40 protein-coding genes are annotated in these 44,915 nt (G+C 66.1%); 13 read left to right on the top strand and 27 right to left on the bottom strand.

Going from position 1 to position 44,915, the window contains the following annotated elements; genetic code table 11:
• The first annotated feature begins 345 nt into the window (after nucleotides 1-345).
• The 4 genes from gcvH to ACIQ3B_RS03030 all read left to right on the top strand — a co-directional run bounded on the left by gcvH (nucleotide 346) and on the right by ACIQ3B_RS03030 (nucleotide 4,301).
• Entirely contained in the window at nucleotides 346-711 is a 366-nt protein-coding gene (gcvH, locus tag ACIQ3B_RS03045; RefSeq protein WP_397399844.1) for a glycine cleavage system protein GcvH, read from the top strand.
• A gap of 144 nt (nucleotides 712-855) precedes the next feature.
• On the top strand, nucleotides 856-2,199 hold the full coding sequence (gcvPA, locus tag ACIQ3B_RS03040) for an aminomethyl-transferring glycine dehydrogenase subunit GcvPA (RefSeq protein ID WP_397399843.1): 1,344 nt from the start codon (nucleotides 856-858) through the stop codon (nucleotides 2,197-2,199).
• Nucleotides 2,196-3,776, top strand: coding sequence for an aminomethyl-transferring glycine dehydrogenase subunit GcvPB (gene gcvPB / locus ACIQ3B_RS03035; RefSeq protein WP_397399842.1), 1,581 nt, complete (start codon nucleotides 2,196-2,198; stop codon nucleotides 3,774-3,776). Before gcvPA ends, gcvPB begins: the two co-directional genes overlap by 4 nt.
• A 117-nt stretch (nucleotides 3,777-3,893) precedes the next feature.
• Nucleotides 3,894-4,301 (top strand): hypothetical protein, encoded by a 408-nt coding sequence (locus tag ACIQ3B_RS03030; protein WP_397399841.1) that lies wholly within the window; start codon nucleotides 3,894-3,896, stop codon nucleotides 4,299-4,301.
• A gap of 196 nt (nucleotides 4,302-4,497) precedes the next feature.
• Here the strand turns inward: ACIQ3B_RS03030 and ACIQ3B_RS03025 are convergent, their stop codons facing one another.
• From ACIQ3B_RS03025 to ACIQ3B_RS02985, 9 genes are all read right to left on the bottom strand, one after another.
• Entirely contained in the window at nucleotides 4,498-4,992 is a 495-nt protein-coding gene (locus ACIQ3B_RS03025) for an ATP F0F1 synthase subunit B (protein ID WP_397399840.1), read from the bottom strand.
• Nucleotides 4,993-4,996: 4 nt separating this feature from the next.
• The gene (locus ACIQ3B_RS03020) at nucleotides 4,997-5,527 is read right to left on the bottom strand and encodes a hypothetical protein (RefSeq protein WP_397399839.1); all 531 of its coding nucleotides are present in this window, start codon (nucleotides 5,525-5,527) and stop codon (nucleotides 4,997-4,999) included.
• A gap of 20 nt (nucleotides 5,528-5,547) precedes the next feature.
• Nucleotides 5,548-5,772: a F0F1 ATP synthase subunit C gene (locus ACIQ3B_RS03015; protein WP_397399838.1), complete on the bottom strand. Its 225-nt coding sequence runs from the start codon at nucleotides 5,770-5,772 to the stop codon at nucleotides 5,548-5,550.
• Between the two features lie 32 nt (nucleotides 5,773-5,804).
• A complete protein-coding gene (locus tag ACIQ3B_RS03010) occupies nucleotides 5,805-6,632 on the bottom strand; it encodes a F0F1 ATP synthase subunit A (RefSeq protein ID WP_397399837.1) in 828 nt (275 codons plus the stop codon).
• An 11-nt stretch (nucleotides 6,633-6,643) separates the two neighbouring features.
• Nucleotides 6,644-6,994, bottom strand: a complete 351-nt coding sequence (locus ACIQ3B_RS03005; protein ID WP_397399836.1) for an AtpZ/AtpI family protein — start codon at nucleotides 6,992-6,994, stop codon at nucleotides 6,644-6,646.
• 164 nt (nucleotides 6,995-7,158) lie between these two features.
• Nucleotides 7,159-10,602, bottom strand: a complete 3,444-nt coding sequence (locus ACIQ3B_RS03000; RefSeq protein WP_397399835.1) for an AAA family ATPase — start codon at nucleotides 10,600-10,602, stop codon at nucleotides 7,159-7,161.
• A 5-nt stretch (nucleotides 10,603-10,607) separates the two neighbouring features.
• On the bottom strand, nucleotides 10,608-11,255 hold the full coding sequence (locus ACIQ3B_RS02995; protein WP_397399834.1) for a DsbA family protein: 648 nt from the start codon (nucleotides 11,253-11,255) through the stop codon (nucleotides 10,608-10,610).
• Between the two features lies 1 nt (nucleotide 11,256).
• Complete coding sequence (locus ACIQ3B_RS02990) at nucleotides 11,257-11,877, bottom strand: DsbA family protein (protein ID WP_397399833.1); 621 nt, start codon at nucleotides 11,875-11,877, stop codon at nucleotides 11,257-11,259.
• 114 nt (nucleotides 11,878-11,991) lie between these two features.
• Entirely contained in the window at nucleotides 11,992-12,528 is a 537-nt protein-coding gene (locus ACIQ3B_RS02985; protein ID WP_397399832.1) for a DUF721 domain-containing protein, read from the bottom strand.
• Between the two features lie 44 nt (nucleotides 12,529-12,572).
• Between ACIQ3B_RS02985 and mutY the strand changes: the two genes are divergently transcribed.
• Nucleotides 12,573-13,619, top strand: coding sequence for an A/G-specific adenine glycosylase (gene mutY / locus ACIQ3B_RS02980; protein WP_397399831.1), 1,047 nt, complete (start codon nucleotides 12,573-12,575; stop codon nucleotides 13,617-13,619).
• On the opposite strand, the gene ACIQ3B_RS02975 is transcribed toward mutY, so the two are convergent.
• The 6 genes from ACIQ3B_RS02975 to ACIQ3B_RS02950 form a co-directional block, all read right to left on the bottom strand.
• Nucleotides 13,605-14,774 (bottom strand): MFS transporter, encoded by a 1,170-nt coding sequence (locus ACIQ3B_RS02975; RefSeq protein ID WP_397399830.1) that lies wholly within the window; start codon nucleotides 14,772-14,774, stop codon nucleotides 13,605-13,607. The genes mutY and ACIQ3B_RS02975 overlap by 15 nt on opposite strands.
• Nucleotides 14,775-14,974: 200 nt before the next feature.
• On the bottom strand, nucleotides 14,975-16,054 hold the full coding sequence (locus ACIQ3B_RS02970; RefSeq protein ID WP_397399829.1) for a site-specific DNA-methyltransferase: 1,080 nt from the start codon (nucleotides 16,052-16,054) through the stop codon (nucleotides 14,975-14,977).
• A gap of 99 nt (nucleotides 16,055-16,153) precedes the next feature.
• Complete coding sequence (sthA, locus tag ACIQ3B_RS02965) at nucleotides 16,154-17,626, bottom strand: Si-specific NAD(P)(+) transhydrogenase (RefSeq protein WP_397399828.1); 1,473 nt, start codon at nucleotides 17,624-17,626, stop codon at nucleotides 16,154-16,156.
• Between the two features lie 80 nt (nucleotides 17,627-17,706).
• Nucleotides 17,707-18,321 carry a ribonuclease HII gene (locus ACIQ3B_RS02960; RefSeq protein ID WP_397399827.1) on the bottom strand — a complete coding sequence of 205 codons (615 nt, stop codon included), beginning with the start codon at nucleotides 18,319-18,321 and terminating at the stop codon, nucleotides 17,707-17,709.
• Nucleotides 18,318-18,908 (bottom strand): DNA-3-methyladenine glycosylase I, encoded by a 591-nt coding sequence (locus ACIQ3B_RS02955; RefSeq protein WP_397399826.1) that lies wholly within the window; start codon nucleotides 18,906-18,908, stop codon nucleotides 18,318-18,320. The genes ACIQ3B_RS02960 and ACIQ3B_RS02955 overlap by 4 nt, the downstream gene beginning before the upstream one ends.
• A gap of 50 nt (nucleotides 18,909-18,958) precedes the next feature.
• Nucleotides 18,959-19,762, bottom strand: a complete 804-nt coding sequence (locus ACIQ3B_RS02950; protein ID WP_397399825.1) for a YgfZ/GcvT domain-containing protein — start codon at nucleotides 19,760-19,762, stop codon at nucleotides 18,959-18,961.
• Nucleotides 19,763-19,824: 62 nt separating this feature from the next.
• Here ACIQ3B_RS02950 and ACIQ3B_RS02945 point away from each other — a divergent pair, with 62 nt between their 5' ends.
• The 3 genes from ACIQ3B_RS02945 to ACIQ3B_RS02935 all read left to right on the top strand — a co-directional run bounded on the left by ACIQ3B_RS02945 (nucleotide 19,825) and on the right by ACIQ3B_RS02935 (nucleotide 24,383).
• Nucleotides 19,825-20,793, top strand: a complete 969-nt coding sequence (locus tag ACIQ3B_RS02945; protein ID WP_397399824.1) for a glycosyltransferase family 9 protein — start codon at nucleotides 19,825-19,827, stop codon at nucleotides 20,791-20,793.
• Between the two features lie 273 nt (nucleotides 20,794-21,066).
• Nucleotides 21,067-22,845, top strand: a complete 1,779-nt coding sequence (locus ACIQ3B_RS02940; RefSeq protein ID WP_397399823.1) for a feruloyl-CoA synthase — start codon at nucleotides 21,067-21,069, stop codon at nucleotides 22,843-22,845.
• Nucleotides 22,842-24,383, top strand: a complete 1,542-nt coding sequence (locus tag ACIQ3B_RS02935) for an acetolactate synthase large subunit (RefSeq protein ID WP_397399822.1) — start codon at nucleotides 22,842-22,844, stop codon at nucleotides 24,381-24,383. Before ACIQ3B_RS02940 ends, ACIQ3B_RS02935 begins: the two co-directional genes overlap by 4 nt.
• A gap of 58 nt (nucleotides 24,384-24,441) precedes the next feature.
• On the opposite strand, the gene ACIQ3B_RS02930 is transcribed toward ACIQ3B_RS02935, so the two are convergent.
• The 3 genes from ACIQ3B_RS02930 to ACIQ3B_RS02920 form a co-directional block, all read right to left on the bottom strand.
• Entirely contained in the window at nucleotides 24,442-25,758 is a 1,317-nt protein-coding gene (locus ACIQ3B_RS02930) for a hypothetical protein (RefSeq protein WP_397399821.1), read from the bottom strand.
• 180 nt (nucleotides 25,759-25,938) lie between these two features.
• Nucleotides 25,939-26,397: an NfeD family protein gene (locus ACIQ3B_RS02925; RefSeq protein WP_397399820.1), complete on the bottom strand. Its 459-nt coding sequence runs from the start codon at nucleotides 26,395-26,397 to the stop codon at nucleotides 25,939-25,941.
• Between the two features lie 4 nt (nucleotides 26,398-26,401).
• A complete protein-coding gene (locus ACIQ3B_RS02920) occupies nucleotides 26,402-27,376 on the bottom strand; it encodes an SPFH domain-containing protein (protein WP_397399819.1) in 975 nt (324 codons plus the stop codon).
• Between the two features lie 123 nt (nucleotides 27,377-27,499).
• Between ACIQ3B_RS02920 and ACIQ3B_RS02915 the strand changes: the two genes are divergently transcribed.
• A complete protein-coding gene (locus ACIQ3B_RS02915; protein WP_397399818.1) occupies nucleotides 27,500-28,078 on the top strand; it encodes a hypothetical protein in 579 nt (192 codons plus the stop codon).
• Between the two features lie 3 nt (nucleotides 28,079-28,081).
• On the opposite strand, the gene yaaA is transcribed toward ACIQ3B_RS02915, so the two are convergent.
• Genes yaaA through ACIQ3B_RS02890 form a run of 5 tightly spaced genes read right to left on the bottom strand, consistent with a single transcriptional unit; the run spans nucleotide 28,082 to nucleotide 33,132 of the window.
• Nucleotides 28,082-28,879, bottom strand: coding sequence for a peroxide stress protein YaaA (yaaA, locus tag ACIQ3B_RS02910; protein ID WP_397399817.1), 798 nt, complete (start codon nucleotides 28,877-28,879; stop codon nucleotides 28,082-28,084).
• Nucleotides 28,880-28,918: 39 nt separating this feature from the next.
• Nucleotides 28,919-30,328 carry an FAD-binding oxidoreductase gene (locus tag ACIQ3B_RS02905; RefSeq protein WP_397399816.1) on the bottom strand — a complete coding sequence of 470 codons (1,410 nt, stop codon included), beginning with the start codon at nucleotides 30,326-30,328 and terminating at the stop codon, nucleotides 28,919-28,921.
• A gap of 23 nt (nucleotides 30,329-30,351) precedes the next feature.
• Entirely contained in the window at nucleotides 30,352-31,320 is a 969-nt protein-coding gene (locus tag ACIQ3B_RS02900) for an L-threonylcarbamoyladenylate synthase (protein WP_397399815.1), read from the bottom strand.
• Complete coding sequence (locus tag ACIQ3B_RS02895; protein WP_397399814.1) at nucleotides 31,239-32,519, bottom strand: YceI family protein; 1,281 nt, start codon at nucleotides 32,517-32,519, stop codon at nucleotides 31,239-31,241. Before ACIQ3B_RS02895 ends, ACIQ3B_RS02900 begins: the two co-directional genes overlap by 82 nt.
• 4 nt (nucleotides 32,520-32,523) lie before the next feature.
• Entirely contained in the window at nucleotides 32,524-33,132 is a 609-nt protein-coding gene (locus tag ACIQ3B_RS02890; protein WP_397399813.1) for a YceI family protein, read from the bottom strand.
• A 132-nt stretch (nucleotides 33,133-33,264) separates the two neighbouring features.
• Between ACIQ3B_RS02890 and ACIQ3B_RS02885 the strand changes: the two genes are divergently transcribed.
• Nucleotides 33,265-35,007: an acyl-CoA dehydrogenase gene (locus ACIQ3B_RS02885; protein WP_397399812.1), complete on the top strand. Its 1,743-nt coding sequence runs from the start codon at nucleotides 33,265-33,267 to the stop codon at nucleotides 35,005-35,007.
• A gap of 78 nt (nucleotides 35,008-35,085) precedes the next feature.
• Nucleotides 35,086-36,963, top strand: a complete 1,878-nt coding sequence (locus tag ACIQ3B_RS02880; RefSeq protein ID WP_397399811.1) for an ATP-binding protein — start codon at nucleotides 35,086-35,088, stop codon at nucleotides 36,961-36,963.
• On the opposite strand, the gene ACIQ3B_RS02875 is transcribed toward ACIQ3B_RS02880, so the two are convergent.
• Both ACIQ3B_RS02875 and ACIQ3B_RS02870 read right to left on the bottom strand, forming a co-directional pair.
• Nucleotides 36,940-40,206 carry an amidohydrolase family protein gene (locus ACIQ3B_RS02875; RefSeq protein ID WP_397399810.1) on the bottom strand — a complete coding sequence of 1,089 codons (3,267 nt, stop codon included), beginning with the start codon at nucleotides 40,204-40,206 and terminating at the stop codon, nucleotides 36,940-36,942. The genes ACIQ3B_RS02880 and ACIQ3B_RS02875 overlap by 24 nt on opposite strands.
• Nucleotides 40,207-40,278: 72 nt before the next feature.
• On the bottom strand, nucleotides 40,279-41,460 hold the full coding sequence (locus tag ACIQ3B_RS02870; RefSeq protein WP_397399809.1) for an amidohydrolase family protein: 1,182 nt from the start codon (nucleotides 41,458-41,460) through the stop codon (nucleotides 40,279-40,281).
• Between ACIQ3B_RS02870 and ACIQ3B_RS02865 the strand changes: the two genes are divergently transcribed.
• Nucleotides 41,459-42,067 (top strand): DNA-3-methyladenine glycosylase, encoded by a 609-nt coding sequence (locus ACIQ3B_RS02865; protein ID WP_397399808.1) that lies wholly within the window; start codon nucleotides 41,459-41,461, stop codon nucleotides 42,065-42,067. The genes ACIQ3B_RS02870 and ACIQ3B_RS02865 overlap by 2 nt on opposite strands.
• On the opposite strand, the gene ACIQ3B_RS02860 is transcribed toward ACIQ3B_RS02865, so the two are convergent.
• Nucleotides 42,064-42,546 (bottom strand): peroxiredoxin, encoded by a 483-nt coding sequence (locus ACIQ3B_RS02860; RefSeq protein ID WP_397399807.1) that lies wholly within the window; start codon nucleotides 42,544-42,546, stop codon nucleotides 42,064-42,066. The genes ACIQ3B_RS02865 and ACIQ3B_RS02860 overlap by 4 nt on opposite strands.
• A gap of 107 nt (nucleotides 42,547-42,653) precedes the next feature.
• Between ACIQ3B_RS02860 and ACIQ3B_RS02855 the strand changes: the two genes are divergently transcribed.
• Nucleotides 42,654-43,214, top strand: coding sequence for a YqgE/AlgH family protein (locus ACIQ3B_RS02855; protein ID WP_397399845.1), 561 nt, complete (start codon nucleotides 42,654-42,656; stop codon nucleotides 43,212-43,214).
• A gap of 7 nt (nucleotides 43,215-43,221) precedes the next feature.
• On the opposite strand, the gene ACIQ3B_RS02850 is transcribed toward ACIQ3B_RS02855, so the two are convergent.
• A complete protein-coding gene (locus ACIQ3B_RS02850) occupies nucleotides 43,222-44,880 on the bottom strand; it encodes a putative bifunctional diguanylate cyclase/phosphodiesterase (protein ID WP_397399806.1) in 1,659 nt (552 codons plus the stop codon).
• Nucleotides 44,881-44,915 lie beyond the last annotated feature (35 nt).

Raw genomic sequence — 44,915 nt, 5'->3', positions numbered from 1 at the left:
ACGCAGTCTGGTGGAGGGGGCTTCGCCACAAGCGCGGTGGATCAGGCATGCCCCCTCCACCGAGTTCCGCGGTCCCCCTCCCCCGATGGGGGAGGAAACATAGCGCCCGCCGCCGGCTGTTCCCCCTGCCTCAAGGGCGCCATCGCGCTCGCCTTCGTCCCCCACCGCTATGTGCGCAAGGCATGACCATGCCGTCTTCCACCGCGCCGCAGGCGCAATCAAACAGACCGCAGAAAACGCAGAAGGTCGCAGAAACAGGCCGCCGCCCCTTCTGCGCCTTTCTGCGTTTTCTGCGGTTCCAGTATTCGGGCGGCTCCGCCGCCATCCGCCTCCAGGAGACCTGAAATGCGCTTCACCAAGGACCACGAGTGGGTCACCCTCGACGGCGACATCGCCACCATCGGCATCAGCGCCCACGCCGCCGAGCAGCTGGGCGATGTGGTGTTTGTCGAGACGCCTGAACTCGGCAAGGCCGTGAAGGCCGGCGACGCCTTCGCCGTGGTCGAGAGCGTCAAGGCCGCCTCTGACGTCTACGCCCCGATCTCCGGCGAGGTGGTGGACGCCAACACTGTGCTGGGCGACGCCCCCGAGACCGTCAACGCCGACCCCGAGAACGGCGGCTGGTTTGCGAAGGTCAAGGTCGCCGACGCATCAGAGTACGACGCCCTGATGGACCGCGCAGCGTACGAAGCCTTCCTCCAGACCCAATGATCCGCGCGAAGCGCAGATGAAAAAGACCGCAGAAAACGCAGACATTCGCAGAAGCAGGCCACCGCGCCTTCTGCGTCCTTCTGCGTTTTCTGCGTTTTCTGCGGTTCCAAACGACAGCGCCTGCGGCGCGAGAAGAGTGACCCCATGAGATACCTCCCCCTCACCACCGACGACCGGACAGAGATGCTGGGCGTGATCGGCGCGGCCGATATTGACGCCCTGTTCGTCGACGTGCCCGCCGCCGCCCGCAAGAGCGAGCTGTTCGACCTGCCCCGCCACGCCGGCGAGCTGGAGGTGGAGCGCGAACTGGCGGCGCTGTCGGCCATGAGCCGGCCGGCCGGCGCGGGGCCGTTCTTTTGCGGCGCCGGGGCCTATAAGCACCATGTGCCCGCCACGGTCGACCATGTGATCCAGCGGTCGGAGTTCCTGACCAGCTACACACCCTACCAGCCCGAGATCGCGCAAGGCACACTACAGGTGCTGTTCGAGTTCCAGACCCAGGTCGCCGCGCTCACCGGCCTCGATGTGGCCAATGCGTCGATGTACGATGGCTCCACCGCCTGCGCGGAAGCCGTGATGATGGCCAAGCGCGTGACGCGGCGCGAGAAGGCGATCCTCTCCGGCGGCCTGCATCCCCATTACGCCGCCACCACCCAGACCATCGCCCATGCCGAGGGCATGGACATCGTCCGCCAGGCCGCCGCCGTCGACGCCGAGGCCGCCGTGATCGCCGCCATCGACGCGACCACCGCCTGTGTCGTGGTCCAGACGCCGAATGTGTTCGGGGTGGTCACCGATGTGACGAAGATCGCCGAGGCCGCGCACGCCGCCGGCGCCCTGCTGATCGTGGTGACGACCGAGGCCGTATCCTTCGGCCTGCTGAGATCGCCCGGCGAGATGGGCGCCGACATCGCCGTCGCCGAGGGTCAGTCGATCGGCAATGCGCTGAACTATGGCGGCCCCTACATCGGCCTGTTTGCGGTGCGCGAGAAACTGGTCCGCCAGATGCCCGGCCGCGTGTGCGGCGAGACCGTCGACGCCGACGGTCGGCGCGGCTTTGTGCTGACCCTTTCCACCCGGGAGCAGCATATCCGCCGCGACAAGGCGACGTCCAACATCTGCACCAACTCCGGCCTCTGCGCGCTCGCCTTCACCATTCACATGAGCCTGCTGGGCGGGACGGGCCTGCGCCAGCTGGCGACCATCAACCACAGCCGGGCCCGCGAGCTGAAGGCGGCTGTCGAAGCTGTGGGCCTCGAGGTCCTGACGCCCCGGTTCTTCAACGAGATCGCCGTGCGCACGCCCGGCCCCGCCGCCGCCCTGGTCGAAGACCTGCTGGCCGATGGCGTCATAGCCGGCGTCCCCTACTCGCGGCTCGATCCCCACGCCGGCCTGGACGACGTCCTGCTGCTGGCCGCCACAGAAACCACCACGTCGGAAGACATCGCCGCCCTGAGAGGCGCCCTTGCCCGGAGGCTCGGCCAATGACCATGAATACCGTAGGTCGTCCCACCCGTCCCGAGGGATCGGCGGCAAATGCCGGTTTCACCTCTCTGACCGGCGCGCGAGGGCTGCTGCAGGATGAGCCGCTGATCTTTGAACTGGGCGGATGGGACAAGACCGGCGTCGATCTGGACCACGCCGAGCACGATGCCTCCGATCTGGCCGGCCTGACCCGCGCCGGGGTGCCCCTGCCGGGCCTCTCCGAGCCCGAAACGGTGCGGCACTTCGTGCGGCTCAGCCAGAAGAACCACGCCATCGACCTGGCGCTCTATCCGCTGGGCTCGTGCACCATGAAGCACAACCCGCGCCTCAACGAGAAGGCCGCCCGCATGGCCGGCTTCGCCGACCTGCACCCGCTGGCGCCGGTCTCGACGACCCAGGGGGCGCTGGAGCTGATGGACCGTCTGGCCCACTGGCTGAAGACCCTCACCGGCATGCCCGCCGTCGCCATGACCCCCAAGGCCGGCGCTCACGGCGAGCTCTGCGGCCTGCTCTGCATCAAGGCCGCCCACGAGGCCGCCGGCCAGGGCTTGCGCCGCACCGTGCTGGTCCCCACCTCCGCCCACGGCACCAACCCCGCCACCGCCGCCTTCGTAGGTTATAACGTAACAGAAATCGCCCAGACCCCCGACGGCCGCGTGGACCTCGCCGACCTCGAGGCCAAGCTCGGCCCCCACGTCGCCGCGATCATGGTCACCAACCCGAACACTTGCGGCCTGTTCGAGCGCGACATCCTCGAGATCAGCCGCCTGACCCACGCTGCCGGAGCCTACTTCTATTGCGACGGCGCCAACTTCAACGCCATCGTTGGCCGGGTTCGGCCCGGCGACCTGGGCGTCGACGCCATGCACATCAACCTGCACAAGACCTTCTCGACGCCGCATGGCGGTGGCGGGCCAGGCGCTGGACCGGTGGTGCTGTCGGCGGAGCTGGCGCCCTTTGCACCCGCGCCCTGGGTGGTGCGCGGTGCTGAGGGTCTGCACCTCGTGGAAGAGGCCACCGCCGAGGCGGCCCAGGCATTCGGGCGCATGTCGGCCTTCCATGGCCAGATGGGCATGTTCGTTCGTGCCTATGCCTATATGCGCAGCCACGGCTCCGACGGGCTGCGCCAGGTCGCCGAGGACGCCGTCCTGAACGCAAACTACATCAAGGCCCGTCTCTCCCGCGCCATGAGTCCGGCCTTCCCGGATGGTCCGTGCATGCATGAGGCGTTGTTCGACGACGCCTGGTTGGAGGGAACCGGGATCACCACGCTGGACTTCGCCAAGGCGATGATCGACGAGGGCTTCCATCCAATGACCATGTACTTCCCGCTGGTGGTCCATGGTTCGATGCTGATCGAGCCAACGGAAACCGAGTCCAGGCGCGAACTGGACCGGTTCTGCGACGCCTTGCTGGCCCTAGCCCAGGCCGCGAGAGCTGGGGATGCGGACCGCTTCAAGGGCGCGCCCTACCTCGCACCGTTGCGCCGGCTGGACGAGACCCTGGCCGCGCGCAAACCAAAACTGGCGTGGCGGGCGGAGCTCACCACTGTGGCGCCGACGCCATTGGCAGCCGAATAGACGCCGGGCGGCGCAATTTCATGGAACCGTGTCTTTACGAGTCGACGGTACGAACGCATATGAAAAGGGTGCCGGCGGAACCCCCCCGCTCTGCCGTGCACTCCCCAGGACTAAAAAGTGTCTTTCGCCATGCCATCGCTGCGCGTGCATCGCGCCACGGACGAGGTTGCCCGCGAGATCGCCGCGCGCTTGAAGCGCGTGGGCATGGTGGTGTTTGGCCTGTTGATCATTCTGGCTGGCGTGCTGATCTCCCCGCTCCCCGGCCCTGGCGGCATTCCGGTAATCGTCGTCGGGCTGATGATCGTTCTGAAGAACTCGTTCAAGGCGCGTCGCCAGTTTGTCCGCCTGCATCGTGCGCATCCAAGGATGATCTCGCCCATCCGGAGACTGCTGCGGCGGGATCCGGAGTTTGTGGCGCTGTTCTATCAGCAGTATTTGCGTGTGGAGCGGCTACTGCTGCCCCGGCGCATGCGGTTTTCCGTGAGGCTTCGCCACCGGATGCGGCGCGGTCGGCGCGCCACCTGACCGTTCAGGCGTGATCGTCCACGAACCCCACAGAAACGACTGACAGGCCACGGGCAGCGAGCCACCCCAGGTTGAAGCGCTGAGAAGGGCTGTGGGGGTCGTGGACAGGTCATTGGCGCGCCCACGTTCCCCAACGCGGACCTGCCTGACCGTCAGGCGTCGACGCTCCGAAGCCGCCGCGCCCGATCTCTATCGCCTATTGCAGCTTGCCGGCCAGCTGGCTGATGGCCTTGTCGATCAAAGGATCGGCCTTTGCACCAACCAATCGGCGCGTCAGAACTTGCTCGGCCATCTGCGCCGCAAGATCCGCAGCTGCGGCGCGAACATCCGCCTCTGCCTGAGCTTCGGCTTGGGCGATCCGCCGCTCTGCCATCTGGCCGCGCCGGGTGATCTGTTCTGCGAGCTTAACCTGAGCCTCAGCCTGCAGGCGCTTGGCCTCTTCTGCGGCATTGGCGATCATGGCAGCGGCTTCGCGTTCCGCCGTCGCACGCTCCACCTTGATGCTTTCGAGCAGGGCCTGGGCCGCACCGCGAAGGGTAGCCGCCTCGTCAAGGTGAGATTGTACCTTTCGGCCGCTCTCGCCCAGTGCGTTCCAGACGATCTTGTGGACGCCGACCGCGACCATTAGAACCAGGAACAGTACGAAGGCAACGCCGACCCAGAAGTGGGCGTCCATCAGAAGTTCGGTCATCGTCCTATCCTTTGACCGCGGAAAGCTCAGTTGCCGTAGCAGCCTTGCCGGTCAGCTTGCTGACGATGGCCTGAGCCGTCTCCTGCGCGATGCCGGTGACATTTCCCATGGCCTTGTCGCGGGCCTTGCCGATAGCCGCATCAGACACAGCCGCCACTTCAGCGAGGCGCGCCTCTTCCGCCGCAAGCGCAATGTCGATCTCGGCACGCGCCAGGGAGCGCGCGTCGTTGGCCAACTTCTGCGCCGAAGCGCGGGCCTGGGCCCGCTCCTGAGCCGCAGCGTCCGCCTGAGCGTCTGCCTCGACTTTCAGCTGCCGGGCCTCCGCCACGTCGTCTGCGATCTTCGCATCACGCGCCGCAATGGTGCCGCCGAGCTTGGGCACGGCAAAAAGCCGCATATAGGCCAGCAGGACCACAAACACGATGAGCACCCAGGCAATCTGGCCTGGCCACCACTGAAAGTCGAACTGTGGCAAGCCACCGGAAGCGCCGGCATGGCCGGCCGCCTCGGTGGTCGCGTGGGTCTCGGTCGCCATCGGCGTGGGATCCTAGGGTCTTAGCCGAAGCGCAGGAGCAGCGAGACGACGAAGGCGAACAAGCCCATGGTTTCGGTCAGCGCCATGCCCAGGAACAGCATGGTTTGCTGGCTGGCGGCCGCTGCCGGGTTGCGGATAGCGGCCTGCAGATAGTTGCCGAACAGAACGCCCAGACCAATACCCGCGCCGGCCATACCGATGGCGGCGAGACCCGAGCCGATCAACTTTGCGGCTTCAACTTCCATATCGATAGTCCTCTCTTGAGAGCTTGTAAGCGTTAGTGGCCGTGACCGAAGTTCACGACCTCGTTGAGGTAAACGGTGGTGAGCGCGGCGAACACAAACGCCTGCAGGACCGCGACAACCAGCTCAAGGCCGGTCAGGGCGACAATCATGGCCAGTGACAGGCCCGATCCGATCCAGCCCAGGGTCGCGATGCCGCCGGCCAGAGCGAAGATGCCCAAACCCACGACGAAGGAGCCAAACAGGCTCATCACCACGTGGCCGCCCAGCATGTTGCCGAACAGTCGCATGGCCAGCGTCACCGGGCGCACGAAGTAGGAGATCATCTCGATGAACACCATCGCGATGCCGCCGGGGATGCCCATACCGGGCACCCAGAACAGGCTCAGGAACTTCGGTCCGTGCTTGATGAAGCCCAGAATGAAGACACTGAAGAAGGTGATGACGGCGAGCGTCGCGGTCACGGCCAGCTGAGCGGTCACCGTAAAGGTCAAGGTCAAGCCGCCGATATTGCCGATAGCCAGCACCACGCTCATGAGGTTGAGCGTCAGGATCAGCATGAACAGGGTGAAAATGAACGGGATGTAGGGCCGTCCGCCCGCGCCGATAATCGGCGTGACCAGCACACTGTCGATGATGCCGTAGAGCGCTTCGGCTGCAGCCTGAGCGCGGTTCGGTACGATTTCGCCGCGCGCGGTCAGAGCCAGAAACACCATCAGCAGCGCCACGCCAGCCAGTAGCGTAGCCACGGAATTGGTGATCGACATGTCCAGCATGAAGCCGCCGATGTTGATCGGCGGGATATCCACGATCTTGTGGATCAGGAACTGGTGCATCGGGTCGATGGCAGGCTGTTCCGCCATGGTGTTCGGCCTCAATCGTTCTCTTCGTCGTCCGGGACCGACGGGAGTGGTCCCGCCTGTTCCATCGCGCGTTTGGTCGCCAGCGCAGCGCTGCGCATGGCGATGAATATCGAAAACCCTGTGCCGATCAGCAAACCGCCAATCAAGCCCAGGGGCTCCGCATGGGTGAAGCGATCAACGAGCCAGCCCAAGCCAGCGCCGCCCAGCACCCCACTAACCACTTCACCAAGGAAGCGGAACCCGTCGCCGGAAAAGCTCTGGGCCACGGCGCTGATCTTTTGCGCACGATCGGCCTCGAATGCATCCAACCGCGCGGTAAGCCGCTTACGCGCCTCGTCGTGCGATTCTACCAACTTCGGCATGCGTCAGGGGGCCTAACGGGCCGCGACGTCGCCGCCGTGGCGGGGGCTTCAGGTCGCGCGGAACCTATAGACGCTGCCGCAGTGCGTCAAGGCTGGCCAAAACTTACCCAAGCGTCTGATTTATTTCACGTCTTTACACAAACCAGGGTTGCGTGCCTCCAACTCTACTGCGCGGCCATCGCCTCGGCCTGCCTGAGGTCCACCGACACTAGTTGGGAAACGCCGCGCTCGGCCATGGTCACGCCGAACAGGCGATCTGTCCGCGCCATGGTCACCGGATTGTGGGTAATGACGATGAAACGGGTCTCAGTGCGCCGGCACATCTCGTCCAGCATGTTGCAGAACCGGTCGACATTGGCGTCGTCGAGTGGAGCGTCCACCTCGTCCAGCACGCAGATCGGCGCCGGCTGGGCCAGGAACACAGCGAAGATCAGCGCCGCCGCCGTCAGCGCCTGCTCGCCGCCACTCATCAGGCTCATGGTGGCCATGCGCTTGCCGGGCGGGCAGGCGTAGATCTCGAGGCCAGCTTCCAGCGGATCATCCGATTCGACCAGCCGCAGCTCGGCCTGCCCGCCCTGGAACAGGGTGGAGAACAGTGTCTTGAAGTGTTCATTGATCACCAGGAAGGCGGCGTTCAGCCGCTCACGGCCTTCAACGTTCAGTTCGTCGATACCCTGGCGCAGGCGGGTGATGGCGCCGGTGAGGTCGGCGCGCTCTACATTCATGGTCCCAAGGCGGACGGAAAGCTCGGCGGCTTCCTCCTCTGCGCGCAGGTTCACCGGGCCGATGCCCTCGCGCTGGCGCTCCAAATTGAAGAGATGCGACTCCATGCCGTCCGCGTCGGCCGGGATCGCCACGGCCTCGTCGGAGAGCTTGCGGGCAAGCTCTTCAGGCTCCATGCGCGAGGCTTCGCGGATGTTGGCCGCCACCTCGCCGAGGCGCTGAACGGCGGCTTCGGCGTGAGCCGCGAGGCTGGCGCGAAGCTCGCGGGCCTCCGATGCGGCGGCCTCACAGGCGCGCAGGGCCCGATCCGCCTCCGCGCGTTCCTGGTCTCCGGCGGCGAGGGCATCCGAGGTCGCCCCACGGCGCGCCTCCGCCACGACCAGCTCGTCCAGCAACGCGCTCCGGCGCGCCTCCAGGGTGCTCGGAGCCTGGCGAGCCGCGTCCAGCGCGGCCACGGCCCTCACGCGAGCCGCAGAGAGTTGCTCCACCCGGCGGCCGGCAGCGGCGGCGCGGCGCGTCCAGTCCTCGTGCTCGCGGGCCAGAGTCTCCAGCCGCCGCGTGCGACTGTTGTTGTCGCGAAGCTCATGCTCATAGGTCGCCCGGGCCTCGGCGGCGGCTTCCCGGGCCGGCGCGGCGGCCGCTCGGGCGATCGCCAGGCGGTTTGCCAGATCATCCGCGCCCTCGCTGGTCACCATCGCGACTTCGGCGGCCTTGAGCTGTGCTTCATGCTCGGCAAATTCGGCGTCGAAGCGAGCGATCAGGTCATCCAGCGACGCCGCGCGGGCTTCCCTCAGCGCCGCCTCGCGATCGAAGCGCTCCAGCGCGGACCTCGCCTGGGACGCCTGTTGCTCGAGAGGCGCTGGCGCGCGCCGCGCAGTGCGTAGCATCTCCTCGGCCCGAGCGAGACGCGCGGCGGCGGCTCCGGCGGCGGCGCGCGCTGTCCCGGCTCGCGGCGACAGGACCTCGATCTCCTGCTCCACCTCGTCCAGGCGGGTCTTCTGTTCCATCCGCACGGCAGCGGGACGGGGGGCGTCCGCGCGGGCCGTGAAGCCATCCCAGCGCCAGAGATCGCCCTCGCGCGACACCAGCCTGCCGCCGGGCGCCAGGGTCTTCTGCAGGCGCTGTCCGTCTTCCCGATTCACCAGGGCGACGTGGGCCAGCCGGGCGGCCAATGCAGCAGGCGCCTTGACCAGAGGACCCAACGGCGAGGCGCCTTCTGGCCAGACAGGCGGCGAAGGCTCGCGCCCGCCCCAGTAGGCCGGCGCTGCGGGATCGAGTGAGGCGTCCAGATCGTCGCCCAGGGCTGCAGCCAGCGCGCGCTCGTAGCCCCGGTCGGGGGACACGGAGTCCAGCGCCGGTGCAAACCCGCTCCGCCGCGCCTGGGCCACCAGCGCAGCAAGCGCCCGGGCCTCCGCCGTCAGCCGGCCCAGTTGCTCATCCAGTTTCCGGGCTGTGTCGCGCAACGCAACTTCCGCAGACGTGGCTGCGGCGCGGTCCGTCTCGGCGCCGTCAAGCGCTTGACGCGCCGCCGCCAGAGCAGCTTCTGCGGCAGCCAACTGCGTCCTCGCCTCGACAGCGCGCGGGTCCTGGGATGTCGCCAGCGCCTCGCGCTCCTGCCGGGCCTGATCAAGGGCACGCCGGGTGCGTGACAGCCGCGTCTGGGCCTCATCCAATCGCGTGCGGGCGCCGCGCTGCTCGGCCTCCAGCGTCGCCGCCTCGGAGGCCAGGCGTTCTACCGCCGCGTCTGCTTCAGCGCGCGCGGCCTCGGCGGATCGGGCCAGCGCTTCCAGTTCCGGTCCGCGCGCCGGCGCGGCAGCGATCAGCGCCTGGAGGGAGGCAAGATCCTCGGACAGGCGGGCCAGAGCGGCCTCGGCATCCTCGGTGATGTGGGCCTCGCGCGCGGCGTCGGCGTCCGTGCGCTCCAGGTCGCCTGTCAGCCGGGCCAGCTCGGTGGCGTAGGCTTCGGCCTCACGGTCAATGCGGTCCTTGTCGATGGCGAGTTTGTGCTGGATCGCCGCGGCGATGGTCTCGGCCTCGCGAAGCGGCTTCAGCGCCTCGTCAGCCGCCGAAGCGCGGGTCGTCGCCGCTGCCGCTGCGCGCGCAGTGGACTCAACCGCCCGGATCGCTGTCTCCGCCTCGCCGACCAGCCGTTCGGCCGCGACCTTGGCCTGCATCCAGCGGGCATAGAGTACAGCGCCCTGCAGAGCTCGGATTTCTGCCGAAAGTTTCTTGTAGCGTTCCGCCTGGCGCGCTTCGCGCTTCAAGCGGCCCAGATTGCCTTCCAGCTCGCGCGCCACGTCCTCGAGCCGGGTGAGGTTGGTCTCCGCCGCACGCAGGCGCAGCTCGGCATCATGGCGACGGGAATGCAGGCCCGAAACGCCCGCCGCCTCCTCAAGCAAAAGCCGCCGGTTCTGCGGCTTGGCCGCGATCAGTTCCGAGATCTGGCCCTGCCGGACCAGCGCTGGAGAATTCGAACCGGTCGAGGCGTCGGCGAACAGCAACTGGACGTCGCGCGCCCGCACCTCCCGACCATTGATCCGGTAGGTTGAACCGTCGCCCCGGTCGATGCGGCGGACGACCTCGATGACGGGGTGTTCGTTGAAGGCTGCCGGCGCACGATGATCGGCGTTATCGATGGTCAGCGAGACCTCGGCGTGATTGCGCCCGGTCCGGTTGGCCGCCCCGGCGAAAATCACATCGTCCATGCCGCCGGCCCGCATGGCCTTGGCGGAATTGGCGCCCATCACCCAGCGCAGCGCCTCCAGGAGGTTCGACTTGCCGCAGCCGTTTGGCCCGACAATCCCCGTGACGCCGGGTTCGATCCGAAACTCGGTCGGTTCGACAAAGGACTTGAAGCCCGTGAGCCTGAGTCGCTGGAAGTGCACGAAGGTTAGCGGCCTCCCCCGGGTTTCGGCTTCAGCGCCCTGGCGATGGCGGCGTCAAGATCGGCCAGATCAGGCACCCGATCACTGGCCAGCTTCACACCATTTACGAAGAAGGTCGGGGTGGAGTTCACCTTGTCTGTGCCCGTGGCGTACCGAACCCGCCCCTCGAGCGCCCGAAGGGCCGTCTCGTCCACCAGGCAGGCCTCGAACTGCGACTCGCTCAGGCCATTGGCTTTGGCGATATCCAGAAAGATGGCCTTGATGTTCCCGCCCTGCCAGCGCGACTGGCTTCGTAGCACCTGGTCAATGATCGGGAAGTAGCGGGTCCCGCCGTTGCAGCGCGCCATCAGCACGCCTGCGACTGCAAGTTGCTGGGGCGCGGTCAGCAGTTCGCGGGCCGTGTAGAAGACCTGTCCCGTGTCAATGTACTTCGCCTTGAACGCCGGAAAGACCTCGGCGTTGAATTGGGCGCAATGCCCGCAGGTCAGCGACATATACTCGACCACATGAACCCGGGCTCTGGAGTTCCCGAGGTTCATGTCTCCCGGCGCGGCAGGCCAGGATTGCTGAGCCGCCCAGGCCGGCGCCACCGCCGTCGTCGCCAGGCTGGCGAGAACCGCCACAGAGCGCCGCCGGGTCAGGGTCGCAGACATGTTACTTGCCGGCCGCGGCCACGGCGGCGTCGAGTTCCTCAAGGGTCATCTCGCCCTCCTTGGCCTTCTTGCCGTTGATGAAGAAGCTGGGCGTGGAGGACACGCCGCGCTGAACGGCGGCGTCGACCCGGGCGGCAATGGCCTTCTGCGACGTCTCGTCATTCACGCAGGTGTTGAACTGGGCCTCGGTCATACCGGCCGACTGGGCGACCTTCAGCAGGGTTCCCCGCGCGTCGCCGGTCCGGAACATCTCTTCCTGGCTGCGGAACAGGGCGTCGATGACGCTGAAGTACTTCTCCTTGCCCGCGCAACGCGCCGTGAGGAAGCCGGCCACGGCGACGGCCTCCGGCGGGGTCAGGAATTCATGGAAGGTGTACTGGACCTTGCCGGTGTCAATGTACTTGGCCTTGAAGGCCGGGAAGACGTCATTGTTGAACCGGCCGCAGTGGTTGCAGGTGGTGGAGGCATACTCCTCGACCTTGATCGGCGCATTGGCGTTGCCAAGGGTCATGGCGTCCGCAGAGGCAGCGCCGCCAGTTCCGGCATTGTTGCATCCAGCCAGGGCCAAGGCCGCGCCGGCGGCGGCCAGTGCCATCAGGAAGCGGCGTGTAGGGATCGTCATCTGGGACCTTCCGGTTCTGAACGGAGTATTAAAACGCGATTCCCGCGCGACGGCATAAACCCTCTCGCAAAAGCCGACGCTGGAACCTGCGGATTAGACCGCCGCGAATGTGTGTCAACTGCCGCCGCGACGCAGAACACCTCGACCAAGCGTGATCAGGGCGTCCTTGAGGCGGCCTTCGGGGGCGCGGGAGAGGCTTTCCATCAATTCGGCCTCGGTCGCAGCGTCCAGCGGAGCCTTGCGGCGGGGCGGTGGCGGTGGCTCGGCCCGGCGAATCGGGCCCTGCACGATCCGCAGCTTGCCGACGGCGTCCGCACCCAGGAACACATTGACCCGGGCCAGAATGTCCTGCGCCTGATGCTGGATAATCGCCGCAGAAGGTCCGGCCACGCGGATCTCAAGTGAAGAGGGCGCGCCATTGCGACCCTTGATGAGCTTCACGGGCTCGGTGCGGCGGGCGATGTCAGCGCCGACGATCTCGCGCCAGCGGGCGATCAGCGCCGAAGCCCCCTGGCCAAACCGACCGTCCAGGTCCTTCATGAACCCACGGAGCGCCCGGCTGGCCGGGGGCGGCGGACGATGCAACGGCCGGGTCCGTTTCTCCTTGAGAATACGTAGCGTGTCCTCGACATCGGGAAGGCGGCGGCGCATGGCACACTCTACCGCGGAGACTGCGGGGATGGTAGGCGGGTCTTGTGCAGCCTGATCACCTTCGCGCCCAGCTCCTGACCTGGTACGACGCCAATGCGCGAGCCCTGCCCTGGCGGGTAAGGCCGAAGGATCATGCGACTGGCGTGCGCGCCGATCCCTACTTCGTCTGGCTGTCGGAAGTGATGCTGCAGCAGACCACTGTGCCGCACGCGACGCCCTATTTCCTGGCCTTCACAGAACGCTGGCCGACCGTGGCGGATCTGGCGTCAGAGGCCGACGGCGAGGTCATGGCGGCCTGGGCTGGACTCGGCTACTACGCCCGCGCCCGGAACCTGCTGGCCTGTGCGCGGGCCGTGGCGAACGACCACGGAGGCGTGTTTCCGGATACGGAGGAAGGCCTCCGCGCCCTGCCCGGCCTGGGGCCCTACACCGCCGCCGCCGTGGGCGCGATCGCCTTTGACCTGCCGACCAACGTCGTGGATGGCAACGTCGAGCGGGTGATGGCGCGCCTGTTTGCTGTGACGACGCCATTGCCGGAAGCCAAGCCCGAATTGAAGCGTCTGGCCGGGGAGCTGGTGCGCAGCCAGCGGCCTGGCGACTGGGCGCAGGCCCTGATGGATCTGGGCGCCACGGTTTGCAAACCGAAATCGCCATTGTGCGAGCGCTGTCCAGTGTCGCGCCATTGCGCAGCGAAAGCCAAGGGTTCTCCGGAGACCTACCCCCGACGCACGGCGAAAGCCGCGCGGCCGCATCGGTTTGGCGTCGCCTATATTCTGACGCGCGGCGATGAAGTGGCGCTGGTGCGACGCCCGCCCAAGGGGCTACTGGGCGGGATGTTGGCCCTGCCGACCAGCGAATGGCGCGGTAACCGCTGGGGCGAGGCCGAAGCGATAGAGGCGGCGCCCGCGCCGGCTGACTGGCGAAGTGCAGGCGAAGTGGAACACGTCTTCACCCATTTCAGCCTGACCCTGCAGATCCTGCGGGCCGAGGGTGATGCTCATGAGGTGATCTGGAGCCCTCATCGCGACATGGAGGGCTTGCCCAGCGTCTTTCTGAAGGCGGTGCGTGCAGGGCTTTCAGCTCTTCTCTGACGGTTGTGCAGACACGCCCGGAAACACGAACAGCAGCACACTGAACCCCACCGCCGACATCATCAGCGCCGCGGCCGGGATGGCGGGCACGCCATAGCTGGCCAGAGCCACCCCGCCCAGCGTCGCGCCCATGGCCTGGCCCATCGAGAACACCGAACCGTTGAGCGCCAGCGCTACGGGCGCGCCATTGGTCATCTGGATCAAGCGGGACTGGGTGACCGGCGAGATCGAGAACAGCGCCATGGCGGCCAGGAAGATGGCCAGGGCGACGAGGGCGTCGCTGGCCCAGCCCCTTGGCAACAGCTGGTGTGTTGCGGCCAGATGCAGGCTCATGGCGCAGGCTTGGATGGCGATGCCCTGCAGGATCCAGGACTTGCCGGCGCCACGGTCGGCGGCGCGTCCGCCCAGCCAAAGGCCGACGGCGGCGCCGACACCGATCATCGCCTGGAAAAACGCCACGCCGGCGCCGGTGATGCCGGTGCCCACCCGTACGATGGGCGCGATGTAAAGGTTCAGCGTCATATTGGCCGCAAACGTCAGGAAGCTGGTCAGGTGGAGCGGCCAGATACCGGAAAACTCGACACGCCCGCCTTCCCGCTTCGGCGGAGCCGGCACGCGGGGCAGGAAGAAGATCACGCCGATGAGCGCCACAGCAGCAAGGGCAGCCGCCACGAGAAAGGTGGCGCGCCAGTCAAAGATCGAACCGACGACACTGCCGATGGGAATGCCAATAACAAAGGCCAGGGTCATGCCGCCGGAGACCATGGCCAGGGCGGACCCACGCCGCTCGGGGGGCACAAGGGCGGCTGCAGCCACGCTCGCGGCAGGCCCGGACATGGCGCCGGCCAGGCCAGCAAGGGCGCGAAGCACCAGCAAGGTCTCGAAGTTTGGCGCAAGACTACAGGCCAGATGCAGCACCAGCCCCAGCGCAAGGCCCGCGATCACCACAAACTTCCGGTCCATGCGCCCCAGCGCCCAGGCCGCCACCGGGCCCAGCAGGGCCGAGGTGAGCACATAGGCCGTCTGCAGTTGTCCTGCGACGGCAGTGGAGACGCCGAGGTCTTTCGCCATCTCTTCCAGCAGGCCCGCGAAGATGAAGGCCGCCGAGCCGAACGCGAAGGTGCAGAGCGTGAGCACGAAGACGCGCGGGTTCATGCCTGACGCCCAAACATGCCCGAAACTCTCCCCACGCTTTTCGCAAGGGTGGTTTGGAACGGCGCTGAGGTCCAGCCCTCCGTAGATCGCGACAGCTTGAAGTGGATACCGGTTCAAGCGCCGGTCGCGCTCTAAACGTATGAAAACGAGCCTGTTTATCCGGTTCAGATGATTCCATCTGAACCGGACAGGCTCCAGCGTCAGACGGGCAGCTGCGCCCGCACCTTGGCCCTGAGCACATCGATGGGAGCCAGGCCCTTGTCGGTCTTGAAGTGCCAGTAGGTCCAGCCGTTGCAGGCCGGTGCAGACTGGACCATCGCGCCCATCTTGTGGATCGAACCCGAAAATTCACCGACCACCAGGCTGCCGTCAGGCCGGACGCGCGCTGCGTGGCGGCCCTTGGGATCATAGAGCAGGTCACCTGCCTGCAGCAGACCGGCCTCCACCAAACTGCCGAAGGGCACCCGCGGCTCGGACCGGCGCGACCCTGTCACCAGCAGTTCCTCGGCCGTAGCCGGGATTACCTTGGCGATCCGCGCTTCAGCAATGGCGGCGTAGCCTTCATCGCGTTCGATGCCGACAAACCGGCGACCCGTGCGCCGCGCCACGGCGCCCGTCGTGCCGGTGCCGAAGAAGGGGTCCAGGATGATGTCGCCCGGCTTGGTCGAGGCCATGATGACCCGGTGCAGCAGGGCTTCGGGCTTCTGCGTCGGATGCGCCTTGGTCCCGGTCTCGTCCTTCAGGCGCTCGTCGCCGGTGCAAAGCGCAAAGGTCCAGTCCGAGCGCATCTGCAACTCGTCATTGGCCATCTTCATGGCGTCATAGTTGAAGGTATAGCGCCGCCCGCCACGCGATTTGGACGCCCAGATCAGGGTCTCATGCGCATTGGTGAAACGGGTGCCCTTGAAGTTCGGCATCGGGTTCGACTTGCGCCAGACGATGTCGTTCAGGATCCAGAACCCGAGATCCTGCAGCGCCACGCCGCAGCGGAAAATGTTGTGGTAGCTGCCGATCACCCACAGGGCGCCGTCGTCCTTCAGGACACGCCGGCATTCCTTCATCCAGGCGCGGGTGAAGGTGTCATAGGTCTCGAAGCTCTCAAAGCGATCCCAGTCGTCGTCTACCGCGTCGACCTTGGAATTGTCCGGACGCAGCAGGTCGCCGCCCAGCTGAAGATTGTAGGGCGGATCAGCGAAGACGAGGTCGACAGACTTGTCCGGAAGCGTCTTGAGCGCCTCCAGGCAATCGCCCCGCAGGATGGTGTCGACCGGCAGACTCATGACTTCAAGTCCCTGAAACAGAAGATGAGAGTCTGCGCTTACATGGTGAACGGGCCGTCAACGGTCATGGTGAACGAGCCGTAAAGGCCGGGCCGGGGCTCAGCCGTTCACCACCCGGATCGCACGCCCAAGGCTCTGCTCTGTCACCCGGACACTGGCCTGTTGCCTGGGCATGCGGTTCCAGGCGTCCAGCGCGGCCACCTTGTAGGCCTCGGCAAGGGTCGGATAATTGAAGGTGTTCTCCACGAAGTAGTCGAGCGTGCCTTCCAGATTGAGCACCGCCTGTCCGATATGGATCAGCTCGGTAGCGCCCTCGCCCACGATATGGACGCCCAGCAGGCGCCGCGTCTCGAGCGCGAACAGCATCTTCATGAAGCCTGTGCCGATGCCCATGATGTGGCCGCGTGAGGTCTCACGGAAGCGCGCCACGCCACACTCGTAGGGAATCCCGCGCTCACGCGCCTGTTCCTCGCTGAGGCCGATGGTTGAGATTTCCGGCACGGAATAGATGCCATAGGGGAAGAATTCCGGCGCCGCCTGGATCGGCTCTTCGAAGGCATGGCAGGCGGCGATCCGGCCCTGCTCCATCGAGGTGGAGGCGAGGCTGGGGAAACCCACGATGTCGCCGGCGGCGTAGATGTGCGGGGTGGCGGTCTGGAATGTGGCCTTGTCGACCGTCAGGCGGCCCCGCTCGTCGGTCTCCAGGCCGCAGGCCGGCAGATTGAGCGCATCGGTGGCGCCTTCGCGGCCCGCCGAGAAGAGCACCATGTCGGCGCGCAATTCACGACCATCTTCCATCGACACCAGGCAGCGACCCGGGCCCTGGACCTTGGCGCCGGTAACCTTGGCGTTGAAACGGACGGTGACGCCGCGATCGCGCAGGTCATGGACGAATTCATCGGCCAGTTCGCGATCCAGGAACGGCATCATCGAGGCGTTGGGCTCGATCACGGTGACCTTCACGTCCAGCGTGCTGAAGATCGAGGCGTACTCCATCCCGATCACGCTGGCGCCCACCACCACTAACTGGCGCGGGATGCGGGTAAGGTCGAGGATCTCGTCGCTGTCGACGATGTTCTCGCCGTCAAATTCGATGTGTTTGGGCCGATAGGGCCGGGTGCCGACAGCGATCACGAACCGTTCGGCACTGAATGTCATTACGCCGTCAGGGCCATCTACGGTGATCGTCCTCAGGTCAACGAACCGCGCTGAGCCGATGATGGTGTCCACGCGGTTGCGGGCGAACTGGTGCTCTAGCACCTCGACCTCGTGGTGCAGGGTGATTTCGAGGCGCTTGCGCAGGTCTTCCGCCGTGATGTCCTGTTTGGCCCGATAGGCCTTGCCGTAGAAGCCACGCTCGCGCCAACCCGACAGATTCAGCACCGTCTCGCGCAGGGTCTTTGAAGGGATTGTGCCGGTGTGGACCGAGACGCCGCCGACCCGCCGGCCACGCTCGATCACCAGAATGCGCTTGCCGAACTTGGCGCCCTGAACTGCGGCCCGGCGACCTGCAGGCCCGCTACCGATCACGATCATATCGTAGTGGGTTTGACCCTTTTGGGTGATCGACACGTATCCCCTCCGGCTTCTGCTGGACGAGGGGACCATAGCGGCGGGGTGTTAAGGTAACCTTCGCGTTGAAAACGCGGGCGTCAGCCGCCCAGCAATGCCCGGATCGGCGCCCAGCTACGCCGATGAATGGGGCTGGGTCCAAGCCGCGTCAGCGCCGCCACATGGCTGGCCGCGTGATAGCCCTTGTGGCCGGCGAAACCGTAGCCGGGATAGAGGGCGTCCATCTCCACCATCAGCTGATCGCGGGCGACCTTGGCCAGGATCGAGGCCGCCGCGATGGACAGCGACTTGCCGTCGCCGCCCACGACGGGTGTGACCGGGCACGGCAGAACAAACCGGTAGTTGCCGTCCACCAGGGCATGGGCGGGCGTGATCGCCAACGCCTCGACCGCGCGGCGCATGGCCAGGCCGGTCGCCTGCAGGATGTTGAGGGTATCGATCTCCTCAACACTGGCGAAGCCGACGCCCCAGGCCAAGACTGAGGCCTTGATCTGCGGTTCCAGGGCCGCGCGCGCACGCTCCGTGAGCTTCTTGGAGTCATTCAGGCCGTCTGGAATACGCGCTGGGTCGAGGATCACCGCCCCGGCGCTGACCGGCCCCGCCCAAGGGCCCCGACCAGCTTCGTCGACGCCACAGACTACCGACCCGCTGATTGCATTTTCCAGAGCCAGATTCGGCGCGGCTGTTTCCCTCACCGCACCAGCGCCTTCACCCGCTCATGGCAATGGCACTGGACGAAGTGGTCATTGACCATGCCCACGGCCTGCATCCAGGCATAGACGATCACCGGCCCCACAAACTTGAACCCCCGAGCCTTCAGCGCCTTGGAGACCTCCACCGCCAGCTCGGTCTGGGCCGGAACCTCGCCGAACCCGGTCCAGCGATTCTGGATCGGCTTGCCGCCGGTGAACCCCCAGCAGAACTCCGAGAAATCCTCCCCGCGATCGCGCATGGCCAGATAGATTTTCGCGCTGTTGATCGCCGCATCGATCTTGGCGTTGGAGCGAACGATACCGGCGTCAGCCATGAGCCGTGCCCGGTCGGCCTCGCCGTAGAGCGCCACCTTTTCGGGATCGAAATTGTCGAACGCCGCGCGAAAAGCGTCACGTTTCCGCAGGATGGTGATCCAGGCCAGTCCCGCCTGAAACCCGTCCAGCACCAGCTTTTCCCAGAGCGCACGGCTATCGTATTCGGGCGCCCCCCACTCGGTGTCGTGATAGGCCTCGTAGACCGGGTCGCCGGCCATGCCGCGCCATTCACATCGGATCAGGGACTGGGTCATGGGCGCAGTCTCGCAGCAGCCGGAGCGCCGAGACAAGGGGGGTCAGGCCGTCATCCGAGCGCTCGGTCAAGCCAGTCCGGACGTGCGACCTCGACGGCGCGACCTTCAGCAGTGAGACCGCCAGCCTCCGCCCGGTCCAGCCGCACCAGCGCCATTGCTCGTCCATCGATCCCGGAAAGCACTGCGCCCGCCCGCAGGTCGCCCGCCAGCACTTCGGTTCCCGGGGCGGGCGCGGCGCCCTCGAACACCAGCGGCAACATCCGGCTCTTGATTACGCCCCGCCGCTTCATGCGCGAGGTGGTCTCCTGGCCCACGAAGCAGCCCTTCCGGAAGTCGATGCCGTTCAGGAGGTCGAAATTGGCCTCGATGGGATAGGTCTTCTCGCTGCCCCAGTCTGCTGAGCCGGGCACACCCAGCGAAAGCCGGTAGGCGTCATAGGCCGCCTCATCGGTGGTCGGGTCCATGGCGCCATATGCGCGCCAGCCAAGTTCATCGAGACGCGGATCGCGAAGCCCGCCATCCGGTGCGCGGTCGCCCCAGACCGCATAGACCTGGGACTCCGACCCGGCGAGGTCCACCTTGGCCCGCAGGCGATACAGGGTCAGTTTCTGCAGCAGAGCCTCGCGATGCTCCGCCGCCACGTCCAGCAATGCGCCGTCACCCCGACCCACCACGAACAGGTCGTAAAGCAGTCGCCCTTGTGGGGTCAGTAATGCACCGAAGCGGACTTCCCCGTCCGCCAGGGTCTCGACGTCCTGCGTCAACAGGCCCTGCAGGAAGCTCCGCCAATCAGCCCCGTTCACCGCGATCAGGGCCCGGCTCGGAAGATGCGCAATCGAAAGGTTGGCGGTCATATCAGCAATCTGGGGCCGCAGGCAGTGGAGCGCCAGAGCCTCAATGCCTATAGAAGCAGACAATGCCCTCCGCCCCCGGTTTTCCGATCCTGTTCATCACCGCCACGCGGATCGGCGACGCCGTGCTGTCGTCCGGTTTGATCAAGCGTCTCGCCGATGAGATTCCGGGCGCCCGCTTCACCATCGTCGCCGGACCGGCCGCAGCCCCGCTGTTCGCACATGTGCCGGGTCTGGACCGGATCATCACGCTCGAAAAGTCGAAGAGCGGCAGCCACTGGTTCCAGCTCTGGCGGGAGGTGCGAAAGACGCGGTGGGGCCTCGTGGTCGATCTTCGGGGATCGCGGATCGCAAGCCTGCTTGGTCCCCGTCGCAGGGCAGTCCACCGCAAGGCCGGCCAGCCGCTGCACAAGGTGCTGGAGGCGGCGCGGACGCTGAAGATCGAGGACGATCCCGCAGCCCCTCATATCTACACCAGCGTCGGCGTTGAGGCCTATGCAGACGAACTGACCCAAGGCGCGGGACCGATCCTGGCCATGGCCCCCGCCGCCAACTGGATCGGCAAGACCTGGCCGGTCGAGCGCTTCAGTCAGGTAGCCATGACCCTGTTGCACGGTCATGGGCCGATGGCCGGGGGGCGGTTGATGGTGCTGGGGGGGGCCGGCGACGAAGCCCTGGCGCTGTCGCTCAAGGACTCCGCCGGTCGGCGTTTCATCAATCTGGCCGGCAAGGTGGATCCCCTCACGGCTTTTGCATGCCTTAAGCGCGCCCGGTTGTTCATCGGCAATGACAGCGGGGCCATGCATCTGGCTGCGGCGGCCGGCGTTCCAACCATCGGGTTGTTCGGGCCCTCGGACGACAGACTCTATGCGCCCTGGGGGGATCTGACCCGCGTTGTGCGGGGTCCGCGCAGCTACGACCAGATCCGGGCGTTGGATCCGAACCTTGACCAGGCGATCTGTCACATGATGGACCTGCCGGTGAAGACTGTGGTCGCCGCAGCCGAGGCGTTGATCCGACAAACAGAAATCTGACCGACAGGGCCGCAATCTGTCGGCTCCCGGGGGTCTCGTGCGTCTATTCCCTGGCGCAGGTTTTGCGCTGTCGGACCAGAGGAACCCAGCCAAGCAGTGCATGCCCTCGGTGGCGGATATGCAGAAGGCTGGCCCACTGGTGGCTGACGCCCCGGACGCAGTCCTGGCCTCGGCGCGGCAGATCTCTTTGACGGTCGGCGGCGGGGTCAAGGGCCACCCGAAAGCAGACGCCCGGGCTTCCCTTTTTGTGTCCGCGCCCGTAACGCTCGATCCATGGACGCCGAGCTTCGCCCCTCCAACGCCCCGTTCCGTGATCCGCTCTATGCGCCCAGGCGGCTGGACGTAGTGGAGCGACCGGGCGGCGAGTTCATCCTGACCAACCCGACACTGTTTTCCCAGGATCACCAGACAACCACGGCGTCTCTGGCGCATTGGGCGATCATTGCCCCGGATAGGTTGTGGCTGGCGGAGCGCTCAGGTTCAGGATGGCGGACTCTGAGCTTCGCCGAAGCGTGGCAGCGGGTCACAGCGCTGGCCGCCGGGTTGCAGAGCCTCGGCGTTGTCGCAGATCGCCCGCTGCTGATCCTGGCGCGAAATACCATTGAACACGCCCTGATCACCTATGCCGCGATGAGCCAGGGGATGCCGGTGGCGCCAGTGTCGCCCCAGTATGGCCTTCCCGGCGCAAATCTGGCGCGCCTGACCCATGCGTGTCAGGTGCTGAACCCTGCGGCGGTCTACGTGGAAGACGCGGGCTTGTTTTCTGATGGACTCTCGGCGGACGCACTCGCCGGCCTGCCTGTCATCGCCAGCCTCAATCCGCGTGCTCAGGATGTGCCACTCGAGCGGCTTTACCGCGAAGGCTCGGTCGCGGCGACGGCTACACCCGAGCAGCACGCCAAGTATCTCCTGACCTCAGGCTCTACAGGCCTGCCCAAGGCGGTGATCTGCACCCACTACGGCATGAGCATCAACGCCGCTCAGATCGAGGCCTGTTTCGTCGATCCCGATCCCCCGATCATGGTCCACTCCGCGCCCTGGAGCCACAGCCTCGGGGGCAATGCGATCCTGCATATGGCCGCGCGCAGGGGCGGCACGGTCTATATCGACGCCGGCCAGCCGACGGCCGCGCGGTTTGGCGAGACGGTGCGGAACCTGAAGGAGATTTCGCCGACCTATCAGAACATGGTGCCCGCCGCCTGGATGTTGTTCGCCGAGGCGCTGGAGGTCGACGACCAGCTGGCGCGGACTTTCTTCGAGCGGGTGCGACTGCTGCAGTACGGCGGCGCAGCGCTGGGTCAGTCGACGGCCGACCGGATCCAGGCTGTCGCCGTGCGGACCATCGGCCATCGCATCAGCTTCGGGTCGGGTTATGGCGCGACCGAGACCGGGCCCACGGCCTGCAACGTTCACTGGCCAAATGCGCGGATGGGCATGATCGGGCTGCCGTTGCCAGGCACTTCGGTCCGGCTGGTGCCAACGGCTGGCAAGCTGGAGTTCCGGGTCAAGGGTCCGCAGGTCTCGCCGGGGTATCTGGGGCAGCCGGAGATGTCGGCAGCGGCCCGCGACGAGGAGGGCTTCTACAAGGTGGGGGACGCCGCGCGCTTTGTAGACCCTGAGGAACCCACCGCCGGCATGATCTTCGACGGCCGCATCTCGGAGAATTTCAAGCTGGTCTCCGGCACTTTCGTGGGCGTCGGCGAGTTGCGACTGGACGCAATCGGAGCAATTGGTGACGCCGTGACCGACGCGGTGGTCTGCGGCGAGGGTGAAGAAACCGTGGGGCTCCTGCTCTATCCCAACCCCACATTGGCGTACGACCAGGTCGAAGCCGCGGTCCGCACCGGCCTGGCCGCCCACAATGCCCGCGCAAAGGGATCCGGCGGCAAGGTGGCTCGCGCATTGGTCCTGCCCGCCCCGCCAGACCCCAACACCGGCGAGATCACCGATAAGGGCTACATCGCCCAGAGCCTCGCCCGCACCCGGTACGCCGAAGACGTAAGGCGGCTCTTCGCCGTCCCCGCCCCTCAAGATGTGATGGTGTTCCAATGAATGGCGCCGACGCCCTGATCGCGACCCTGGTGGCCAATGAGGTCACCGCCTGCTTCGCCAACCCCGGCACCTCCGAGATGCAGTTCGTCGCCGCCCTGGACGGCGTGCCGGCGATGCGCCCTGTGTTGTGCCAGTTCGAGGGTGTCGCGACGGGCGCCGCCGATGGCTACGGCCGGATTGCGGAAAAACCGGCCTGCACCCTGCTGCATCTGGGGCCCGGATACGGCAACGGCGTCGCCAACCTGCACAACGCGCGCCGCGCCTACACGCCGATCGTCAATGTCGTGGGCGACCACGCCACCTATCACCGCCAATACGATGCGCCGTTGAATTCCGACATCGCGACCCTGGTGAAGCCCAATTCGATATGGGCGAAGTCTGCCGACAGCCCTGAGACTGTCGCCAGCCTCACGGCCGAGGCGGTGGCCGCCAGCTATGGCCCGCCGGGTGGCCCCGTCAGTCTGATCCTGCCGGCGGATTCAGCCTGGCTGCCGGCCAGTGGCGAGCCTGTCATGGCCCAGAAGCCCGTGCGGCCCGCCCCTTCCGGCGAGGCTGTAGACGCTGCCGCCCGGGCTATCAGGGCGGCGAAGAAGCCGGTCATTCTGTTGGGCGGCCAGGCCTGTAGCGCAGAGGCGATCCATCAGGCTGGACGTCTGCAAGCCGTGGGCGTCACGATCTACACCGACACCTTCGTCGCCAGGCAGCCGCGCGGCGCCGGCGGATTTGCGCCAAAGAAGATGCAGTATTTCGGCGAGCTGGCGCTGGTGGAACTGGAGGGTGTCGATCTGATGGTGTTCGCCGGCACGACCATGCCGGTCGCCTTCTTTGCCTATCCTAACCGGCCCAGCGTGCTTGTGCCCGAGGGCTGCGACACCCTGTCCCTGTCCGCACGCGCCGAAGACTCGGTTGCAGGCCTCGCGGCCCTAGCCGATGCGCTCGGCGCCCCGGCGACGGGGCAGGTTCAGGCCCTGAAGCTACCCGATGGGGCGCCGTCCGGCGCACTGAATGCTCATCTGGCGGGCGCCTCCATCGCGCGTCACATGCCGGAGGGCGCGATCATCTGCGATGACGCCGTGACCTCCGGCGCCGGCGTCTCGGCCGCCACCCTGACAGCACGGCCACATGATGTTCTGGCCCTGACCGGCGGGGCCATCGGCATCGGCCTGCCCCTGGCGATCGGGGCTGCCGTCGCGGCGCCGGACCGCAAGGTGCTCAGCCTCAATGGCGACGGCGCGGCGATGTACACAATCCAGGCTCTTTGGACGATGGCGCGTGAGAACCTGGACATCACTGTCGTGGTCTTCGCCAACTACACCTACCGCATCCTCAATATCGAGATGCAGCGCACCGGCGCCGGCGAGGCCGGCCCATCTGCGCGCAAGCTTCTGGACCTTGGCGAACCCAACATCGACTTTGTCTCCGTCGCCAGGGGCCTTGGTTTGCCGGCCGTCAGTTGCTCGACCGCCGAAGACTTCGACAAGGCCTTCGCCGGCGCCATGGGCCAGCGCGGGCCGATGTTTATCGAAGCGAAGATCTGACGAAAAAGGCCCGCGACGTCGCCGTCGCGGGCCTCTCATCATTCAGCTCAAACCGGGATCAGGTGTTGCCGGGCAGCTTGCAGTTGCCAGCGAACGCACAACCCACGGCCCGGACAGCCGACACGGCGGGCGCACTTTCATACTCGAGCATATAGCCCTTCAGTTTGTCGGCGCAGGCGACCTCGACGTAGGTGGTGCCCTTCTCGGTCTTGCCGACGACGCGCGAGTTGGACACCTCACACGAGTTCACGTTGTTCTTCTTGAGGTCGGCCGTGAAGGCCGCAAACCCCGGTTCCTTGGTCATGGAACACCGGAACCCCGTGATCGGCGCGCGGGTGCAATCCACGATCAGGTTACCCTTGCCACCCGGACGGAAGCTTCCGATCACGCCGGATCCGTCCTTGCAGACCATCTCGACGTTCTCTTCTCCCGGCTTCGGCGGGAACAGGGCATAGCGCGCGACTTCACAGGTCGAACCGGCAGCCTTGGCGAGCTTGGTGTAGAGCGCAGCCTGTTCGGTGAGGGCCTCACGGGCGTCCGTCAGCTCGCAGCCCCCCAGGATGTTGGTGGCCTTGGCGCATTCATAGGTATCCGAGAGCGTACCTGAAGCGGCAACCTTGTAGATGTAGCCCTTCCCGTCTTGACAGGCGGCCTCGTAGTAGGTGGAGTTATCCTTGGCCGTGCCGACGAAGCGGCGATCCTTGATCACGCAGCCGTTGTTGGCCGCCACAGCGAACTTGTCGACCACCAGCATGCGGGTCGCCCGATCAGTGATCGTGCATTTGATGTTGCTCTCGGGACCGTCATACATCAGGCAGTTCTGAACCTGCGCGGCCTTGGTCGTGTCGAACGGGGCGCTGGCGACGACGATGTAGCCCGCGCCGCCCGAGCAGGCGACTTCCATATAGGTGCTGGTCTTGGTCTGGCCGATGCCTCGTGCCTGCTCCGGTATGCACTCCACGCCTGCCGTCTTCATCATCGGCTGAAGGAGCGCCTTGGGATTATCGTTCCCGGGAAGCATGCAGGGCGCTGACGGAGCCTGGCCCGGCGCTGGCGGCGTATTGGCCTCAAGACAACTGAACGCCGAAGGTGCACCAGCCGCAGGAGCCTGAACGATGTAACCCATCGCACCGGCGCCGCAGGCCACTTCGAAGTAGGAAACCTTGGCCTTCTTGTCCTCGCCGACCAGTCGGGCGTCGGATATCTGGCAGGGGAGACCGGCCGCAGCGACGACGGCTGGCGCGCGCGCCATGCCGGCTTTGCGCGCAGCCTCAGGGACTCCCGCCGGCTTTTTGGCCTGGGACACGGCCGCAGCGGGGACCATAAGCGCAGCCATCAGAGCCAGCGCCAGCCCGATTGCTCTAGGCGTCTTCACCGTTTGTCTCTCCTGGGTCGTGACCGTGGGGTCGTGGATTTCCGCGCACATAAGCGCTGTGACATGTCGCGGGTCAAGCTGCTGCGCAATGCCGACTGAAGTATGGCGCAGTTCCAACCACTTAGCGAAACGTGTACGGTCGTGCGGCCTCCCGGTCATCCGACCATTGCAACCGACTCGTTACGCAGGCCGCACCTTGAGGTGGGCGCCTTCGATGTCGACGACCTCGACGTTTGTGCCCGCCGCCAGGCTCTCACCGGTCTCCAGCCGCGCCGCCCACTCCTTCCCGTCGATAGCAACCCGCCCCGCCCCATTGGCAAAGGCGACGACCGTCGCGCCGTGACGCCCTAACAGACGACCGGACGCGTCATTGATGTCCGGAGTGGGAGTTCCCGAAGTCTGCGGCAAGTAGCGCCGGGCAGCCAGAGTCGAGGCCATGGTCAGAAGGGCGAACACCAGCAGGGAGGTCGGCAGACCGGTACTCGCAAGCGCGACGACCACCGCAGTCACCCCCGCCGACGCAGACGCCCAAAGCAGCCACCCCGTCCCGGTCATGACCTCGATAGCCAGCAACGCCGCACCGAGCCCCGCCCAAATCCAGAACGGCTGCGCCGCCAGGAGATCCGTCACCGCATCCATTGCCTCAGACTCCCGTCGACGGCACTGCCGACCCGCCTCTACCGCGAGGCTGGGCAGGGTGTGGCGGCTGGGGATCAGCGTTGATGGCTTTCACGAGTTCGCCAATGCCGCCGATGGACCCCACCAGGGCGCTCATCTCGGCCGGTACGATGACCATCTTCTGGCTCGGGCTTTCGGCAAGCTTGCCAAAGGCCTCGACGTACTTCTGAGCCACGAAGTAGTTGATCGCATTGACGTCGCCGGCGGCGATGGCGTTGGAGACCAGCTCGGTGGCCTTGGCCTCGGCTGCGGCGGAGCGTTCGCGCGCCTCGGCGTCCCGGAAGGCCGCTTCCTTTCGGCCCTCCGCCTGCAGGATCGCCGACTGCTTCTGGCCCTCGGCGACCGTGATGGCCGCCTGCTTCTCGCCATCGGCTTCGGTGATCACAGCGCGCCGCTCCCGCTCGGCCTTCATCTGGCGCGCCATGGCGTTGGTGATGTCTGGCGGCGGTTGCAGATCCTTGATCTCGATCCGGGCCACCTTAACGCCCCACGGGCTGGTCGCCTGATCGATGACGTCGAGGAGCCGGGTGTTGATCTGGTCGCGTTGCGACAACACCTCGTCCAACTCCATGTTGCCCACCACAGTCCGCAGGTTGGTCATGGTCAGCTGCGTGATGGCAAAGTCCAGATTGGTCACCCGGTAGGCGGCGGCCGCTGCATCCATCACCTGAATGAAGACAATGGCGTCCACCTGGACCGAAACGTTGTCCTTGGTGATCACGTCCTGGCGCGGCACGTCCAGCACCTGCTCCATCATGTTGATCTTGCGCCCGATGCCTTCAACAAAGGGGGTAAGGAAGCTGATCCCGGGCTTCAGGGTTCGCGTGTAGCGACCAAACTGCTCGACGGTGTATTCCCGCCCCTGGGGTACAATCTTGATGGCGCCGAGAGCGACAACCACCGCAAGGATGAGGAAAACGCTAGCGACAATCAAACCCATGGCCCGGCCTCCAGACTTCAGGGACGAAGTCTACCGGGAAGCCGCGCCCGACGCCACGGAAACCAGACGTTGCGGGACGGCGCCATGCTCGCGCCATGGTCTACAGTCTGATAGCCATCCGACATGATCCGACACGCCCTCCTGATCGCCCCCCTGGCCCTTCTCTGCGTGGCCGCCGCGCCGGCCCCCAAGGCCCCGCCCGCAAAGTCCGCCGCCAAGCCGGTCGCAGCCAAGCCCGCGCCTCCGAAACCGGTATCTACGGCGGTGGTGAAGGGGTCCTTCGACGTCCAGAATCCGCAGGGTCTGATGGACATTCTCGGCCAGGCCGGCGCCAAGGTTCAGACCCGGGCCCGCGATGGCGATTCCGTATTTGTCGCCGTGACCTCGACCACCGCAAACTTCTCGATGCAGTTTGCCGGCTGCAATCCGCAGGGTCGCGCCTGCCGCGCCGTACTGCTCGACGCGGCCATGGATAGGTCGTCGGTAACCGGCGCCCAGATCAATGCGTTCAACCAGACTTCGGTGATGTGTCGAATCTATCAGGACCGGGCAGCCACCCAGCATGTGGTCTATTCAGCGATGCTGTTTCAGACGATGAACCGAGATGACGCCGCAACTCACCTTCAGGCTTGGCAGGGCTGCCTCGCGGACGCTCATGACTTCCTGAAGGACCCGGTAGGTTACCTGGCCAACGCAGCCTGAGCGTCAGGCGGCCTTGCGAGCCGGAGACATCGGCTCGGGCTGGGGCCGCGAGAATGTGAACTCGGCGTCGGAGGAAAGCTCCGGCGCGAACCGGTATCCAGCGACGTTGAATGATCGAAGGTCGGCCGCCTGCTCGATGCGGTTGTCGATGGCGTAGCGCGCCATCAGGCCACGCGCCTTCTTGGCGTAGAAGGAGACGATGCGGGCCTCGCCGTCCTTCTCCTCCAGAAATCGGCAGGACAGCACCGGCAGGGTCAGAGCCTGGCGGTCGACGGCGCCGAAGTACTCTCCGCTGGCGCAGTTCACCAGGGTGGGATCACCATGGTCACGCGCTGCCGCGTTCAGGGCCTCGGACACTCTAGGGCCCCAGAAGTCGTAGAGGCTCTGTCCACGCCGGGTCTTGATCCGTACGCCCATCTCCAGACGATAGGGCTGGATGGCGTCGAGCGGACGCAGCACCCCGTAGAGCCCCGACAGGATGCGCACATGATCCTGAGCCCAGGCCAGACCCTTGCGATCCAGCTCGCGCGCCTTCAGCCCGGCGTAGACATCACCGTTGAAAGCGAACGCCGCCTGCACGCCCTCGTCCGACCCGGCGTCGAAGGCCTGGAACCGCTCACGGTTGAGTTTTGCCAAACTGTCTGAGAGCGACATCATCCGCTTGAGATCGGCGACGCGCAGATTGCGGGTAACCTTCGCCAGCTCGGCCACCTGATCGGTCATCTGCGGCGAAGTCATCGCCACCGTTTGAGGCGCCGCAGTGAAATCGAGGGATTTGGCCGGTGACAGGACGATCAGCATCGCAGCGTCTTACGGCGGCGCGCCGGGGTCGCCAACCTCCTAAAACAGAACTCTCGGATTGAGAATTCTTCCGGGATCAAGCGCCAGCCGGATCGCGCGCTGCGCGGCCAACTCGACATCGCTCTTGTAGCGCGCGCCTTCCGCCGTTTTCATCGATCCCAGGCCGTGCTCGGCGCTGATCGAGCCGCCCAATCGGGCCACGATATCGTGAACGATCCTGGATCCGGCGTCACGGCGCGCGGCATGTTCGGCGTCCGACCCTCCGTCGGGCCGCAACACATCATAGTGGATGTTGCCGTCCCCGACATGGCCGAAGGCGGCGATGCGGGCGCGAGGCGCGAAGACGTCCATCGCTTGGTTCGCTTCGGCCAGAAATGCGGGAACCTGGCTGACCGGCACCGCTACATCGTGTTTCCAGGTGGCGCCCTCGGGCTTCTGGGCCGGCGACTGGTTCTCGCGGATCTCCCATAGCGCCCGGGCCTGGCTGTCGGATTGGGCGACTACCGCATCGCGGATCAGGCCGGACTCCAGTCCCGCCTCGAGAAACTGCGTCATCGCGCCTTCCGCCGATCCCGGCTCGCCGGACGCGAATTCGGCAAGCACATACCAGGGGTGCGGCGCCGCCAGTGGGTCACGCGTGCCGGGGATATTTCGGAGCACGAACTCCACCCCGAGCCGACCCATAAGCTCGAACGCCTCCACGGCCCCGCCCGTCTCGTCCTTGGCGCGGGTCAGAAGTTCCAGCGCCGCCTCGGGGGTGGCGACGCCGATCATCGCCACGGCGCGCGAGGCCATCACCGGGAACAGTTTCAACGCCGCGGCGGTGACGACGCCCAGCGTGCCTTCGGCCCCGATCAGGAGCTGCTTCAGATCATAGCCGGTATTGTCCTTGCGCAGCCGTTTCAGGCCGTTCCAGACCTCGCCATTGGGCAGCACCGCCTCAAGGCCCAACACCAGATTGCGGGTCATGCCGTAGCGCAGCACCTGGGTGCCGCCGGCGTTCGTGGAGACGACGCCGCCCACCGTCGCAGAGCCTTCAGAGGCCAGGCCGAGTGGAAATCTGCGGCGCACGTCCGCCGCCGCCGCATGCACCTGCGACAGGGTCACGCCCGCTTCGGCGACCAGCACGTCGTCATAAGGCTCAACCTCGCGGATGGTCCGCAGGCGCTCTGTGGACAGCAGCACCTCGCCCTGCGGGATCTGTCCGCCTACAAGCCCGGTGTTTCCGCCTTGGGTGGTGATCGCCTGGCCGGCTTCGAAGCAGATGCCGACGACGGCGGCGACGTCAGCGGTCGATTTCGGAAGGGCAAGAAACGGCGTGATCCCGACCCAGCGGTCGCGCCACTCCACAAGCTTGGGCGCGATCCGGTCAGGATCCTCGCTCCAGCCATCCGGACCGAGCACGGCTTTCAGGCGTGAAATCACATCGGCGGAAACGGGCGCGGTCATTCCCCCAATCTATGACATTGGCGCTAACCTACAAAGCCCGCCGCACGGCGCAGGCGATCGTTGATGGCCTCGCCCAGACCCTCCTGGGGAATCGGCGCTATGGCGATCGCGAGGGGGTTGGTGCGATCTGCCGCTCGCAGATAAGCGAAGAGATTGGCGGCGGCTTCGCGCAGGTCACCGGTCGGACTGAGGTTCCACGGACCATGCCCTGCCGATCCGAAGGCCAGCCAGGCCTCGCCGGGGACCGGCTGGAGCACATCCAGTCGGACTGGCGCGTCAGGTGCGTAGTGACGCGTCAGTCGGCCAGGGGAGCGCTTGGCGTCGCCGCCGGCCTCCGCCAACGGGCCAATGATCGCCTCGATCTGGTCCCGGGTGATCGCGCCGGGGCGGAGCAATCGCGCATCGTCCAGCAAGGCGACCACTGTTGATTCGAGACCGATTGTGCAGGAGCCCCCGTCCAGGGCCACTGTCGCGGCCTCACCGGTCTCCTCGACTGCGTCTGCACAGGTGGTCGGACTGGGGCGACCTGAGCGATTGGCCGACGGCGCGACGAGGGGCCCGCCATAGGCTGAGACCAACCTCTGGGCCGTTGGATGCCGGGGAACCCGCACCGCAACGGTTTCAAGTCCGGCGCGAGCCAGATCACAGACCGCAGCGCCATCAGAGACCGGCAACACGAGTGTCAGCGGGCCTGGCCAGAAAGCGGCAGCCAATCGCTCAGCCCGATCATCGAACCGTGCGACGCTTCGCGCCATCGCAAGATCACTGACGTGAGCGATGAGAGGATTGAAAGCGGGCCGCCCCTTGGCCTCGTAGACCCGGGCCACAGCCAGCGGATCAGAAGCATCGGCCGCCAGGCCATAGACCGTTTCGGTCGGCATCAGCACCAGACCGCCAGCCCGGAGTGCGGCTAAGGCGAGGGCGAGCTGCGTTGCGCCGCGAGTACGATCCGCACCGTCACCTTCGCCGGAATCTGATCGGTGCTCGCCCATTCGCCCTGCCCTACCCCGAAGGTCGTCCGGTCGAGGGTGGTTACACCGCTGACCTCGGCCCTGTCGCCGACGATCTTCAACCGGAACGGCAGGGTAAGTGGCCGACTTACGCCACGCAGGCTCAGCTGGCCTCGCGCCACGAACCGCCCATCGCCCGTCCTCTCGAACCGCGAGGCGGTGAATGTAGCCTTCGGATGGACGGCGGTGTCGAACCAGTCGGCGGATGGCAGGCTGGCGTCTCGCTGCTCATCGCCCGATACCGCCGAGGCCATGTCGATAGAAACCGACACCCGTGATCGGTCGAGCGCGTCGGGATTGAACTGGATATCAGCCATCCAGCGGTCGAAACGGCCCTCGATCGCCTCGCCGCTCCAGGCAGTGGCGAAAGTCAGGCTCGAGCCGCGAGAAACTTTCCACGCAATCGGTCCCACATCTGGTCTCGGCTCCACCACCGTAGTCGCCGCCGCAGGCTTCGGCGGAATCGGCGCCTCTGGCTCAGGTGTGGCTGCGACCGGAGCAGGCGCACTATGCGGACGCGGCGGATGATAGGTGCGACCGAACGCCACGACTGCGAGCAGCGCAACCGGGATGGCCAGCAGTCGCCGATCAAATCGTCGGTCAAACCGCACACCTGGAATCATGCGCGGGAGAATACGCGGATCACCCCTGAAGATCTGATGCTTCAATGCGCCCAGCACATGCAAGGCGATCAAGCCATAGGCAGCCTTGATGATCAGCTCGTGACTGACCTCCCCCGCCTGATGCCAGATCGCCCGCGCAGCCGGGGTCAGGTCGGCAAGGCCCGGCACGTGCGGCCAAGGCACGACGCCGAACAGCAGGGTTGGAAACGCATACCGGCTGGCCGACACCGCAAGCCAGCCGGTGATCGGCATGCCGATCATCACGCCGTAGAGGGCCCAATGCACACCGTGCGACAGCCTTCGCTCCCAAGGCGTCAGGGACGCGGGTTCCGGCGGCGGCGGATTCAGCATGCGCCACGCCAGCCGGATCAGGCTCAACAGCAGGATGCTTATCCCGATGGACTTGTGCAGCTGGACGATGGCAAACGCCTCGGGCGTTCGACCTTCCATCCGACCTGCCAGCACCACCTGCAGAACGATCAGCGCTGCTATTGTCCAGTGGAGTAAAATGGCTCCGGTGGAGTAGCGAGCAGCGGCGAGGGTTCTCAGGTCCGTCATCGGGCTATTTCCTCACGAACTCGACATCGAAAACCAGGTCGATCTGATCATCTGCAAACAGACGCGCTGCGGTCACGCCGAACTCGGATCGCCGGATCCGGCCCGTGCCTGAGAACGCCATACGCTCGCTTGCGCCAGCCGGGTCAGCACCCACGCCCTTGAACGCTACATCAAGCACCACCGACCGAGTGACGCCGTGAAAAGTCAGATCCCCCGTCAACTGCCCTCTCCCCTCCGTGTCTGCGGCGAGCGATGTCGATCGGAAGCGAATGACCGGATACTTGTCTGGCTCAAAGTAGCCCAACACTGCCCGACTGAACGCGCTGTCGCGCGCCACGATGGATCTGGGATCGACCGTGATCTCCACCTCCGTGTTGCGCCAGCTCGCCGGATCGTAGGTAAAGTCGCCCGACAGAGTATTGAAGCGCATGGCATAGCGGGACAACCCGCCCATGAGTGGAATCCTGATCAGGAGGCTCGAGCTCCCGGGCTCGAGCACGTAGTTGCCCGCAGACGCCCGGGTCGGGTCGCGATTGGTGGGCTGAGCAGTGATCGGGCTTGTAGCCATAAGCCACAGACCCAGAATCAGGAACGCAGACGCGCGGCGCAGCATTCGGATCGCACCCTCCCCGACCAATCCAACTGATAAGCATAGGTGCGACGAAGAGATGGCGGGAATCTCACGGGCCGCTTCCGAACTTCTCGCGCAGAGGTTAGGAGACGGCAACAGTCAGACGAGATCCATATGACGTTCCGAGCCCCTGCCCGCGACCTGGCGTTCGCGTTGAAGACCATCGGCCACAGCGACCTGCTGGCACGCGCCTATCCGGATCTCGATGAGGACACCGTCCAGGCCGTGCTGGAGGCCGCCGCCGCCTTCGCCAACAACGAACTGGCGCCGCTGAACCGCAAGGGCGACACCGAGGGTGCACGGTATGAGAACGGTCGCGTAACGGCTGCACCGGGCTTTGCCGAGGCTTATCAGCGCTTCGTCGAGCAGGGCTGGAACTCGCTGTCCGCCGATCCTGAGCATGGCGGCCAGGGGCTCTCAAAGGCGCTGGAGCTTGCAGTGTTCGAGATGGTGCACGCTGCCAACATGGCGTTCGGCCTTTGCCCGATGCTGACCCAGGGCGCCATCGAGGCCCTGGCTCTCCACGGCACGGAGAGACAGAAACGGCTGGTGCTACCCAAGCTGGTGTCCGGCGAGTGGACAGGCACCATGAACTTGACGGAACCGCAGGCGGGCTCGGATCTGGCAGCGCTCACGACCCGCGCCGAACCGGACGGCCAAGGTGGCTATCGGCTGACAGGCCAGAAGATATACATTACCTGGGGTGACCACGACGCGGCGGAAAACATCTGCCATCTGGTCCTGGCGCGCACCCCCGACGCGCCCGCGGGCGTGAAGGGCATCAGTCTTTTCCTGACCACCAAGAAGATGGTCAAGGATGACGGAACACTCGGCAGCCTGAACGATCTGCGCGCCGGGTCCATCGAGCACAAGCTGGGTATCCACGGCTCGCCCACCTGCGTCATGCTGTTTGAGGGTGCCCAGGCCGAACTGGTGGGCTCGCTCGGGCAGGGCCTGCCCCATATGTTCGTGATGATGAACGCCGCGCGCCTGCAGGTGGGTGTCCAGGGCGTGGCCATCGCCGAACGGGCGTTCCAGCAGGCGCTGAAGTATGCCACCGAGCGCAAGCAAGGCCGGACCACCTGGGAGGCAGACGGCGCCATCTACGGCCATCCGGATGTGCGGCGCACACTTTTGCTGATGAAGGCCAAGATCGAAGCTGCGCGTGGAATCTGTCTCGCCACGGGCGTTCTGGCTGACCTCGCGCGGCTGGCCGAAACGCCTGACGATCGCACGGCGGCGAAGGCGCGTCAGGAGTTGCTCACCCCCATCGCCAAGGCGTGGTCGACCGACATCGGCGTTGAGGTCGCCTCGCAGGGGGTTCAGATCCACGGCGGCATGGGATTCATGGAAGAGACGGGCGCCGCCCAACACTACCGGGACGCACGCATCGCCCCGATCTATGAGGGTACCAACGCGATCCAGGCCATCGACCTGATCGGGCGCAAGGTGCGGCTGAACGGCGGCGCGACGATGCGGGCGCTTTGCGAGGACATGGCCGCTACGGCGCATAACCTGGCCGACGACCCCGATCTGGCCCGGGTGGGTGAGCGGCTGACCGCTGGGGTCGCAGCCCTGGAGCGCGCGACTGACTGGCTGGTCGCCGCCGACAACGCTGCTGCCCTTACCGCGGCCACGCCCTATCTGAAACTGGCCGGTGAAGTCGTGGGCGGCTGGATCCTGGGTCGACAGGCGCTCGCAGCCTCCGGGTCGTCGGATCCCTGGATGCAGAGCAAGGGCGCGCTGGCCCGGCTCTACGCGGGTCAGATCCTGACCCAGGCCTCCGGGCAGGCCGACGCCGTGGTCGAAGCCGATCACGACCTGGAGCGGACGGCGGCGGCGGCGCTGGCCGGCTGATCCATACGCGTTCAGAACGACGTTCGCTGGCAATTCATCTTTGCATGCTAGACACCCTCCGGTGTGGAGACTGTCGGGATGTCGAAGGCATACAAGGTGTCGCTAGGATCAATCACCAACGAGGCCTTCGTTGACGTCAAACTAACGGCCCATCAGCTGACTCTGCGCGGGATGCGACTGCCGGTGGCTGCGCATTATGTGTTCAATGGCCTGGCGGCGTTGGCCATGGCAATGCTGGGCCACCCAGTCATCGCCGCCGTCGCGATGGTGTCGGCCTGCGGGATCGACACGCTTCAACAGCACCTGCTTCGACGCTGGATTCGGGAGGGCGCCACCTCCGACGAACGCGAAGGCGCGATCAAACTCGCACTGCTCTGTGTCGCCCGGGTGGTCGCCTACACCGGACCGAGTTTCGTGATGGCGGCCGGTGGGGGTCTGGCCGAGTTGGCAGTCTTCGCTTTGCAGATGGCGACCTTGATTATCGTTGCGATGGGGGTCAGTGCGACGTCCCGCTACGCGTTCTGGGGCCTCTGCTCACCCCTGATCCTTGAGTGCGCGGCACTGATCCTGTTCCTGTTCGATCCCGTTACGGGCGGCTCGGTGATGCTCAGCCTGTTCACGCTTTCGTTCATCATGATCATCGTCGCCGAGAACATGGGTCGCGCGACCTCTACCTGGCACGCGGCGTTCCTGGCCAACAGCGACCTGGTCGATGACCTGGCCAAAGCGCGCGATCAGGCCGTGGCGGATCGAACTGCCGCCGATGCCGCCCGTGAGGTGGCGCGGCGCGCCAACGCCGCGAAGTCCAGCTTCCTGGCCACAATGAGTCACGAGATCCGCACACCCATGAATGGCGTGCTGGGCATGGCCGAGCTTCTCAAGCGCGATGAGACCAACCCCGCGCAGGCCGAGCGACTGGCGGTACTGATCGACAGCGGCGAGTACCTGCTTTCGATCCTGAACGACATTTTGGACATCTCCAAGATCGACGCCGGCAAGATGGCGCTGATCACGGCGTCGGAAGACTTCCGGGCGACCCTGGGCGCCGTCGTAGGTTTCTGGCGCCCTCGCGCTGACGCCAAGGGCGTGACGCTGAGCCTCTACGTCGACGATGACGTCCCCGACCGTTTGATGATCGACGCCCTGCGCCTTCGGCAGGTCGTGTTCAATCTGGTGGGCAATGCCCTGAAGTTTACCGAGAACGGCTCCGTAGAAATTCTGGCCCGGGCCGCCACGCTGGATGACGGTGCTGTCAATCTGAGGATATCAGTGCGGGACACCGGACCAGGCATCGCCGAGGCGCATATCCCGGTCTTGTTCGACAGGTTTTCCCAGGTCGAGGACGCCGACGCCCGTCGCTTTGGCGGCACGGGGCTGGGCCTCGCCATCGTCAAACAACTCACAGAACTGATGGGCGGAAAGGTTTGGGTCGAGAGCACTCTGGGCCGCGGCTCAACCTTCCACATCGAAGCTCCGGTCAACGTCGCACAGGTGGAGGAAGCCCAGGCTCGGGAGCCCATCGCACCGACTGCGGTCTTGCCGTCTTTGTCGATCCTGGTGGTGGACGACAATCCGGTGAACCTCATGGTCGTGGAACAGATGCTGGCTACGTTCGATCACCGGATTGCCAAGGCGTCGAGCGGCGTACAGGCGTTGGAAGCTCTGGCCGCCGAGCCGTACGACCTGCTGATCTCGGACATCCAGATGCCGGAGATGGGCGGCGTCGAGCTGCTGCAACGGCTGCGCGCTGGCCCGGGCTCGAACCGCGACATCCCGGCCATAGCGCTGACGGCCGACGTCACCACAGGCGATCGCAACCACTACCTGGCGATGGGCTTCAATGATCACAGCCCCAAGCCCATCCAGATCGCCGACCTTCTGGCCGCCATAGCGCGGGCAGTGGAGGGGCCCGCGATGTCGGACGAATCAAGCTCAGCTGTCCCCATCGCCGTGTGACGGCCCGGGAACACCGGCCCCCGCCTGACCGGAACGTTCCCACCAGTAGGGCTCGCGTACTCGGACGCCGGTGACGACTTCGTTCATGGTTGTCGGGTCGTAAAGCCGTCCACCCAGCATCACGCGGAAGATCCTTTCGCTGTTGCGGATATCCACCGTGGGATCAGCGTCCAACACCACAAGATCGGCCAGCTTGCCGACTTCGAGCGATCCGATGTCATTGGCATAGCCCAGGGCCGTCGCCGGCATGATGGTGCCGGCCCGCAGCGCGTCGATGGGCTTCCACCCACCTCTCACAAACGACCACATTTCCCAGTGAGAGCCCAGTCCGGCCTGTTGGCCGTGGGCGCCGATGGAAACCTGAACCCCGCGCGCCGCCAGCTTGCCGGCCTCGCGGGCGCTCTCGTCGTCGACGTAGTCTTCCTCGGCGGCGATGACCCGACGCACATTGTCAGCAGCCAGGATGCCGGGCGGGATGTGGCGCATCAGCAGCGGGTGCTTCCAGACATCGGTGTGGGCGCGCCAGTAGGGATCGCCCGCCAGACCCCCGAACGTCACAACCAGGGTTGGCGTGTAGCTGGTCGTCGTTTGCGTCCAGAGGCTCAGGAGGTCTTCATAGAAGACGCTGACCGGCACATTGTGTTCGACCGTGGCATTGCCATCCTGCACCAGGGTGACATCCATATTGTAGAGGGCGCCGCCCTCCGGGACGATCGTCATGCCTTCCTGCTGAGCGGCCCGGACGAGCATCTGGCGCTGTTCACGGCGAGGCTGGATGTAGCTCTTGATGCTGAACGCGCCCTGCGCCTTCAAGCGGCGGACATGGGCGAGCGCGTCGTCATAGGTATTGATATCGGCGTATGTGCCAGCAGCCTTGGCGCCGTAGATGGTCTCGCCGGTGGAGAACGTACGGGGCGCAAGCATCCTGCCCGACCGTTGCCTTTCGGCGGCGACAAAAATCTCGGCGGCCCGGGACGAGGGGTTGTGGATTGTGGTGGTTCCGAGCGCCAGATTGACGATAGACGACCAGTTCTGCTGCGGCACCAGATCATCGTCGCCCTGGGGGCCATGGGCATGGGCGTCAACGAGCCCCGGGATCACCGTCTTTCCGGCAAGGTTCACGACCTTGGCGCCGGCAGGGACCGTCACGCGGGATCCCGGCCCGATGGCCGCAATACGATCTCCGCGCACTACGATGACGCCGTCATCGATGATCCCGCCGGCCTTATCAGCCATGGTGACGATCCGGGCGCCGACCAGAGCCACGTCGCCGGCGACCTTGTCCGCCGCAACCTCCATGGAGAGACTTACGCCCTGGGCAGGCGCCTTGAAGGCCGACGTGTTCTCGCTGGCCGGTGCGACCAGGAAAACCCTTTCCGCATCGGCGCTGAAGAGCGTGGGGCCCAGGCTCCAGTGGACCTTGCGACCCTCGTTCGACCAGTGGATGAAGTCGGCGCCGTCGCCGCTGAGCCGCACGACCGGAAGGGGTCCACCCTCGGAATCGACCGAAAGCTCAGTCGGCCCAGGCAGCAAGGGCATGACGAAGGCCTGGTAATTCTGACGGAAGGCCAGGAAGTGGCCATCCGGCGACACCTGAAAGTCATTGACGAGGTCACCGCTCGCATGAACCCTGCGGCCTTCGCCGCTCAGGTCTGTGCTGATCAGTTGGGCCTTTCCCTTATCGCTGGCGATCATGAACACGCGATCCGAGGCCGAACCGAACTGCGGCTCTGCGGCGTTGCGCGCGATCCGGACCTGGTCGCCGCCGGTCACAGCGACCCGATAGACGCCCGGATCCTGGCTCCAGAGGTCGGAGGTCAGCCCGCCGCCAGCGCGCCGTTCGAACACCAGCGTCTTGCCGTCAGGTGAGAACCGGGGGAGCGCATAGTGTCCGGGCTGACTGGAGACATCGCGCGGCGTCCCGCCACCGCCGGCCACGATCCGGAGCCGGCCAAGGTTCGCGTCGGTCCAGCCGACATAGGCGATGGAGCGCCCGTCTCGAGACCAGGTGGGCCAAAGCTCGAGGCCCGGATCGTCTCCCCGGGTCAGACGTCGCGGCGCGCCCTCACCCATCGGCTTGATCCAGAGCTTGCCGAGGGTCTCGAACACGACCTGTCTGCCGTCCGGCGACACCTGGGCCCAGCGCGGCATGCGCGTGGTGAACCGGTCCGGCGCAACGGCGACCTTCGGGTGTACGGAATCGATCACCACCCGTGTGTCGCGCACCCGGAAAGGAATCTCGGCGGCTGCTGACCCGTCCGCGCCGACCCGGCGGATCTTTCCCCCCGCCCAGAAGACAATCTGGCGACTGTCGGGCGTCCAGCCCATGTTGGGATAGAGGCCCGAGATGGCCCAGGTCTCCTGCGTATCCTGGTCCAGGGCGTCGTAGACCTTGCGCTCGGCGCCAGAGATCAGGTCGCGCACATAGAGTTTCGACTTGGTCCGCTCGCGTCGGACAAAGGCGATCAGCTTGCCGTCCGGCGATGGCGTGGGCCGCACAGCGCCGCCGGCGCCCGCGACCACTGTGGTCACCTCCCCGGTCGCCAGGTCATGCCGCTCGATGTGGAACAGGCTGGCGTTGGAATCCTGGGCGTACTCGAAGATCGGCCCGGGGGTGACGTTGCGGGTGAAGTACACGGCCTTGCCGTCGGGGGCGAAGACCGGCTCACCCAGTTCCTTCTGGTGCTGTTCGCTTGGGCGTTTGATGATCCGCACACCGCCGCCGCCGGACACATGATAGAGCCATACCTCGCCGGTCCCCAGTGAGCGCCCGGTGCTGAAGTGCTTCTTGGCGACGATAAAGCGGCCATCCGGGCTCCAGCTAGGCTGGTTCAACAGCCGGAAGCCCTCCTTCGACACCTGCTGCTTGTTCGAACCATCGCGGTCCATGATCCGGATATTGTCGCCACCGCCACGGTCAGAGACGAAGGCGATACGCTTGCCGTCGGGCGAGAAGCGCGGCTGCTGCTCATAGGCGAGACCTTCGGCGATCCGAGTCGGCGTTCCGCCCGCAATGGGCATCATGTAGACATCGCCCAGCAGGTCGAAGGCGACGCTCTGGCCGTCGGGCGAGACGTCGACATTCATCCAGGTGCCCTGATCGACGTCGATCGGGACCTGCCGGGTGGTCATCCCCGGGGGCGCGGAGACATCCCACTTCGGGGCCCTGGGCGCGTCAGCGGCGACGGCAGGAGATGCGGCGAGCGTAAGGGCCGCCAGCAGCGTCATCAATCGAGTGGTCATGGGTCGCCTCGAGTGGTCACGAACGAATCAGCCGGCGGGACACCCGAAACTATAGCGCCAGGAAGCGTCCGCTCACGCTGCCGCCAGCGACGGTAGGTCGTGCAGGTCCCTGGCAAGGCCATTCCCCATCAGGTCGATGAAGTTGTCGCGGTAGAACTTGCGCTTCAGCTGCTCGTCCACCCCGGCCAGGTTGTCGTTGAACCGTTTCAGTGGATTGCGGCCGCCCTCTACGTGGGGGAAGTCGGAGGAGAACAGCACCATGTCCTCGCCGGAGTTTTCCATGATCCAGCGGACGTCCTCGTGCGGATAGGGCGTGACCCGGAGCTGGCGGCGCAGGATTTCCGACGGCGTGCCCGACAGGGTCTGCAGACGCTCTTCCTTGCCGAAGGCGGCGACCCCTGAATCCAGGAACTTCATCAGGCTGGGGAGCCAGGAGGCGCCCAGCTCGATGGCGCCGAACTTCAGGCGGGAGAAGCGATCGAAGACACCGTCGATCACCAGGGCCGATAGCGTCTGCCAGACGCTCAACGGGATCGACATGAAGGAGAGCGAGGTGAAGTTCTCGTCGCCGCCGTGGAAGTCCTTCACATAGGGCAGGCCATTTTCCAGATAGGCTCCCGGCATCTTCTCCTCGCCGCCCACGTGGAACAGGATCGGCACACCGGCATCCTGGGCCACGGCCCAGAGCGCATCCAGTTCGCGGTGGCTGGGGGAGAAGCCAGGCGGGTGACGCGACGGGACCACCAGCGCCTTGGCGCCCAGCGCCAGCGCCTCGCGGGCGACCTGGGGCGCGCGTGCGCGGTCGATCAGCGGCACATAGCCGGTGGCCAGCAGGCGGCGGTCCACCGAGCAGAACTCGGTCATCATCCGGTTTTGGGCGCGCGTGGCCTCGAGGGCGAGCTCGACCTCGCCCTGCTGCTCCAGACCGAAGTTTGATAGACAGGCGGTGGTAAACACAAGTTGGGATGTGAAACCCAGATAGTCCAGCGTCCTGGGACGGTGGTCAGCGTTGAAGGCGCCGAGCGCCTCATAGTTCTTGCGCAGCAGGATGTTGGCCTCTGCGCCGGCCAGGAACTCGGGGTCGCGGGCCTTCTCGGCGGCCTTGGCGAACCATTCGGGCAGAACCTCCTTACGGCCGGTCTTCTCGACGAAGTCGGCGCGGAACTTCGGGTCGATGTAGCCGTTGATCGTGCCCGGCAGTTCCATGATGTGGCTGTCGGCGTCGTGGACGGTCTGGCCTTCGACATATGCCATGGCGCATCTTCCCTGGATGGTTTCTGTTGTTGAGCGACATTCCGGACCTTCTGGCGTCGAACGTCAAGGATTCTGGCGGCGGCATCCCGCCGAGGTCGCGCGTGAACTGATCGGTCGCAGCCTGTTCATCGAGGGCGTGGGCGGGCGGATTGTCGAGACCGAGGCCTACCATCACGAGGATCCGGCCTCGCACAGCTTCAAGGGACCAACGGACAGGAATGCGGCGATGTTCGGGCCGCCGGGGCGAGCGTATGTCTATCGCTCCTATGGGATTCATTGGTGTTTGAACGTCGTGTGCGGCGAAACGCCGGGCAGCGCCGTGCTCATCCGGGCGCTGGAGCCGACGCTGGGTCTGGAGGTCATGCGGCGCCGGCGCGGGGTAGCTGATCCCCGGGCGCTGTGTTCGGGTCCCGGCAAACTGGCGCAGGCGCTGGCGGTTTCACGGGATCATGACGGCCTGCCGCTGGACGCCGCGCCCTTTCAACTGGTCGCCGGACCGACCCCCGGTCTGGAGGTCGGCCCGCGTATCGGCCTGTCAAAAGCGGTCGAGACGCCCTGGCGGTTCGGCGAGGCTGGCTCGCGGTTCCTGAGCCGGCGGTTTGGCTAGAGTTGAGCCAGCAGGTAGTCGGCGGCCGACACCCGGAATTCACCGCCCTGCTCGACGTTCAGTTCCTTCACGACGCCGTCCTTGACGATCATGGAGTAGCGCTGCGAGCGCTTGCCCATGCCGAACTTGCTGCCGTCCATCTCCAGGCCAAGCGCGGTGGTGAAGTCACCGTTGCCATCGGCCAGCATGATGATGTCGTCGCCCACGGCCTGGTCCTCGCCCCAGGCGCGCATCACGAAGGCGTCGTTGACCGAAAGGCAGGCGATCTCATCAACGCCCTTGGCCTTCAGATCAGGACCCAGTTGCTTGAAGCCGGGGACATGCTTGGCCGAGCAGGTGGGCGTGAACGCGCCCGGCACGGCGAAGAGGGCGACGGTGCGGCCCTTGAAAAAGTCTTCGGTCTTGACGGGCTTCGGCCCTTCGGCGGTCGCCTGGGTCAGGGTCGCGGCGGGCAGCGTGTCACCAACTTTGATGGTCATGGCCTGTGGTCCTTGCATGGAGATCGGAAGCCATGCTGATACCTGAGAAGCGGTCGCGACCGTAGTCTCGATTTTCAAGATTTGTGCGGCGGATCTATCTGGACACCATGGACGGCGCCTTCCTGACGGGTCAGTTCCTGATCGCCATGCCCGGCATCGGCGACGCGCGGTTCGAACGCGCCCTGATCCTGGTGTGCGCCCATGATGGCGACCACGCGATGGGGGTGGCGGTAAACCGCCCGCTGGAGGGCCTCAGCGTGCCCACTCTGCTGGAGCGGCTGGAAATCGAGGGCGCGGCGGCGATGGCTGAGCGCCCGGTGCTGATGGGCGGGCCAGTGGAGACGGAGCGCGGCTTCGTGCTGCACACCGACGACTTCGGCGCCGAGCACACCGTGACCGTTCCCGGCGGTCTGGCGCTCACCACCACCCGGGAGGTGCTGGTCGCCATGGCGACGGCGACCGGCCCGCGGCGCGCCATGCTGGCCCTGGGGTATGCCGGCTGGGGCGCCGGCCAGCTGGAACAGGAGATCCGGCAGAATGTCTGGCTGACGGTGGAGGCCGACGAGGCGCTGGTGTTCGACGACGACCACGAGACAAAATGGAACCGAGCCCTCGCCAAGCTCGGGGTCGACCCGACGTTTCTGAGCACGGAGGCCGGGGAGGCCTGAGGCAGTGCTAGCCCCGTGCTTTCACCGGCGCCGCACCATCCACATAGCTCTCGTTGAGATAAACCTCCGCCTCCTGGGCCGATAGCGCAGGGGCGTAGCCGAAACCCTGGCCGTAGTCGCAGCCGAGCGACTGGAGGTGATGGGCCATCATGGCGCTCTCGACGCCTTCGGCGATCACTTCCATGTTGAGGTCCTGTCCGAGGGTCACCACGGATTTGACGATCTTTGCCGAGCCCTCGTTGGAGGACATGGTGCGTACGAAATAGCGGTCGATCTTCAGCGTGTCGAAGGGCAATCGGGTCAGATAGGAGAGCGCCGAAAAGCCGGTGCCGAAGTCATCCAGCGCCAGACCAGCCCCGGCGGTGCGCAAGGCGCCCAGCACTATGGCGGCGCGATCGGGATCGCGCATGACGTCGCCCTCGGTAACCTCCAGCTTGAGCGCACCCGGCGGCAGGCCGGTCTCGGCTCGGATCGATTTGACCTCGGACACAAGATCAGGCCGATCCAGTTCGCCGGTGGAGAGATTTACGGCCACGGTGAGTTCGCCGGAGGCCCGGTGGCGGCGGCGCCAGACGGCCAGCTGCTGGCCCGCCTCGCGCATCATCATCGAGCCCAGCTCGGGCATCAGGCCCATTTCCTCGCAAAGCGGCAGGAAGTTATCGGGGGTAAGCAGCCCCCGACGGGGATGCTTCCATCGCACCAGCGCCTCGAAACCCGACAGCGCGCCGGAGGAGAGCCGCACGATCGGCTGATAGAAGGGCATCAGTTCGCCGCGCCGCAGGGCGCCCTTCAGGTCACCCTCGAGGGCCAGCCGCGACAGACCGTCCGTCTCAAGCCCGCGACCATAGGCCGCAGCGCCGCCACGGCCGTGGCTCCGGGCGGATTCCACGGCGAGCTCGGCGCGACGCAACAGCTCGGTGGCCTCCGGCGCCTCATCGCCGCCTGCGGCGGTTACCGCGCCGATGGAAAGGGTGGGATGGATATCGAATCCCGCCACGCGCAGAGGCTGTTCGAGAGCGCTGCGAAGGGCATCGGCGCCCGGCGAGATCGTCTTCGGCGCCAGTGAGGCGAACTCGTCCTCGCCGATCCGCGCCAGCAGGGCGCCCGGCGGGAAAGCCGCGGCCAGCCGGGAGCCGAGCGCGGCCAGCACCAGATCGGCGCGCTCATGTCCAAGCGCTTCGTTCAGGCGCCGCAATCGGTCCAGATCGGCCACGATCAGCTCGTAGTCGCCGGGCGCCTGCAGGCGCTCGCGCGCCAGGGTGATGAACGTGCGCCGGTCGGCAAGACCGGTCAGGGGATCGACGCCGGAGGCGGCGAACCGGACTTCTGCGGCCACAACGCCAGCGGCGCGTACACCCTCTTCCAGCCAGACGCCACGCCAGACACTCGGTGCGCCGCCACGCAGCCGCAGGCGCACGGCCACCTCGCCCCCCGGCTGCTGAAGTCGCAGGATATCTTCGGCCATCGCCCGATCCTGAGGCAGCGTCAAAGCTCGCAGCGCAGCTGAGGAACAGTCCGGCGCCAGGGGCCCCAGGCCAAGACTGCGGGTGGCGCCCGTCAGGCGCAGGCGGTCCTTCTGCGGCTCCCAGACCCACAGAGCGACCTCGGCAGCGCCCAGGGCCTCAAGATTGGCCGTGGCGTCCCATGTCCAGCGCTCGTTGGCCATTGCGTCCTGATCAGAGCCTTGAAATCGAGGGCGAC

This window comes from Phenylobacterium sp., assembly GCF_044358365.1.
Classification (GTDB): Bacteria; Pseudomonadota; Alphaproteobacteria; order Caulobacterales; family Caulobacteraceae; genus Phenylobacterium.
Note: the sequence above shows the minus strand (reverse complement) of the source record. Positions and strands in the feature narration are given on the sequence as shown.

Excerpts from the sequence above, each read along its gene's own strand:
- gcvH (WP_397399844.1), top strand. The coding sequence starts at position 346 with ATGCGCTTCACCAAGGACCACGAGTGGGTCACCCTCGACGGCGACATC.
- gcvPA (WP_397399843.1), top strand. The coding sequence starts at position 856 with ATGAGATACCTCCCCCTCACCACCGACGACCGGACAGAGATGCTGGGC.
- gcvPB (WP_397399842.1), top strand. The coding sequence starts at position 2,196 with ATGACCATGAATACCGTAGGTCGTCCCACCCGTCCCGAGGGATCGGCG.
- ACIQ3B_RS03025 (WP_397399840.1), bottom strand. The coding sequence starts at position 4,992 with ATGACCGAACTTCTGATGGACGCCCACTTCTGGGTCGGCGTTGCCTTC.
- ACIQ3B_RS03020 (WP_397399839.1), bottom strand. The coding sequence starts at position 5,527 with ATGGCGACCGAGACCCACGCGACCACCGAGGCGGCCGGCCATGCCGGC.
- ACIQ3B_RS03015 (WP_397399838.1), bottom strand. The coding sequence starts at position 5,772 with ATGGAAGTTGAAGCCGCAAAGTTGATCGGCTCGGGTCTCGCCGCCATC.
- ACIQ3B_RS03010 (WP_397399837.1), bottom strand. The coding sequence starts at position 6,632 with ATGGCGGAACAGCCTGCCATCGACCCGATGCACCAGTTCCTGATCCAC.
- ACIQ3B_RS03005 (WP_397399836.1), bottom strand. The coding sequence starts at position 6,994 with ATGCCGAAGTTGGTAGAATCGCACGACGAGGCGCGTAAGCGGCTTACC.
- ACIQ3B_RS02995 (WP_397399834.1), bottom strand. The coding sequence starts at position 11,255 with ATGTCTGCGACCCTGACCCGGCGGCGCTCTGTGGCGGTTCTCGCCAGC.
- ACIQ3B_RS02990 (WP_397399833.1), bottom strand. The coding sequence starts at position 11,877 with ATGACGATCCCTACACGCCGCTTCCTGATGGCACTGGCCGCCGCCGGC.
- ACIQ3B_RS02985 (WP_397399832.1), bottom strand. The coding sequence starts at position 12,528 with ATGCGCCGCCGCCTTCCCGATGTCGAGGACACGCTACGTATTCTCAAG.
- ACIQ3B_RS02975 (WP_397399830.1), bottom strand. The coding sequence starts at position 14,774 with ATGAACCCGCGCGTCTTCGTGCTCACGCTCTGCACCTTCGCGTTCGGC.
- ACIQ3B_RS02970 (WP_397399829.1), bottom strand. The coding sequence starts at position 16,054 with ATGAGTCTGCCGGTCGACACCATCCTGCGGGGCGATTGCCTGGAGGCG.
- ACIQ3B_RS02955 (WP_397399826.1), bottom strand. The coding sequence starts at position 18,908 with ATGACCCAGTCCCTGATCCGATGTGAATGGCGCGGCATGGCCGGCGAC.
- ACIQ3B_RS02950 (WP_397399825.1), bottom strand. The coding sequence starts at position 19,762 with ATGACCGCCAACCTTTCGATTGCGCATCTTCCGAGCCGGGCCCTGATC.
- ACIQ3B_RS02945 (WP_397399824.1), top strand. The coding sequence starts at position 19,825 with ATGCCCTCCGCCCCCGGTTTTCCGATCCTGTTCATCACCGCCACGCGG.
- ACIQ3B_RS02940 (WP_397399823.1), top strand. The coding sequence starts at position 21,067 with ATGGACGCCGAGCTTCGCCCCTCCAACGCCCCGTTCCGTGATCCGCTC.
- ACIQ3B_RS02935 (WP_397399822.1), top strand. The coding sequence starts at position 22,842 with ATGAATGGCGCCGACGCCCTGATCGCGACCCTGGTGGCCAATGAGGTC.
- ACIQ3B_RS02925 (WP_397399820.1), bottom strand. The coding sequence starts at position 26,397 with ATGGATGCGGTGACGGATCTCCTGGCGGCGCAGCCGTTCTGGATTTGG.
- ACIQ3B_RS02920 (WP_397399819.1), bottom strand. The coding sequence starts at position 27,376 with ATGGGTTTGATTGTCGCTAGCGTTTTCCTCATCCTTGCGGTGGTTGTC.
- ACIQ3B_RS02915 (WP_397399818.1), top strand. The coding sequence starts at position 27,500 with ATGATCCGACACGCCCTCCTGATCGCCCCCCTGGCCCTTCTCTGCGTG.
- yaaA (WP_397399817.1), bottom strand. The coding sequence starts at position 28,879 with ATGCTGATCGTCCTGTCACCGGCCAAATCCCTCGATTTCACTGCGGCG.
- ACIQ3B_RS02905 (WP_397399816.1), bottom strand. The coding sequence starts at position 30,328 with ATGACCGCGCCCGTTTCCGCCGATGTGATTTCACGCCTGAAAGCCGTG.
- ACIQ3B_RS02900 (WP_397399815.1), bottom strand. The coding sequence starts at position 31,320 with ATGGGCGAGCACCGATCAGATTCCGGCGAAGGTGACGGTGCGGATCGT.
- ACIQ3B_RS02895 (WP_397399814.1), bottom strand. The coding sequence starts at position 32,519 with ATGACGGACCTGAGAACCCTCGCCGCTGCTCGCTACTCCACCGGAGCC.
- ACIQ3B_RS02890 (WP_397399813.1), bottom strand. The coding sequence starts at position 33,132 with ATGCTGCGCCGCGCGTCTGCGTTCCTGATTCTGGGTCTGTGGCTTATG.
- ACIQ3B_RS02885 (WP_397399812.1), top strand. The coding sequence starts at position 33,265 with ATGACGTTCCGAGCCCCTGCCCGCGACCTGGCGTTCGCGTTGAAGACC.
- ACIQ3B_RS02880 (WP_397399811.1), top strand. The coding sequence starts at position 35,086 with ATGTCGAAGGCATACAAGGTGTCGCTAGGATCAATCACCAACGAGGCC.
- ACIQ3B_RS02875 (WP_397399810.1), bottom strand. The coding sequence starts at position 40,206 with ATGACCACTCGATTGATGACGCTGCTGGCGGCCCTTACGCTCGCCGCA.
- ACIQ3B_RS02865 (WP_397399808.1), top strand. The coding sequence starts at position 41,459 with ATGGCGCATCTTCCCTGGATGGTTTCTGTTGTTGAGCGACATTCCGGA.
- ACIQ3B_RS02870 (WP_397399809.1), bottom strand. The coding sequence starts at position 41,460 with ATGGCATATGTCGAAGGCCAGACCGTCCACGACGCCGACAGCCACATC.
- ACIQ3B_RS02860 (WP_397399807.1), bottom strand. The coding sequence starts at position 42,546 with ATGACCATCAAAGTTGGTGACACGCTGCCCGCCGCGACCCTGACCCAG.
- ACIQ3B_RS02855 (WP_397399845.1), top strand. The coding sequence starts at position 42,654 with ATGGACGGCGCCTTCCTGACGGGTCAGTTCCTGATCGCCATGCCCGGC.
- ACIQ3B_RS02850 (WP_397399806.1), bottom strand. The coding sequence starts at position 44,880 with ATGGCCAACGAGCGCTGGACATGGGACGCCACGGCCAATCTTGAGGCC.